This is a genomic window from Grimontia celer, assembly GCF_900055185.1.
GTDB classification, from domain to species: Bacteria; Pseudomonadota; Gammaproteobacteria; order Enterobacterales; family Vibrionaceae; genus Enterovibrio; species Enterovibrio celer.
The window spans coordinates 1-57,370 of record NZ_FIZX01000009.1 but is presented as its reverse complement, the minus strand read 5'-3'; the positions used below and the strand labels follow the sequence as shown (position 1 = coordinate 57,370).

The 57,370-nt window shown below is 50.2% G+C and carries 58 protein-coding genes and 7 tRNA genes (1 of these 65 cut by a window edge); 44 read left to right on the top strand and 21 right to left on the bottom strand.

Annotation, left to right across the window (positions count from 1 at the left end):
- Both dnaN and dnaA read right to left on the bottom strand, forming a co-directional pair.
- On the bottom strand, positions 1-357 hold the 5' end (the start) of the coding sequence (gene dnaN / locus GCE9029_RS24300) for a DNA polymerase III subunit beta (protein ID WP_046303087.1). Its footprint begins 744 nt before the window's first position; 357 of the gene's 1,101 nt are visible here — the first part of the coding sequence; it begins with the start codon at positions 355-357; the stop codon falls past the left edge of the window.
- Between the two features lies 1 nt (position 358).
- A complete protein-coding gene (dnaA, locus tag GCE9029_RS24295; protein ID WP_002540782.1) occupies positions 359-1,744 on the bottom strand; it encodes a chromosomal replication initiator protein DnaA in 1,386 nt (461 codons plus the stop codon).
- A 550-nt stretch (positions 1,745-2,294) separates the two neighbouring features.
- Here dnaA and rpmH point away from each other — a divergent pair.
- The 32 genes from rpmH to GCE9029_RS24140 all read left to right on the top strand — a co-directional run bounded on the left by rpmH (position 2,295) and on the right by GCE9029_RS24140 (position 26,359).
- Positions 2,295-2,429, top strand: a complete 135-nt coding sequence (gene rpmH, locus GCE9029_RS24290; protein ID WP_002540783.1) for a 50S ribosomal protein L34 — start codon at positions 2,295-2,297, stop codon at positions 2,427-2,429.
- A 13-nt stretch (positions 2,430-2,442) separates the two neighbouring features.
- The gene (gene rnpA / locus GCE9029_RS24285) at positions 2,443-2,802 is read left to right on the top strand and encodes a ribonuclease P protein component (protein ID WP_039850324.1); all 360 of its coding nucleotides are present in this window, start codon (positions 2,443-2,445) and stop codon (positions 2,800-2,802) included.
- On the top strand, positions 2,766-3,026 hold the full coding sequence (yidD, locus tag GCE9029_RS26155; protein WP_082111347.1) for a membrane protein insertion efficiency factor YidD: 261 nt from the start codon (positions 2,766-2,768) through the stop codon (positions 3,024-3,026). The genes rnpA and yidD overlap by 37 nt, the downstream gene beginning before the upstream one ends.
- A 2-nt stretch (positions 3,027-3,028) precedes the next feature.
- Positions 3,029-4,648, top strand: coding sequence for a membrane protein insertase YidC (yidC, locus tag GCE9029_RS24280; protein ID WP_062667739.1), 1,620 nt, complete (start codon positions 3,029-3,031; stop codon positions 4,646-4,648).
- Between the two features lie 120 nt (positions 4,649-4,768).
- On the top strand, positions 4,769-6,133 hold the full coding sequence (gene mnmE, locus GCE9029_RS24275) for a tRNA uridine-5-carboxymethylaminomethyl(34) synthesis GTPase MnmE (RefSeq protein WP_062667737.1): 1,365 nt from the start codon (positions 4,769-4,771) through the stop codon (positions 6,131-6,133).
- A gap of 94 nt (positions 6,134-6,227) precedes the next feature.
- Positions 6,228-7,355, top strand: a complete 1,128-nt coding sequence (locus GCE9029_RS24270) for a GGDEF domain-containing protein (protein WP_231870196.1) — start codon at positions 6,228-6,230, stop codon at positions 7,353-7,355.
- 65 nt (positions 7,356-7,420) lie between these two features.
- Positions 7,421-7,867 (top strand): FMN-binding protein MioC, encoded by a 447-nt coding sequence (mioC, locus tag GCE9029_RS24265; protein ID WP_062667733.1) that lies wholly within the window; start codon positions 7,421-7,423, stop codon positions 7,865-7,867.
- 417 nt (positions 7,868-8,284) lie between these two features.
- Entirely contained in the window at positions 8,285-10,174 is a 1,890-nt protein-coding gene (mnmG, locus tag GCE9029_RS24260; RefSeq protein WP_062667731.1) for a tRNA uridine-5-carboxymethylaminomethyl(34) synthesis enzyme MnmG, read from the top strand.
- 6 nt (positions 10,175-10,180) lie between these two features.
- Complete coding sequence (rsmG, locus tag GCE9029_RS24255; protein ID WP_062667730.1) at positions 10,181-10,795, top strand: 16S rRNA (guanine(527)-N(7))-methyltransferase RsmG; 615 nt, start codon at positions 10,181-10,183, stop codon at positions 10,793-10,795.
- Between the two features lie 22 nt (positions 10,796-10,817).
- Positions 10,818-11,612: a ParA family protein gene (locus GCE9029_RS24250; protein WP_062667727.1), complete on the top strand. Its 795-nt coding sequence runs from the start codon at positions 10,818-10,820 to the stop codon at positions 11,610-11,612.
- A gap of 10 nt (positions 11,613-11,622) precedes the next feature.
- A complete protein-coding gene (locus tag GCE9029_RS24245; protein WP_062667726.1) occupies positions 11,623-12,516 on the top strand; it encodes a ParB/RepB/Spo0J family partition protein in 894 nt (297 codons plus the stop codon).
- Positions 12,517-12,695: 179 nt separating this feature from the next.
- Positions 12,696-13,085: a F0F1 ATP synthase subunit I gene (locus GCE9029_RS24240; RefSeq protein WP_046303095.1), complete on the top strand. Its 390-nt coding sequence runs from the start codon at positions 12,696-12,698 to the stop codon at positions 13,083-13,085.
- An 8-nt stretch (positions 13,086-13,093) separates the two neighbouring features.
- Positions 13,094-13,897, top strand: coding sequence for a F0F1 ATP synthase subunit A (gene atpB / locus GCE9029_RS24235; protein ID WP_062667725.1), 804 nt, complete (start codon positions 13,094-13,096; stop codon positions 13,895-13,897).
- A gap of 74 nt (positions 13,898-13,971) precedes the next feature.
- The gene (gene atpE / locus GCE9029_RS24230; RefSeq protein WP_002540812.1) at positions 13,972-14,226 is read left to right on the top strand and encodes a F0F1 ATP synthase subunit C; all 255 of its coding nucleotides are present in this window, start codon (positions 13,972-13,974) and stop codon (positions 14,224-14,226) included.
- Between the two features lie 49 nt (positions 14,227-14,275).
- Complete coding sequence (atpF, locus tag GCE9029_RS24225; protein WP_002540813.1) at positions 14,276-14,746, top strand: F0F1 ATP synthase subunit B; 471 nt, start codon at positions 14,276-14,278, stop codon at positions 14,744-14,746.
- A gap of 15 nt (positions 14,747-14,761) precedes the next feature.
- Entirely contained in the window at positions 14,762-15,295 is a 534-nt protein-coding gene (atpH, locus tag GCE9029_RS24220; protein WP_062667724.1) for a F0F1 ATP synthase subunit delta, read from the top strand.
- A gap of 16 nt (positions 15,296-15,311) precedes the next feature.
- Complete coding sequence (gene atpA / locus GCE9029_RS24215; protein ID WP_002540815.1) at positions 15,312-16,853, top strand: F0F1 ATP synthase subunit alpha; 1,542 nt, start codon at positions 15,312-15,314, stop codon at positions 16,851-16,853.
- Positions 16,854-16,898: 45 nt separating this feature from the next.
- On the top strand, positions 16,899-17,765 hold the full coding sequence (gene atpG, locus GCE9029_RS24210; protein ID WP_062667719.1) for a F0F1 ATP synthase subunit gamma: 867 nt from the start codon (positions 16,899-16,901) through the stop codon (positions 17,763-17,765).
- A 35-nt stretch (positions 17,766-17,800) separates the two neighbouring features.
- On the top strand, positions 17,801-19,204 hold the full coding sequence (gene atpD, locus GCE9029_RS24205) for a F0F1 ATP synthase subunit beta (RefSeq protein ID WP_062667717.1): 1,404 nt from the start codon (positions 17,801-17,803) through the stop codon (positions 19,202-19,204).
- A gap of 18 nt (positions 19,205-19,222) precedes the next feature.
- Positions 19,223-19,645 (top strand): F0F1 ATP synthase subunit epsilon, encoded by a 423-nt coding sequence (locus tag GCE9029_RS24200; protein ID WP_046303098.1) that lies wholly within the window; start codon positions 19,223-19,225, stop codon positions 19,643-19,645.
- Positions 19,646-19,973: 328 nt separating this feature from the next.
- Positions 19,974-21,335, top strand: coding sequence for a bifunctional UDP-N-acetylglucosamine diphosphorylase/glucosamine-1-phosphate N-acetyltransferase GlmU (gene glmU / locus GCE9029_RS24195; protein ID WP_062667715.1), 1,362 nt, complete (start codon positions 19,974-19,976; stop codon positions 21,333-21,335).
- 125 nt (positions 21,336-21,460) lie between these two features.
- Positions 21,461-21,535, top strand: a tRNA-Gln gene (locus GCE9029_RS24190).
- 5 nt (positions 21,536-21,540) lie between these two features.
- Positions 21,541-21,617 (top strand) — tRNA-Arg (locus GCE9029_RS24185).
- 38 nt (positions 21,618-21,655) lie between these two features.
- Positions 21,656-21,740: transfer RNA gene (locus GCE9029_RS24180), tRNA-Leu, on the top strand.
- Between the two features lie 36 nt (positions 21,741-21,776).
- A tRNA-Gln gene (locus tag GCE9029_RS24175) sits at positions 21,777-21,851 on the top strand.
- Positions 21,852-21,864: 13 nt separating this feature from the next.
- Positions 21,865-21,941, top strand: a tRNA-Met gene (locus GCE9029_RS24170).
- An 87-nt stretch (positions 21,942-22,028) separates the two neighbouring features.
- A tRNA-Leu gene (locus tag GCE9029_RS24165) sits at positions 22,029-22,115 on the top strand.
- Between the two features lie 45 nt (positions 22,116-22,160).
- Positions 22,161-22,245: transfer RNA gene (locus GCE9029_RS24160), tRNA-Leu, on the top strand.
- 214 nt (positions 22,246-22,459) lie between these two features.
- On the top strand, positions 22,460-23,224 hold the full coding sequence (locus GCE9029_RS24155) for a DeoR/GlpR family DNA-binding transcription regulator (protein ID WP_062667713.1): 765 nt from the start codon (positions 22,460-22,462) through the stop codon (positions 23,222-23,224).
- A gap of 14 nt (positions 23,225-23,238) precedes the next feature.
- A complete protein-coding gene (glmS, locus tag GCE9029_RS24150) occupies positions 23,239-25,074 on the top strand; it encodes a glutamine--fructose-6-phosphate transaminase (isomerizing) (RefSeq protein ID WP_062667711.1) in 1,836 nt (611 codons plus the stop codon).
- Positions 25,075-25,389: 315 nt separating this feature from the next.
- On the top strand, positions 25,390-25,761 hold the full coding sequence (locus tag GCE9029_RS24145) for a helix-turn-helix transcriptional regulator (protein WP_002540823.1): 372 nt from the start codon (positions 25,390-25,392) through the stop codon (positions 25,759-25,761).
- Positions 25,762-25,987: 226 nt separating this feature from the next.
- Positions 25,988-26,359 carry a helix-turn-helix domain-containing protein gene (locus tag GCE9029_RS24140; protein WP_062667768.1) on the top strand — a complete coding sequence of 124 codons (372 nt, stop codon included), beginning with the start codon at positions 25,988-25,990 and terminating at the stop codon, positions 26,357-26,359.
- A gap of 58 nt (positions 26,360-26,417) precedes the next feature.
- On the opposite strand, the gene ilvA is transcribed toward GCE9029_RS24140, so the two are convergent.
- From ilvA to ilvG, 5 genes are read right to left on the bottom strand one after another with little or no spacing between them, the layout of a single operon-like run.
- Complete coding sequence (ilvA, locus tag GCE9029_RS24135) at positions 26,418-27,980, bottom strand: threonine ammonia-lyase, biosynthetic (protein WP_062667709.1); 1,563 nt, start codon at positions 27,978-27,980, stop codon at positions 26,418-26,420.
- A gap of 2 nt (positions 27,981-27,982) precedes the next feature.
- Entirely contained in the window at positions 27,983-29,824 is a 1,842-nt protein-coding gene (ilvD, locus tag GCE9029_RS24130; RefSeq protein WP_062667706.1) for a dihydroxy-acid dehydratase, read from the bottom strand.
- Positions 29,825-29,846: 22 nt separating this feature from the next.
- The gene (gene ilvE / locus GCE9029_RS24125) at positions 29,847-30,782 is read right to left on the bottom strand and encodes a branched-chain-amino-acid transaminase (protein ID WP_062667705.1); all 936 of its coding nucleotides are present in this window, start codon (positions 30,780-30,782) and stop codon (positions 29,847-29,849) included.
- A 22-nt stretch (positions 30,783-30,804) separates the two neighbouring features.
- Positions 30,805-31,053: an acetolactate synthase 2 small subunit gene (gene ilvM, locus GCE9029_RS24120; RefSeq protein WP_046307966.1), complete on the bottom strand. Its 249-nt coding sequence runs from the start codon at positions 31,051-31,053 to the stop codon at positions 30,805-30,807.
- Positions 31,050-32,696, bottom strand: a complete 1,647-nt coding sequence (gene ilvG / locus GCE9029_RS24115) for an acetolactate synthase 2 catalytic subunit (RefSeq protein ID WP_062667704.1) — start codon at positions 32,694-32,696, stop codon at positions 31,050-31,052. Before ilvG ends, ilvM begins: the two co-directional genes overlap by 4 nt.
- 456 nt (positions 32,697-33,152) lie before the next feature.
- Here ilvG and GCE9029_RS24110 point away from each other — a divergent pair, with 456 nt between their 5' ends.
- Together GCE9029_RS24110 and yihG are read left to right on the top strand one after the other, a co-directional pair.
- Positions 33,153-34,679, top strand: a complete 1,527-nt coding sequence (locus tag GCE9029_RS24110; protein WP_062667703.1) for a YifB family Mg chelatase-like AAA ATPase — start codon at positions 33,153-33,155, stop codon at positions 34,677-34,679.
- Positions 34,680-34,789: 110 nt separating this feature from the next.
- Positions 34,790-35,713, top strand: a complete 924-nt coding sequence (yihG, locus tag GCE9029_RS24105; protein ID WP_497463374.1) for a 1-acylglycerol-3-phosphate O-acyltransferase, YihG family — start codon at positions 34,790-34,792, stop codon at positions 35,711-35,713.
- 55 nt (positions 35,714-35,768) lie between these two features.
- On the opposite strand, the gene GCE9029_RS24100 is transcribed toward yihG, so the two are convergent.
- From GCE9029_RS24100 to GCE9029_RS24075, 6 genes are all read right to left on the bottom strand, one after another.
- The gene (locus GCE9029_RS24100) at positions 35,769-36,371 is read right to left on the bottom strand and encodes a thiol:disulfide interchange protein DsbA/DsbL (protein WP_002540835.1); all 603 of its coding nucleotides are present in this window, start codon (positions 36,369-36,371) and stop codon (positions 35,769-35,771) included.
- Between the two features lie 35 nt (positions 36,372-36,406).
- The gene (locus tag GCE9029_RS24095; protein WP_062667701.1) at positions 36,407-37,393 is read right to left on the bottom strand and encodes a serine/threonine protein kinase; all 987 of its coding nucleotides are present in this window, start codon (positions 37,391-37,393) and stop codon (positions 36,407-36,409) included.
- Positions 37,394-37,497: 104 nt separating this feature from the next.
- Entirely contained in the window at positions 37,498-38,925 is a 1,428-nt protein-coding gene (gene ccoG, locus GCE9029_RS24090) for a cytochrome c oxidase accessory protein CcoG (RefSeq protein ID WP_062667698.1), read from the bottom strand.
- Positions 38,926-39,205: 280 nt separating this feature from the next.
- Entirely contained in the window at positions 39,206-39,472 is a 267-nt protein-coding gene (locus GCE9029_RS24085; protein WP_062667696.1) for a YihD family protein, read from the bottom strand.
- 103 nt (positions 39,473-39,575) lie between these two features.
- A complete protein-coding gene (locus tag GCE9029_RS24080) occupies positions 39,576-39,755 on the bottom strand; it encodes a hypothetical protein (RefSeq protein WP_062667695.1) in 180 nt (59 codons plus the stop codon).
- Positions 39,756-39,981: 226 nt separating this feature from the next.
- Positions 39,982-41,007, bottom strand: a complete 1,026-nt coding sequence (locus tag GCE9029_RS24075) for a GGDEF domain-containing protein (RefSeq protein WP_062667766.1) — start codon at positions 41,005-41,007, stop codon at positions 39,982-39,984.
- 161 nt (positions 41,008-41,168) lie between these two features.
- Between GCE9029_RS24075 and GCE9029_RS24070 the strand changes: the two genes are divergently transcribed.
- Together GCE9029_RS24070 and trhA are read left to right on the top strand one after the other, a co-directional pair.
- The gene (locus GCE9029_RS24070; protein ID WP_062667694.1) at positions 41,169-41,957 is read left to right on the top strand and encodes a sporulation protein; all 789 of its coding nucleotides are present in this window, start codon (positions 41,169-41,171) and stop codon (positions 41,955-41,957) included.
- 82 nt (positions 41,958-42,039) lie between these two features.
- Entirely contained in the window at positions 42,040-42,687 is a 648-nt protein-coding gene (gene trhA, locus GCE9029_RS24065; RefSeq protein WP_062667693.1) for a PAQR family membrane homeostasis protein TrhA, read from the top strand.
- Between the two features lie 14 nt (positions 42,688-42,701).
- On the opposite strand, the gene GCE9029_RS24060 is transcribed toward trhA, so the two are convergent.
- From GCE9029_RS24060 to def, 5 genes are all read right to left on the bottom strand, one after another.
- Positions 42,702-44,147, bottom strand: a complete 1,446-nt coding sequence (locus GCE9029_RS24060; protein WP_062667686.1) for a TrkH family potassium uptake protein — start codon at positions 44,145-44,147, stop codon at positions 42,702-42,704.
- Positions 44,148-44,168: 21 nt separating this feature from the next.
- A complete protein-coding gene (gene trkA / locus GCE9029_RS24055; protein ID WP_062667685.1) occupies positions 44,169-45,545 on the bottom strand; it encodes a Trk system potassium transporter TrkA in 1,377 nt (458 codons plus the stop codon).
- A gap of 71 nt (positions 45,546-45,616) precedes the next feature.
- Positions 45,617-46,894 carry a 16S rRNA (cytosine(967)-C(5))-methyltransferase RsmB gene (gene rsmB, locus GCE9029_RS24050; protein WP_062667684.1) on the bottom strand — a complete coding sequence of 426 codons (1,278 nt, stop codon included), beginning with the start codon at positions 46,892-46,894 and terminating at the stop codon, positions 45,617-45,619.
- Between the two features lie 69 nt (positions 46,895-46,963).
- Positions 46,964-47,908: a methionyl-tRNA formyltransferase gene (fmt, locus tag GCE9029_RS24045; RefSeq protein ID WP_062667680.1), complete on the bottom strand. Its 945-nt coding sequence runs from the start codon at positions 47,906-47,908 to the stop codon at positions 46,964-46,966.
- 7 nt (positions 47,909-47,915) lie between these two features.
- Entirely contained in the window at positions 47,916-48,428 is a 513-nt protein-coding gene (gene def / locus GCE9029_RS24040) for a peptide deformylase (protein WP_002540849.1), read from the bottom strand.
- A gap of 120 nt (positions 48,429-48,548) precedes the next feature.
- Here def and GCE9029_RS24035 point away from each other — a divergent pair, with 120 nt between their 5' ends.
- The 4 genes from GCE9029_RS24035 to GCE9029_RS24020 are packed head-to-tail and all read left to right on the top strand — an operon-like array spanning position 48,549 to position 51,745.
- Positions 48,549-49,583: a LysM peptidoglycan-binding domain-containing protein gene (locus GCE9029_RS24035; protein ID WP_062667679.1), complete on the top strand. Its 1,035-nt coding sequence runs from the start codon at positions 48,549-48,551 to the stop codon at positions 49,581-49,583.
- Between the two features lies 1 nt (position 49,584).
- Positions 49,585-50,682: a DNA-processing protein DprA gene (gene dprA, locus GCE9029_RS24030; RefSeq protein WP_062667678.1), complete on the top strand. Its 1,098-nt coding sequence runs from the start codon at positions 49,585-49,587 to the stop codon at positions 50,680-50,682.
- Between the two features lie 2 nt (positions 50,683-50,684).
- Positions 50,685-51,161 carry a DUF494 family protein gene (locus GCE9029_RS24025; RefSeq protein ID WP_002540853.1) on the top strand — a complete coding sequence of 159 codons (477 nt, stop codon included), beginning with the start codon at positions 50,685-50,687 and terminating at the stop codon, positions 51,159-51,161.
- Between the two features lie 17 nt (positions 51,162-51,178).
- Positions 51,179-51,745, top strand: coding sequence for a DNA topoisomerase family protein (locus tag GCE9029_RS24020; RefSeq protein WP_062667677.1), 567 nt, complete (start codon positions 51,179-51,181; stop codon positions 51,743-51,745).
- A gap of 76 nt (positions 51,746-51,821) precedes the next feature.
- On the opposite strand, the gene GCE9029_RS24015 is transcribed toward GCE9029_RS24020, so the two are convergent.
- Together GCE9029_RS24015 and purE are read right to left on the bottom strand one after the other, a co-directional pair.
- Positions 51,822-52,958: a 5-(carboxyamino)imidazole ribonucleotide synthase gene (locus GCE9029_RS24015; RefSeq protein WP_062667676.1), complete on the bottom strand. Its 1,137-nt coding sequence runs from the start codon at positions 52,956-52,958 to the stop codon at positions 51,822-51,824.
- Positions 52,959-52,960: 2 nt separating this feature from the next.
- On the bottom strand, positions 52,961-53,446 hold the full coding sequence (gene purE / locus GCE9029_RS24010; protein ID WP_062667673.1) for a 5-(carboxyamino)imidazole ribonucleotide mutase: 486 nt from the start codon (positions 53,444-53,446) through the stop codon (positions 52,961-52,963).
- Between the two features lie 231 nt (positions 53,447-53,677).
- On the opposite strand from purE, the gene tsaC reads away from it, so the two are divergent.
- Genes tsaC through GCE9029_RS23990 form a run of 4 tightly spaced genes read left to right on the top strand, consistent with a single transcriptional unit; the run spans position 53,678 to position 56,292 of the window.
- A complete protein-coding gene (gene tsaC, locus GCE9029_RS24005; RefSeq protein WP_062667671.1) occupies positions 53,678-54,235 on the top strand; it encodes an L-threonylcarbamoyladenylate synthase type 1 TsaC in 558 nt (185 codons plus the stop codon).
- 21 nt (positions 54,236-54,256) lie between these two features.
- Positions 54,257-55,180 (top strand): oxygen-dependent coproporphyrinogen oxidase, encoded by a 924-nt coding sequence (hemF, locus tag GCE9029_RS24000; protein WP_062667666.1) that lies wholly within the window; start codon positions 54,257-54,259, stop codon positions 55,178-55,180.
- 18 nt (positions 55,181-55,198) lie between these two features.
- On the top strand, positions 55,199-56,017 hold the full coding sequence (gene aroE, locus GCE9029_RS23995) for a shikimate dehydrogenase (protein WP_062667665.1): 819 nt from the start codon (positions 55,199-55,201) through the stop codon (positions 56,015-56,017).
- A gap of 11 nt (positions 56,018-56,028) precedes the next feature.
- Complete coding sequence (locus tag GCE9029_RS23990) at positions 56,029-56,292, top strand: DUF1488 family protein (RefSeq protein WP_062667664.1); 264 nt, start codon at positions 56,029-56,031, stop codon at positions 56,290-56,292.
- Here GCE9029_RS23990 and GCE9029_RS23985 read toward each other — a convergent pair.
- A complete protein-coding gene (locus GCE9029_RS23985) occupies positions 56,289-56,834 on the bottom strand; it encodes a gamma carbonic anhydrase family protein (RefSeq protein ID WP_062667663.1) in 546 nt (181 codons plus the stop codon). The two genes, GCE9029_RS23990 and GCE9029_RS23985, sit on opposite strands and share 4 nt — an antisense overlap.
- Positions 56,835-57,370: the final 536 nt, after the last annotated feature.

Genomic DNA, 57,370 nt, shown 5'->3' with positions numbered 1-57,370 from the left:
GATATTCGGGAAGTCAGCAGCTGGCAATGTCGACAAAGTAAAACGGCTGCGGCCTGAACGGATAACCGCGCGATCCCCTTCGAGCGTAAAACTGATAGGTGCGCTGTCTGGCAGACCACGGCAAATATCTAAAAACTTACGAGATGGAACGGTGACTGCCCCATCTTCTGCTTCACTTTCCAGCGGCAGATTAGCAATCAGCTCAACTTCCAAATCCGTACAGGTCATGGAAAGTTGTCCGAACTCTACTTTCAGCAGGATATTGCCGAGAATAGGCAGTGTAGGTCGTCCCCCTAATGCACCAGACACCTGCTGCAGGGGTTTCAAGAATTGGTCACGGGTAACTGTAAATTTCATATTAAGACGACAAAGTCCGGATCAGGTTGGAATAATCTTCTTTTATATCGTGGCTCTCTTCGCGCAGCTGTTCAATCTTTCGGCATGCGTGAAGCACCGTAGTATGATCGCGGCCACCAAATGCGTCGCCAATCTCCGGCAAACTGTGGTTGGTCAACTCTTTTGACAGTGCCATCGCCACCTGGCGTGGACGTGCCACAGAGCGGCTGCGACGTTTCGACAACAGATCCGCCATTTTGATTTTGTAGTACTCGGCGACGGTTTTCTGGATGTTGTCGATGGTAACCAGTTTTTCCTGAAGCGCCAGCAAATCACGCAGGGCTTCACGGACAAAATCGATGGTGATAGCACGGCCAGTGAAGTTAGCATTTGCTATCACGCGGTTCAGCGCCCCTTCAAGCTCTCGAACATTTGAACGCAGACGTTTGGCGATGAAGAATGCCACTTCGTCTGGCAGGCGAATATTATGGTCTTCCGCCTTTTTCATCAAAATCGCCACGCGGGTTTCAAGCTCTGGTGGCTCAATGGCAACAGTCAAACCCCAGCCAAAACGGGATTTCAGACGATCTTCCACACCGCTGATCTCTTTTGGATAACGGTCAGAGGTGAGGATGATTTGTTGGTTACCTTCCAAGAGCGCATTGAAAGTATGGAAGAACTCTTCCTGTGAGCGTTCTTTGTTAGCGAAGAATTGGATGTCATCGATAAGCAGCGCATCAACACTACGGTAGTAGCGCTTAAACTCTTCAATCTGGTTGTTCTGCAGCGCTTTAACCATGTCCTGAACAAAACGTTCGGAGTGCATGTACACCACGCGCGCATCGGTTTTGCGATCAGAAATAGCATTACCCACGGCGTGCAACAAGTGGGTTTTACCCAAACCTGTGCCGCCGTAAAGGAAAAGTGGGTTGTATGCAGCGCCTGGGTTATCTGCCACCTGACGAGCTGCAGCCAAAGCGAGTTGGTTCGACTTACCTTCAACGAAGTTAGTGAACTTGTGCTTGGGATTCACGTTAGAGCGATGATTCACATCTGATTGAACAGGAGAAGGTGCAGGTTCCCAGGTACGACCAACAGGTTTAGCGGCTGGTGCAACAGGGGCAGGAGCTGCAGGCTGGCTTGGCGGCGCCACCGGGGCAACCGGCTTACTGCCAACTTCAAAGCGCAGTACAGGCAAGTCGTTACCGCAAAATTCATTCAGTAACTGATTGATACTATTTAGGTATTTGTCGCGAACCCAATCCAATACAAAACGGTTTGGCGCGAACAAAGTCAGGGTATTGTCATTTAACTCCGCCTGAAGCGGTCGAACCCACATGCTGAATTCTGTTGCAGGAAGGTCCTCTTGAAGGCGCTGAAGGCACTGCAACCAAAGCGAAGATGACACGTCTGACTCCACACTTATTTATTAATGAAAAGGGAAGTAAGTTTATACTTGTACGAGGAGGATCGCTAGCGAAGAGATCCCTTTTGCAGTGAATAAGATCTAAGTTATACACACAGATCGCACATTTAGTTTGCAGATCGGCACAGTTAACACCCCACTTACTCACAGAATTATCCGATTTTGGCTCAAAAATCCGATGATCCGATCACAGTGTTGACTTCCCCACTCCACAAAACGTCACGGGTGATCGATGTTCTTAAAAAATTCATCCTGATCAAATTTACACACCCTATACTGGGTTATCCCTGACGATCGCACATGAAATACACAAGTAAAAGTGGATAAGATCGGCAAAGGATCCTTGCGCTTAACAGGCGACCACGTATAATTGCGCGCCCTGAGAGATTCGGATTGAAACCACCTGTGGTTTTAACATTGACTATAAGTCAGTCAGTGATTACAATCCGCCCTCTTTGTTGAGAGGCGTCGGACTTTTGTCCCACGTCGGGTTAACAAACCTAAAAACTGATCAGTAATTAAGGTAGAAACCATGAAACGCACTTTTCAACCTTCAGTTCTAAAGCGTAAGCGCACTCACGGTTTCCGTGCGCGCATGGCAACTAAGAACGGTCGTAAGGTTATCGCCGCTCGCCGTGCGAAAGGCCGTAGCAAGCTTTCAAAATAATCCTTAGCGATTTGTGAATAAGCTAGCTTTTTCTCGGGAGTTACGTCTGTTAACTCCCGAACATTTCAACTTCGTCTTCCAGCAACCTCACCGCGCTGGCTCTCCACACTTAACCATTCTTGCTCGAAACAACAAACTTGGACGCCCACGTCTAGGCCAAGCTGTTCCAAAAAAACAAATCAAACTTGCCGTTGACCGAAATCGCTTTAAACGTTTGGTACGTGAAAGTTTTCGTCTCAACCAGCACTCGCTGATGGCAAAAGATTATGTTGTGATAGCAAAGAAAAGTGCGAATGAGCTCAGTAACGAAGAACTGAGTCAGCTGCTCGATAAGTTATGGCAACGTTTGTCTCGACCGCCGCGAAAAAAATAGTCACTGGACTGTTTCGCGGGTATCAACTCTTCATCAGCCCACTTCTGGGGCCAAGATGTCGCTTCACGCCGACATGCTCCCAATACGCCATAGAAGCGGTCAACCGTCACGGTGTGATAAAAGGGTGTTGGTTCGCCAGCAAACGTTTATTAAAATGCCACCCTCTTAATCATGGTGGGTACGATCCTGTACCCCCGCGTCATCCTAAAAATCGAGACAATTAACAATGGATTCTCAACGCAATATCCTGTTGATTGCCCTAATGTTTGTATCCTTCATGTTGTATCTCAACTGGACGGAAGCAACCAACCCTCAACCACAGGGCCAGGGCGTAACACAGCAAGCACAACACAGTGGTGATGTACCTGCCAGCTCAGATGCGTCTCAGCCTCTGACGCAGGACGCAGTTTCAAATAAGCTGATCACCATTAAAAGTGACGTGCTGACTTTGACCGTTGACACACAAGGCGGTGACATTCTTCGCGCTGAACTGAACAACTACGACGCAGAGTTCGACTCTGTCGACAAGTTCGTGATGCTCAAAAACCAGCCTGACCACGTATTCGTTGCTCAAAGTGGTCTGATTGGCCCTGATGGTATCGATACCCTGGATGGTCGTGCACAGTTCTCTGCAAACGGCACCGACTTTGTGATGGCTGATGGCCAGGACGAGTTGCGTGTTCCACTGACGCTGGTTAAAGACGGCATTACCTTCACCAAAACCTTTGTACTGAAACGCGACAACTACGCGGTTGACGTTGACTACACGGTAGACAACCAAAGCAGCAAAGCAGCAACAGTACAAATGTATGCGCAGCTAAAACAAAACCTACTGGATGACGGCGGCAGCCTGACCATGCCGACATACCGCGGTGGTGTGTACTCAGCTGACGATGCGAAATACGAGAAATACAGCTTTGACGATATGAAGGACAGAAACCTGAACCTGACTATCGCCAATCAAGGTTGGGCAGGCATGATGCAACACTACTTTGTTGCAGCCTGGATCCCGCATTCAGAAGGTGAAGCGAACCTGTATACCCGCACCAGTAATGGCCAGGGCTTTATCGGTGTACGTTACCCAACCACCACAGTTGCAGCAGGTTCAACGGCACAACTGGACGCGACCCTGTGGGTAGGCCCTAAGCTTCAGGACAAAATGGCTGAAGTGGCACCTAACCTGAACCTGACCGTCGACTACGGCTGGCTGTGGTTTATCGCGAGTCCACTGCACTGGTTGCTGTCAACCATTCACGGTTTCGTGGGCAACTGGGGTGTGGCAATCATCATCCTGACCTTCATCGTTCGTGGTGTGATGTACCCGCTGACCAAAGCGCAGTACACCTCAATGGCGAAAATGCGCATGCTGCAACCAAAACTGGCAGAAATGCGTGAACGCATTGGTGATGACCGCCAGCGCATGAGCCAGGAAATGATGGAGCTGTATAAGAAAGAGAAAGTGAACCCGCTGGGCGGCTGTTTACCTCTGCTTCTACAAATGCCTATCTTCATCGCACTTTACTGGGCGTTGATGGAATCTGTAGAACTGCGCCATGCGCCGTTCATGCTGTGGATTCAAGACTTGTCAGCACCGGATCCATACTACGTGCTGCCACTGCTGATGGGTGCTTCTATGTTCCTCATCCAGAAGATGAGCCCAAGCACTATCACCGATCCAATGCAGCAGAAGATCATGAACTTCATGCCAGTGATGTTCACCGTGTTCTTCCTGTGGTTCCCAGCAGGTCTGGTATTGTACTGGTTGGTGTCGAACGTTGTGACCCTTATCCAGCAGACCATGATTTACCGTGCGCTGGAGAAAAAAGGCCTACACAGCCGCACTTAATCGCACTGAATACTGACAAGGCGGCCAACTGGCCGCCTTTCTTCTTTCTGAAGACGCGACATGCGGTCAGGTAAAATTGGTATACACTAAGCAACGTTTTCAAACCGCAGGTAAAGTTTCATGATTCACTCAGACACCATTGTTGCTCAGGCGACACCACCGGGACGCGGCGGTGTGGGCATCATCCGCGTATCCGGCCCCAAAGCCAAAGAAGTTGCCCTGGCGGTCACCGGACGTGAACTTCCGGTGCGTCGCGCCGAATACCTGCCGTTTAACGATGAACAGGGCAACGCCCTCGATCAGGGAATTGCCTTGTACTTCCAGGCGCCGAATTCATTCACCGGTGAAGATGTGCTGGAACTTCAAGGTCATGGCGGCCCAGTCATCATGGATATGCTGATCAAGCGCATTGTGGATATCGATGGTGTTCGCACTGCCCGTCCGGGCGAGTTTTCCGAACGCGCCTTTTTGAATGACAAACTCGATCTGGCGCAAGCAGAAGCGATTGCCGACTTGATTGATGCCAGCTCAGAACAAGCGGCCAAAAGCGCACTGCAAAGCCTTCAGGGGGCGTTTTCGGGCAAGGTTAATACGCTGGTGGAATCGCTGATCCATCTGCGCATATACGTGGAAGCGGCGATAGATTTCCCGGATGAGGAAATCGATTTTCTCTCTGACGGTAAAGTCGCCGCCGATCTCGACAACATCATCAACTCGCTGGATGACGTGCGTAAAGCAGCCAACCAAGGCGCTATCATGCGTGAAGGCATGAAAGTAGTGATCGCCGGCCGTCCGAATGCGGGTAAATCCAGCCTGCTCAATGCCCTTTCCGGCAAAGAAAGCGCCATTGTGACCGACATTGCCGGCACTACCCGTGATGTGCTCCGTGAGCATATCCACATTGATGGCATGCCACTGCACATCATAGATACTGCGGGCTTGCGTGATGCTTCCGACGAAGTGGAACGCATTGGTATCGAACGTGCCTGGGATGAAATCGCTCAGGCGGACCGCGTGCTCTTTATGGTGGATGGCACCACCACTGATGCAACATCACCGGAAGAAATCTGGCCGGAGTTCATCGACCGCCTGCCAGAAAACATCGGTATGACGGTTATCCGTAACAAGGCAGACATGACAGGTGAAACCCTGGGGATTTGCCATGCCAGTCAGCCTACCCTTATCCGTTTGAGCGCGAAGACAGGAGCAGGTGTCGATGCCCTGCGTGAGCACCTGAAAGCCTGTATGGGCTTCTCTGGCGCGACAGAGGGTGGCTTTATGGCCCGTCGCCGTCACTTGGAAGCACTGGATGCAGCCGCCCGACACCTCGATATCGGGAAAGATCAACTTGAGGGTTATATGGCCGGAGAGATCCTCGCTGAAGAGCTACGCATTGCTCAACAACACCTTTCTGAGATCACCGGTGAATTCAGCTCAGACGATCTTCTCGGTAGGATCTTCAGCTCTTTCTGTATCGGTAAATAGTCCCAACCAAGCCACCTTCGGGTGGCTTGCTACCTCCGAATTGTCCCGCTTTTGCTACACTTGATGTCAAACTCCATTTCTGTCAGCCGAAGCAATGATCAACAGTCTCAACCCGATTCTGAATCTGGGGATAACACGCTGCGACAAGCTACAGGTACATCACCTTCGCATGGTGAACCTGCTCACTTGCCTCTGTGCGGGCGGTACACTGCTATTCTCAGCGTTGTTCTGGTTTGCTTTTGGCAGCGCCACCGCAGCCCTGTTGAATGGCTTGTTTGCCATGCTGTACCTCATCTCTTTTGTACTGACCAGAGAGGGGATCCTATGGATGGCGAAGTACTGGATATTCGTGACCTTTTTCCTTCAGCAACTTTTCCTTCCCCTGTTTGTGTTATCAGCTAATTTTGAAACCGAATTGCTGTTACTGGTGGTTCCAACCGCAGTCGTACTTGTCTTCGACCCCAATGAGCGCCTTCCACGATATGGCTTATCGCTCATTGCCATCTTCCTGCTTTTCCTGGCTAAAACAGTCCCTTCAGCGGACCCGGTGCTTGCGTTGACTGACACCAATGCCCGTGCCGCTTATCTATGCGTTATTTTGATCCTGGTACTGGCTTCCGTTGCATTAACCGACTTCTATTTAGTGGATCTTCACAGCATTGATGAGTCTTCCAGAAAACTGGTTCATGAGGATCTTCTGACGGAAACGGCGAACAGCCAAAGCCTATACAATCAGGCCGATGAACTTTTCTTTCAGGCTCAGCGCCGTGGGGAGCCTTTATCTATCATCGCCATCAATCTTGATGACTTCAGGCAAATCAATGAAATGCATGGAAGACCCACTGGCGACCAAGTACTCGTGCACATCGCTGATCTGTTGAGGGAGCAATTGCCTCCGGCCACCCCAATCGGACGTTTGTATGCGGATAACTTCGCTGTTCTGCTACGAAACACCCCGTCCAATGAGGCGATGCGCGTTGCCGAACAGCTAAAATTGGCAATAGGACGCAGCGTGGTTTTGCTTGATAACACTGCCGTAAAACGGACAGCAAGCCTTGGTGTCACCACCTCCAATGAAGGCTGTTTGGCAGGATTCCAATTAATTGATACCGCTATTCTTGCTGTCCAAAATGCCAAAAAACGCGGCAAGAACAAGATACAAACCCTGTCTCCCAAAGGAATCAATGCGCTATATCGCAACGAACACTACCAACCCAGCTGACTTGACGCGCGATATCCCATCACTCAATACTAACGGCCATCAATAATCCGTTAGAGAACAAGCTTATGTCTGAACTAACCCTGATCACAGGCAGCACCCTAGGCGGCGCCGAATATGTGGGCGATCATATTGCCGATCTTTTAGAGCAGGATGGCATCTCAGTGAAGGTGATCAATGAAGGCCAACTCAACGACATCACAGAAGCCTCACGTCTTTTGCTGGTAACATCAACCCATGGCGCTGGGGACTATCCAGACAATCTCGCACCAATGATGGAGGCGCTAAAGAGCCAATCTCCGGATCTAAGTGCGCTCAAATACGCAGTGATCGCCATTGGGGATTCCAGTTATGACACATTTTGTGGTGCAGGGATTCAGGCTGATGAGCTACTAAAAAGCCTGGGAGCACAGGACTTAGCTCCCCGTTTAGAGATCGACATTCTTGAACAACCCCTTCCTGAAGAAGCCGCCGAAGTATGGTTATCCCAGAACAAATCGGCATTTTGTGAATAAATAAGTGCAACTCGAACAAAAAATTTATTCAAAAATGTGACCTTCACTTTGTGGATAACTATAGATCTAATCGGTGATCAACCTATAGTTATCCCAATAACAACTTTATATCGCTTTTCCACCTGTTGATAAAGTGCCATTTTGATCCCAGAATGTACCAGACTAGATCCAAGCTAACACACAGAAAACGATCTTCTTTAAACGCATGATCATGTTGATCATTTACCAGTTATCCACAAAGATCGTCTTCTCTAATAAGAGATCAAAATAAAGATCTATATAAAGATCTTTATATATTTTAAGAGAAGAGCCTTCGATCAAAGATCACACTTTTGGTTCTCTCCGTTTCTGAAAAGCGGTAGAATGATCCTCTTTTGCTAAACCAACCGATCAACACATTCCTATTGAGGTCACACCATGTTTTACCAGGATAACTTTGATGTCATCGTTGTCGGTGGTGGTCATGCTGGTACGGAAGCCGCATTGGCCGCTGCACGTATGGGTCAGCAAACCCTTCTGCTGACACACAACATCGATACATTGGGGCAAATGTCATGCAACCCGGCTATTGGCGGGATCGGAAAAGGACATCTGGTGAAAGAAGTCGATGCATTGGGCGGCTTGATGGCCCGTGCGATCGATAAAGGTGGTATTCAGTTCCGCACGCTGAATGCATCTAAAGGCCCTGCGGTTCGTGCAACCCGTGCACAGGCTGACCGCGCGTTGTACAAAGCAGCTGTCCGCGAAGCATTGGAAAACCAGCCAAACCTCATGTTGTTTCAACAAGCCGTCAATGACCTGATTGTCGAACAAGATCAGGTGACAGGTGTTGTGACGGAAATGGGATTAAAATTCCGTGCTCGATCGGTGGTACTGACGGTAGGAACATTCCTTGGCGGAAAAATCCATATCGGTCTTGAGAATTATTCTGGCGGCCGTGCTGGCGATCCCCCGTCGATCGCGTTGGCAGATCGCCTCCGTGAACTGCCATTCCGTGTTGACCGCCTGAAAACAGGCACACCACCACGCATTGATGCGCGCACGGTTGATTTCAGTGTGATGCAAACCCAGCACGGTGATGACCCACGTCCGGTGTTTTCTTTTATGGGCAATGTGTCTGAGCATCCGCGCCAGGTGCCTTGTTACATCACCTACACCAATGAAAAAACTCATGATGTGATCCGCAGTAATCTGGATCGCAGTCCGATGTATGCCGGTGTGATTGAAGGTATCGGTCCGCGGTATTGCCCATCTATTGAAGACAAGGTAATGCGCTTTGCGGACAAAGATAAACACCAGATTTTTGTCGAGCCAGAAGGTTTGACGACCAACGAGCTCTACCCGAATGGGATCTCCACCAGTCTGCCATTTGATGTGCAGATGGGGATCATCAGTTCGATCAAAGGTTTTGAGAACGCACGCGTGATCCGTCCAGGTTATGCGATCGAGTATGATTTCTTCGATCCGCGCGATCTGAAACAAACCTTTGAAACCAAATTTATCAAAGGCTTGTTCTTTGCTGGTCAAATTAACGGCACCACAGGCTATGAAGAAGCGGCAGCACAAGGCTTGCTCGCAGGTACAAACGCCGCATTGTTTGCTCAGGACAAAGAGGGCTGGTGTCCTCGACGTGATCAGGCTTACATGGGCGTGCTTATCGACGATTTGTCGACCATGGGCACCAAAGAACCCTACCGCATGTTCACTTCCCGTGCTGAATATCGCCTGTTGCTACGCGAAGACAACGCGGATATGCGCTTAACTGAGACTGGCCGAGAGCTCGGTTTGGTTGATGATGAACGCTGGGCCCGGTTCAACCAGAAACTGGAAAACATGGAGCAGGAAGCGCAGCGTCTTCGCAGTTCTTGGATTCATCCAGCCTCTGAGCATGCTGAAGCACTGAACGCGATCCTAAAAACGCCATTGTCCCGCGAGGCAAACGGTGAAGAGTTACTGCGTCGTCCGGAAGTGACTTACAACGATCTGGTGAAAATTCCAGCATTCTCGCCAGCACATGAAGACATTCAAGCGTCTGAACAAGTAGAAATTCAGGTGAAGTACGCAGGTTACATCGATCGCCAGAAAGACGAGATTGAAAAATCTATCCGTCACGAAAATACCCGCTTGCCGATGGATTTGGATTACTCCCAAATCAAAGGCCTGTCGAATGAGGTGGTGGCAAAACTGAAGGATAGCCGCCCAGAAACCATTGGTAAGGCGTCACGTATTTCCGGTATTACGCCAGCAGCAATATCTATCCTGCTGGTGCATCTGAAAAAACAAGGCATGCTGAAAAAAGGGGCCTGAGTTTCTGTGAAACAACGTCTAGCACAACTGATTGAACAGGCAGGGATGAATATCCCTGCTGAGCAACAAGCCCAACTGATTGGCTATGTCGAAATGCTCAACAAATGGAACAAAGCGTACAATCTGACTTCTGTGCGTGATCCAAACGAGATGATCGTCAAACACATCATGGACAGCATTGTGGTGAGTCAGCACCTTGATGGCCAAAGTTACATCGATGTGGGGACAGGTCCTGGATTGCCAGGGATCCCGCTTGCGATCATTAACCCGGAAAAATCCTTCACACTGCTCGATAGCCTGGGTAAGCGTATTCGCTTCATCCGTCAGGTGTTGCATGAGCTGAAAATTACTAATGTCACGCCCGTTCAAAGCCGTGTGGAAGATTTTCAGCCGGAACAGGGATTTGACGGTGTATTAAGCCGAGCGTTTGCGTCCATGAGCGACATGGTGAACTGGTGTCATCACCTCCCTTCGCCACAAGGTCAGTTCCTCGCTCTCAAGGGACAAGTGGATCAAGTCGAAATTGACGAACTTCCGGCCGGATGTTCTGTGACAGATATCAAACCTTTGACTGTTCCAGGATTGGAAGGTCAACGTCATCTAGTAATCTTGGCTAGATAGGATTATTAGGCGAGGTCGTCTTGTGGGAAAAGTCATTGCTGTTGCAAACCAAAAGGGAGGCGTTGGTAAAACAACGACCTGTATCAACTTGGCTGCGTCGCTGGCAGCGACTCAGCGTAAGGTGTTGGTGATTGACCTAGACCCGCAGGGCAATGCAACCATGGCCAGTGGTGTGGACAAATACGACGTTCATGCCACCGCCTATGATTTGCTGGTTGAAGAGACCCCGTTTAACGATGTGGTGGTGACAGAGACCACGGGCGGTTATCACCTGATAGCAGCCAATGGTGATGTTACCGCTGCAGAAATCAAACTCATGGAAGTGTTTGCCCGCGAAGTCAGGCTGCGCAACGCATTAGCCGACATTCGTGAAAACTATGATTTCATCTTCATTGATTGTCCCCCTTCTCTTAACCTTCTTACAATCAACGCCATGACGGCGGCAAATTCTGTACTGGTGCCGATGCAGTGTGAATACTTTGCGTTGGAAGGCCTGACTGCATTGATGGATACCATCAGTAAGCTTGCAAGCGTAGTAAACGCTGACTTACATGTGGAAGGCTTGCTAAGAACCATGTACGATCCGCGAAATCGTCTGGCGACAGAAGTGTCTGAACAGATCAAAAAACACTTTGGAGACAAGGTCTACCGTACTGTCATCCCTCGCAATGTACGTTTGGCTGAAGCGCCGAGTCACGGCAAGCCAGCTATGTATTACGACAAATACTCCAGCGGTGCCAAGTCATACCTGGCATTAGCCGGTGAAATATTGCGACGGGAAGAGCAGGCCAGACAGGCCATTGCCAACGCGTCTTAAAGGAACGTGAATGAACGCTACCAAACGTGGATTGGGTAAAGGACTCGATGCGCTACTGGCCACCAGTGCCAGAGCACAAGCGCGTGTCGATCTGAACAAAGATACCCAAGAAGCTGTAAACAACAGTGAGCTGCAGCATTTGCCATTAGCGGCATTGCGTCCAGGTGTTTATCAGCCGCGTCAGGATATGGCGCAGGAAGCACTGGAAGAGCTGGCGGAATCAATCCGCGCACAAGGCGTTATTCAACCTTTGGTCGTGCGTCACCTTGGTGACAACCAGTACGAAATTATTGCTGGTGAACGTCGTTTCAGAGCGTCAAAAATTGCCGGATTGACCCATGTCCCTTGTCTTGTTCGTGAACTAAATGACAAAGCTGCGAGCGCCATCGCACTGATTGAGAACATCCAACGCGAAGATCTCAATGCGATGGAAGAGGCGGAAGCGCTGGATCGTCTCATCCACGACTTTTCTCTTACCCACCAACAATTGGCTGAAGCACTGGGCAAATCCCGCACCACCATCAGTAATCTTTTGCGACTGAATGGCCTTCAAGCTGGCGTAAAGAAACTGTTGTCCGGACGCCAATTGGATATGGGGCATGCACGTGCCCTATTGGCATTGGAAGGTGACGCTCAGATAGAGGCAGCACTGGTCTCCGTTAACAAAAAACTCACAGTAAGACAGACCGAAGCCTTGGTGAAAAAATTCCTGACGCCGGCCGTTGAAAAAACGCCGGAACCAGTGTCACCAAAATTGGCTGCTGTGCAGGATAGGTTGACTGACAAGCTAGGCACATCTGTTAGCCTGTCTCAAGGCAAGAGTGGTAGTGGTAAGTTGGTCATCAGCTTTGATCAGAACGAAAAACTTATGCAAATTCTTGCAATTCTAGGCGAAGAAGTGTGACGTAACGCGTTGGGTTTTTGTTACATATTTTTGCTTACTGTGATCAGGTTACCCTGTTGTAAAATTTAGTCTCCCTTTTTGATGTGATGAGATTGCATTCAAAAGGGCGACCCGTATAATTTTCGCAGTTTTCCCAGCACGACAAGGTGCTAAGAGGAAAGGAATCGAGGAACGAATACATGGTATCGACGCTCACGCGACCAGGTCGCAAGCTTGCGAAAAGGTTGCTGCTGTTACAGGCGTGCGTCGTGTTAGCAACGGCAATCTTGATGGTCACCACCATCAATGTCGACTGGGGAATTTCCGCACTCATTGGCGGTGGCATTTTCGTAATCGCCAACGCAGCCTTTGCATTGTGTGCATTCCTTTTTAGTGGAGCAAGAGCAGCAAAGCTCGTTGTGGCATCCTTCTACAGCGGCGAAGTGCTCAAAATTCTGCTTACCGTCGCGCTGTTTTCCGTTGTTTACCTGTATGCCGAGGTGGAACTTGTTCCCCTCAAACTGACCTATTTGCTGGTACTTGGAATTAATATCCTCGCGCCAGTTTTATTCATTAACAACAACAAATAGGATGAGTTATGGCTGCGCCAGGTGAAGCGCTTACACCCTCCGGTTATATCTCCCACCACTTAACCAACCTGTCTACGGACAAGCTTGGTCTGGTGGAGGAAGGTAGCTTCTGGTCGGTGCATATTGATAGCCTGTTTTTCTCTATTGCCATCGGTATCGGCTTTCTATGGCTGTTCCGCGCAGTGGCGAAAAAAGCTACAACAGGAGTTCCAGGCAAGCTTCAGTGTTTTGTGGAAATGTTGGTGGAGTTCGTTGATGAAAACGTTCGCGAAACCTTCCATGGAAAGAATCCACTGATCGCGCCTTTGGCTCTGACCATATTCGTTTGGATATTTCTGATGAATACGATGGACCTGGTTCCTATCGATTTTATTCCTTATCCAGCGGAACAGCTTGGTATCCCTTATATGAAGGTCGTACCGACAGCTGATGTAAATATCACACTGGCAATGGCGCTGGGCGTGTTCTTCTTGATGATTTACTACAGCATCAAGATCAAAGGCCTAGGTGGCTTTGCAAAAGAGCTGGCTCTTCACCCGTTCAATCACCCTCTCATGATCCCGTTCAACCTGCTGCTTGAAGTGGTATCGCTGCTGGCGAAACCAATCTCACTCGGCATGCGTCTGTTCGGTAACATGTTTGCAGGTGAAGTGGTATTTATCCTTATTGCGGCTCTTCTGCCGTGGTGGGCGCAATGGTTGGGTTCATTACCGTGGGCAATCTTCCACATTCTGGTTATTACCATCCAAGCGTTCGTCTTTATGATGTTGACCATTGTGTACCTGTCTCAGGCACATGAAGACTCGCATTAATAAAAGATTTTTTAGTAAGCAACTTTGTTCGACCTTCCGGCATATAAGCCGACAACAAGAAACTGGAGATAGTGATGGAAACTTTATTGAGCTTTTCTGCAATTGCCGTTGGCATCATTGTAGGTCTTGCTTCCCTGGGTACAGCGATCGGCTTCGCACTGCTTGGCGGTAAATTCCTTGAAGGTGCGGCTCGTCAACCAGAAATGGCTCCAATGCTGCAAGTTAAGATGTTCATCATCGCTGGTCTGCTGGATGCGGTTCCAATGATCGGTATCGTAATCGCACTGCTGTTCACCTTCGCAAACCCATTCGTTGGTCAGCTGGGTTAAGTCGCCTGATTATACCTGTAGTTAACTATTGGGAGATGGAGAAGCAGTTATGAATATGAACGCTACTCTTATCGGCCAGGCGATCGCGTTTTCCATGTTTGTGTGGTTCTGCATGAAGTATGTATGGCCACCAATCATGCAAGCGATTGAAGAGCGTCAGAAGAAAATTGCTGACGGTCTTGCGGCGGCTGAGCGTGCCGCGAAAGACCTGGATTTGGCCCAGGCTAATGCTTCTGATCAATTGAAAGAAGCAAAGCGCGCTGCAACTGAGATCATCGATTCGGCGAATAAGCGTAAAGCACAAATTCTTGATGAAGCCCGCGAAGAAGCATCTTCTGAGCGTGAAAATATCCTTAACCAAGGAAAGGCTGAACTGGAAGCTGAGCGCAACCGTGCCCGCGATGAACTGCGCAAACAAGTTGCAACTCTGGCCGTAATCGGTGCTGAGAAAATCCTTGAGCGTTCAATCGACGAAAATGCTCATAAAGATATTCTCGATAAAATCACTGCAGAACTTTAAGAAGGAGGGGCAGCTATGTCTGAACTGACTACCATCGCACGCCCCTACGCTAAAGCAGCCTTCGATCTGGCAGTAGAAAAAGGCGAATTGGACCAATGGTCTGAAATGCTGGCTTTTGCTGCTGAAGTTGCCCGCAATGAAACCATCGCAGATTTTCTCGATGGCTCTTATTCAGCTGAAAAGTTGACTGAGATTTTTCTCTCAGTGTGCGGTGAGCAGCTCAATGAATTCGGCCAGAACCTGATTAAGGTGATGGCTGAAAACGGACGCCTAAAAGCGTTGCCGGAAGTAACTGTCCAGTTCATGGCACTTCGCCGTGAATTAGAAAAGCAAGTTGACGTCGAGGTCACCTCTGCTGTCGCGCTGGAACAAGCGCAACTGGACGCTATTGAAAGCAAGCTGGAAGCCCGCCTTGAGCGAAAAGTGAAGCTGAACTGTAGTGTAGACGAGACCCTGGTTGCCGGGGTTGTGATTCGAGCTGGAGACTTGATCATCGATAACTCAGTTAGCGGCCGTATGCGCCGTCTGAGCGATGCATTGCAGTCTTGATTTGGGGAATTGGAGCATGCAACTTAATTCCACGGAAATTAGCGATCTGATCAAACAACGTATTGAAAAATTCAACGTTGTTAGTGAAGCACGCAACGAAGGTACCATCGTGTCAGTCAGCGACGGTATCATTCGCATCCATGGCCTTGCAGATGCTATGCAAGGTGAAATGATTGAACTACCTGGCAACCGTTTTGCACTGGCGCTCAACCTTGAGCGTGATTCTGTAGGTGCGGTTGTTATGGGTCCTTATGCCGACCTTCAGGAAGGCATGAAAGTAACCGGTACTGGTCGTATTCTTGAAGTTCCAGTAGGTCCTGAGCTACTGGGCCGTGTGGTTAACACTCTGGGTGAGCCAATTGACGGTAAAGGTCCTATCAACGCAGCACTGACTTCTCCTGTAGAAGTGATTGCACCTGGCGTAATTGCACGTCAGTCGGTAGACCAGCCAGTACAAACCGGTTACAAAGCAGTTGATGCAATGATCCCAATCGGCCGTGGTCAGCGTGAGCTGGTTATCGGTGACCGTCAGACCGGTAAAACGGCGCTGGCAATAGATGCGATCATTAACCAGAAGAACTCTGGTATCTACTCTATCTATGTTGCTATCGGCCAGAAAGCGTCAACCATTGCTAACGTGGTTCGCAAACTGGAAGAGCACGACGCACTGAAAAACACCATCGTTGTTGTTGCATCTGCTTCTGAAGCAGCGGCACTGCAATACCTTGCGCCTTACGCGGGTTGTGCGATGGGTGAATACTTCCGTGACCGTGGTGAAGATGCGCTGATCGTATACGATGATCTGTCTAAGCAAGCAGTTGCTTACCGTCAGATTTCTCTGTTGCTGCGTCGTCCACCAGGCCGTGAAGCATTCCCAGGTGACGTTTTCTACCTCCACTCTCGTCTGCTGGAGCGTGCTGCGCGTGTTAACGCTGACTACGTTGCTAAGTTCACCAATGGTGAAGTGACTGGTAAAACCGGTTCTTTGACCGCTCTGCCAATCATCGAAACCCAAGCGGGTGACGTATCTGCGTTCGTACCAACCAACGTTATCTCGATCACTGACGGTCAGATCTTCCTGCAATCGGAACTGTTTAACGCAGGTATCCGTCCAGCAGTTGACCCAGGTATCTCAGTATCCCGTGTAGGTGGTTCAGCACAGACCAAGATCATCAAGAAGCTATCTGGTGGTATCCGTACCGCTCTGGCTCAGTATCGCGAACTGGCAGCATTTGCTCAGTTCTCTTCTGACCTGGACGATGCAACTAAGAAGCAGCTGGATCACGGTCAGAAAGTAACTGAACTGATGAAGCAGAAGCAATATGCACCAATGTCTGTGTTTGAGCAGGGATTGATGATTTTTGCTGCGGAAAAAGGCTACCTGTCAGACGTTGAGCTGACCAAACTGGCTGATTTCGAATCTGCTCTGCTTGCATACGCTAAAGGTACGTTTGCTGAGCTGGTTGCACAGATCGATGAGACTGGCGACTACAACGGCGACATTGAAGCGCAACTGGCGAAGCTGGTTGAAGACTTCAAAGCAACGCAAACCTGGTAATGCGTAGAAGGCCGCTCAGCGGCCTTCTAATAACGGAGAGTAACGATGGCCGGCGCAAAAGAAATTCGTAACAAGATCGGAAGTGTAAAAAGTACACAGAAGATCACCAAAGCGATGGAAATGGTTGCCGCTTCTAAAATGCGTCGTTCGCAAGACGCAATGGAAGCCTCCCGTCCATACGCGACTACTATGCGCAAAGTGATCGGTCATGTCGCACTTGGTAACCTTGAGTATCGCCATCCATATCTGGAAGAGCGTGAAGCCAAGCGCGTCGGTTACATCATCGTATCTTCAGACCGCGGTCTGTGTGGTGGCCTGAACATTAACCTGTTCAAACGTGCTATCACAGATATGCAGGCTTACAGCCAAAAAGGTGTAGAAGTTGAAACTGCACTGATCGGCGCTAAAGCGACTGCATTCTTTAACAGCTACGGCGGCAACGTATCCGCGCAAGTTTCTGGTCTGGGTGACAGCCCATCACTGGAAGATTTGATCGGTACCGTCGGTGTGATGCTGAAGAAATATGATGAAGGCCAACTGGATCGTCTGTATCTGGTTTACAACAAGTTTGTGAACACCATGACGCAGGACCCAGTGATCGATCAATTGCTGCCTTTGCCTAAGTCGGAAGACGAAGAAATGCAGCGCAACCATGCTTGGGACTACATCTATGAGCCTGAGCCAAAACCACTGCTTGATACCTTGTTGGTTCGCTATGTTGAGTCTCAGGTTTATCAAGGTGTGGTAGAAAACCTCGCATGTGAACAAGCAGCGCGAATGGTTGCGATGAAGGCTGCAACAGACAATGCAGGGAATCTGATTGATGAACTGCAACTGGTGTATAACAAAGCCCGTCAGGCTGCAATTACCCAAGAGCTGTCGGAGATTGTCTCCGGTGCTGCTGCGGTGTAAGGCAAGGGCCAACGAACTATTTTAGAGGAATAACGATGGCTACAGGTAAGATCGTTCAGATCATCGGTGCGGTAGTCGACGTAGAGTTTCCACAGGAGTCTGTACCTCAGGTATATGACGCCCTGAACGTGAAACGTGAAGGCGAGCGTCTGGTGCTGGAAGTTCAGCAGCAGCTTGGTGGTGGTATCGTTCGTACCATCGCGATGGGTTCGTCTGATGGTCTGCGTCGTGGACTGGAAGTAGAAAATACTGGTAAGCCGATTGAAGTGCCAGTAGGCACTGAGACCCTGGGACGTATCATGAACGTACTGGGTGACTCAATCGACGAGCGTGGCGATATCGGTGAGAAAGAGCGTTACTCTATTCACCGTGAAGCGCCAAGCTACGAAGACCAATCAAATGCAACCGAACTGCTGGAAACCGGCGTTAAGGTTATCGACCTGGTTTGTCCATTCGCGAAGGGTGGTAAAATCGGTCTGTTCGGTGGTGCAGGTGTTGGTAAGACCGTTAACATGATGGAGCTTATCAACAACATCGCACTTCAACACTCTGGTCTGTCTGTATTCGCAGGTGTTGGTGAGCGTACTCGTGAGGGTAACGACTTCTACTACGAGATGCAGGAAGCGGGCGTTGTAAACGTTGAGAATCCAGCAGAATCGAAAGTAGCGATGGTTTACGGTCAGATGAACGAGCCACCGGGTAACCGTCTGCGTGTTGCACTGACTGGCCTGACAATGGCTGAGAAGTTCCGTGATGAAGGCCGTGACGTACTGCTGTTCATCGATAACATCTATCGTTACACCCTTGCAGGTACCGAAGTATCGGCACTGCTGGGTCGTATGCCGTCTGCGGTTGGTTACCAGCCTACACTGGCAGAAGAGATGGGTGTTCTTCAGGAGCGTATCACCTCGACCAAGAGTGGTTCTATCACATCTGTACAGGCGGTATACGTACCTGCGGATGACTTGACTGACCCATCTCCAGCAACCACGTTCGCGCACTTGGATGCGACCGTTGTACTTTCGCGTAACATCGCTGCACTGGGTCTGTACCCAGCAATCGACCCACTGGATTCGACGTCACGTCAGCTGGATCCTTTGGTTATCGGTCAAGAGCACTATGATGTTGCACGTGGTGTGCAGTCTGTACTGCAGCGCTACAAAGAGCTGAAAGACATCATCGCGATTCTGGGTATGGATGAACTGTCTGAAGACGACAAACTGGCAGTAGCCCGTGCACGTAAGATTGAGCGTTTCCTGACTCAGCCTTACCACGTAGCAGAAGTCTTCACAGGTCAGCCAGGTGTTTATGTTTCGCTGAAAGAAACCATCACAGGCTTTAAAGGTCTGCTGAGCGGTGAGTACGACGATATCCCTGAGCAGGCATTCCTGTACTGTGGCGGTATCGAAGAAGTACTGGAAAAAGCGAAGAACCTGTAATAGCTGGTAGGAGGCGACATGGCAGCGATGACCTTTCACCTGGATGTAGTAAGCGCAGAAAAACAACTGTTTTCTGGCCGTGCTGAAGCAATCCAGGTAACGGGTAGCGAAGGTGAATTGGGTATTTACCCAAGCCACACCCCGCTGCTGACCGCTATCACGCCGGGCATGATCCGCATTACTAAGCAACATGGCCACGAAGAGGTGATTTACCTTTCTGGCGGTATGCTCGAAGTGCAGCCAAGCGCAGTCACTGTGCTGGCAGATACCGCAATTCGCGGCGTCGATCTGGATCAGGCTAAGGCAGAAGAAGCGAAGCGCCGTGCAGAGGATCGTATCCTCAACAAACATGGCGATATGGACTTTGCTCAGGCGGCCAGTGATCTGGCCAAGGCGATTGCCCAGCTACGAGTTATCGAGCTGACCAAAAAGGCACGCTAAGTACCAGTTATCACCCAAAGCTAAAAAGGCGACCTAATTGGTCGCCTTTTTTCCGTTTGTCGCCGGATAAATCATTCTAATAATGCGTTATCTGTCAGGCATGTCTTCAAGACATTTTTCATCTTTTATTTTATTTATTATCAGTAATTTACTTGCTTATCTATGTCATTATCTTGGCGTTACTAAATGCGAGCTATCGCCTGAAATTTGCTACAAGGTGACGGAAATTCATGAATTTCTTATAGGTTTGAATCCCGTTTTACAAAGCGAACCGTTACAATAAGCGCCATTATTTGAAGTAGACCCTCAACACCAAGGACAACTCTCCATGAATTTCAGTGCTGTGATTCTGGCTGCGGGTAAGGGAACCCGTATGTACTCTAACCTGCCAAAGGTACTGCATACCCTTGCTGGCAAACCTATGGCTAAGCACGTTATCGATACCTGCTCTTCACTAGGTGCAAAAAACGTCCACCTTGTTTATGGTCACGGTGGAGATGCCATGAAAGCAGCGCTGGCAGAAGAGCCGGTAAACTGGGTCCTTCAGGCAGAACAACTAGGCACCGGACACGCAGTTAATCAGGCTGCCCCTGAGTTTGCTGATGATGAACAGGTTTTGATTCTATATGGCGATGTACCGCTGATTTCAGAACAAACCATCGAAAACCTGTTGGATGCGCAGCCAGACGGCGGTATTGCGCTACTAACTGTTGTGTTGGACAACCCGACAGGTTATGGCCGTATCGTGCGTCGTAACGGCCCTGTAGTTGCGATTGTAGAAGACAAAGATGCGTCACAAGAGCAAAAGCTAATCAAAGAAATTAACACCGGTGTTATGGTGGCTACTGGCGGTGATCTTCGTCGTTGGTTGAGTGAGCTTAAAAGTGACAATGCTCAGGGTGAATATTACCTGACGGATGTAATTGCAATTGCCCATGACGAAGGTCGCGCTGTTGAAGCTGTTCACCCGGAAAGCGCCATTGAAGTAGAAGGCGTGAACAACCGCATCCAACTGGCTCGTCTGGAGCGCGCTTACCAAGCCGCTCAAGCAGAAAAGTTGTTGGAAAGCGGTGTAATGCTGCGTGACCCGGCACGTTTTGACCTTCGTGGTCAGCTTCAGTGTGGTACAGACGTCGAAATTGATGTCAACGTGGTGATTGAAGGTTCAGTCACTTTAGGCGACAACGTGGTCATCGGTGCTGGTTGTGTACTGAAAGACTGTGAAATCGACGACAACACCGTCGTTCGCCCATACAGCGTGATTGAAGGTGCTTCTGTTGGTGAAGACTGTACTGTCGGTCCGTTTGCTCGCCTGCGCCCGGGTGCTGAGCTGGTGGAAGACGCACATGTGGGTAACTTCGTTGAAGTGAAAAATGCACGTGTCGGTAAAGGCTCTAAGGCGAACCACCTGACTTACCTTGGTGATGCGGAAATCGGTGAGCGCGTGAATATCGGTGCAGGTACTATCACCTGTAATTACGACGGCGCGAATAAACACAAGACCGTGATTGAAGATGATGTATTTGTTGGCTCTGACAGCCAGCTGGTGGCGCCCGTGACCATCAAAAAAGGGGCGACCATTGGTGCAGGTACGACATTGACCAGTAATGTGGAAGAGGGCCAACTCGTTATTACCCGTGCAAAAGCGCGTGTAATTGATGGCTGGAAGAGACCGGTTAAGCAGAAATAACACTTGTTATGCATAAAAAAACGCCGCAAAAGCGGTGTTTTTTTATTGAAGCGATTAAATCGTCATCAAACGAAAAATAGGGGGTTGACGCTCCTCTGAATCCGCAATATTATACGCGCCTCTGTTGGGGTATCGCCAAGCGGTAAGGCAGCGGCTTTTGATGCCGCCATTCCCTGGTTCGAATCCAGGTACCCCAGCCAACAACGCGTCCGTAGCTCAGCTGGATAGAGTACCTGGCTACGAACCAGGCGGTCGGAGGTTCGAATCCTCCCGGACGCGCCATCTCTTCCTTTCCAGAGGTGAGATGAACAATTAGGTATGCGGAAGTGGCGAAATTGGTAGACGCACCAGATTTAGGTTCTGGCGCCGCAAGGTGTGAGAGTTCAAGTCTCTCCTTCCGCACCATTATTTAAAGATCATGCTTTCGAGCGTGGTTGCTGTTGGGGTATCGCCAAGCGGTAAGGCAGCGGCTTTTGATGCCGCCATTCCCTGGTTCGAATCCAGGTACCCCAGCCATATATTTTAGGTTGGCTACGTAGCTCAGTTGGTTAGAGCACATCACTCATAATGATGGGGTCACAGGTTCGAATCCCGTCGTAGCCACCACTTATTTCGAAAGTCTCTGACTTTCTGCCAGATAAGACACTCTACCAGTGTCTGCGGGTAATACACTCAATATCAGGCGACAAAATTGCGATGGTGGCGGAATTGGTAGACGCGCTAGCTTCAGGTGTTAGTGTCCTTACGGACGTGAGAGTTCAAGTCTCTCCCTTCGCACCAAACATCACTTAGGCCTTCAACAGGAAGGATTAAGTACAACAATTTGCGGAAGTGGCGAAATTGGTAGACGCACCAGATTTAGGTTCTGGCGCCGCAAGGTGTGAGAGTTCAAGTCTCTCCTTCCGCACCATGATTGAAAGCAGGCTTTTTTAGCCTGCTTTTTTTCTATCTGCAGTTTGCAATCCGCTCTCTCACTTCAATTTCTCGCGCTTTCATTGCTTAACCCTCTGTATAATCCTCAATCTGTGCTGTAGATCATGCGCGAAGTGATGTGTATCGCATTTCATCCTTGATCTTTACTTTAAAGTTTATATTATCTTTCGAAACGAAAGTTTGGTGGTTACATGTCGAAACGTAATACTCAACAACGTCGCCATGCGATTGTTGCTATGCTGACCGAACAGGGCGAAGTAAGCGTTGATATGCTCTCTACTCTGTTTGAAACGTCAGAAGTAACGATTCGCAAAGACCTTGCTGAGCTTGAGAAAAATGGACTTCTGCTGCGTCGTTATGGCGGGGCAGTTCCGGTTCCTCATGAAATGGTTTCGGAAAACGCAGTAAAAGTTTCGGAACAAAAGTTATCAATCGCAAAAATGGCGGCAACCCGGATCCGCGACCATAATCGAATTGTGGTGGACAGTGGTTCAACGACGGCAGCTTTGATCCCACTTCTTAATCAAAAGCGTGGTCTGGTAGTGATGACCAACTCCTTGAATGTGGCACAGGCCATTAAGGAGTTGGAAAACGAGCCGACGCTCTTGATGACTGGCGGCACCTGGGACCCGCATTCTGAAGCATTTCAGGGGCAGGTTGCAGAGCAAGCATTGCGTGCATATGACTTTGACCAACTGTTTATTGGCGCTGATGGCATCGATGTCAATCGCGGTACGACAACGTTTAATGAAATTGTCGGCCTGAGCCGGGTCATGTCGGAAGTGTCCCGGGAAGTCGTGGTTTTGATTGAGTCCGATAAAATCGGCCGCAAGATCCCGAATCTTGAACTTCCCTGGGATGTGATCACCACGGTGATCACCGACAGTAAGCTTGATGCCACCACCAAACTTGCCATTGAAAATACGGGCACAGAGGTCATCTGCGCCCCAGATTAAAAACGGGGAAAGATATGTGTGGAATTGTGGGCGCGGTTGCGCAAAGGGACGTTGCTGAAATCTTACTGGAAGGTTTGCGTAGACTTGAATACCGCGGCTATGATTCTGCGGGTCTAGCGGTGACTGACAGCGAACAACAACTGCGTCGGCTGCGCAGATTGGGCAAAGTACAGAATCTGTCAGAAGCTTTGGATGAAACACCAGTTCTTGGTGGTACCGGTATTGCTCATACCCGTTGGGCAACCCATGGTGAGCCAAGCGAAGCAAACGCTCACCCACACATGTCAGGCGATAACATTGCTATCGTTCACAATGGCATTATTGAAAATCATGAACCGCTCCGAGAGTTGCTTAAAGGACGCGGTTACGTTTTTACATCCCAAACTGACACTGAGGTCATTGCTCACCTTGTGGATTGGGAATTGGGCCAGGGAGGCGGCCTCATGGAAGCCTTCCAACGTACGGTCAAACAACTGGAAGGCGCTTACGGCACCGTGGTAATGGATAGACGTGACCCAGACCGGCTTATCGCTGCGCGTTCGGGCAGTCCGCTGGTGATTGGTCTTGGCATCGGCGAAAACTTCCTGGCATCTGATCAGCTGGCGTTGCTGAACGTAACCCGCCGTTTTATTTTCCTCGAAGAAGGCGATGTGGCTGAAATTACGCGCCGGAGCGTCAATATCGTCGACGTCCAAGGTGAATTTGTTGAGCGCCAGACTCATGAGTCATCCATTGAACATGATGCCGCTGACAAAGGCCCATACCGCCACTACATGCAAAAAGAAATCTTTGAGCAACCTTCAGCACTTATCAACACCTTGGAAGGACGCATTGATGGCAACAGCGTGCTGGTGGATAGTATCGGCCACGGTGCAGCGGAGATTCTGACTAAAGCTGAGCACATTCAGATTGTTGCCTGTGGTACGTCCTATAACGCCGGTATGGTTGCTCGCTATTGGTTCGAAGACATTGCAGGTGTGAGCTGTGACGTGGAAATCGCATCCGAATTCCGTTACCGCAACTTTGCTACTCGTCCTAATAGCTTATTGATCACCCTTTCCCAATCTGGAGAGACTGCCGATACCTTGGCTGCACTGCGTAAGGCGAAAGAGCGCGGCTTTATGGGGGCGATGACCATTTGTAATGTGGCGGGTTCTTCTTTGGTCCGTGAATCCGATCTGGCGTTTATGACCCGAGCAGGTGCTGAAATTGGGGTAGCATCGACCAAAGCATTTACTACCCAGTTAGCGTCGCTCTTGATGCTGGTAACTGCTGTGGGTAAACAAAAAGGCAACGTGGATGTAGGAAAAGAAAAAGCCATTGTTGAAGCGCTGAACCGTTTGCCAGCGACTATGGAGCAAGCACTGGCGTTCGATAAAGAGATTGAACTGCTGGCAGAAGATTTTGCAGACAAACACCATGCACTGTTTCTGGGGCGTGGAGAGTACTATCCGATTGCCATGGAAGCTTCGTTGAAGTTGAAGGAAATCTCTTATATTCATGCTGAAGCTTATGCTGCTGGTGAGCTTAAACATGGTCCATTGGCGCTGATTGATGCGGACATGCCCGTTATTGTTGTGGCTCCAAATAATGAACTGCTTGAAAAGCTTAAGTCCAACATTGAGGAAGTGCGTGCCCGTGGCGGACAGCTTTATGTGTTTGCAGACAAAGACGCAGGCTTTGAAGCCAGTGAAGGCATGACGATTGTGGCCATGCCGCATGTTGACGAAGTCTGTGCACCAATCTTCTACACCTTGCCAATGCAGTTACTGTCTTACCACGTAGCGCTAATTAAAGGCACAGATGTCGATCAGCCACGCAACCTGGCCAAGGCTGTCACAGTAGAATAATACAGCTTATTAATGAGATAGCTAAATCGAAAAGGAGCCGTATGGCTCCTTTTTATGTCTTGTATACAGTACAGAGTCTGTCTGATTTGCTTTTTGCAATTGGCGATGCCCTCTTGTTATTTGCATTTTGCAAATCATTTCGCAGTCATAATAAGACACTGAGCCCAGAAAGATTAACAGTGCTATTTTAACGAATGGTAAAGTATTGATATTAAATATTTTATTTGATGTCTAAATAGTTGGCCTGCATTGTGCATATTGTCGATAAACAGCACAACTACATAACAGATAGCTGTAAGTCGTAGGGAGTGAAGTATGATCGACTCGAAAGCACAAGTAGCAAAACGCATTAAAGAAGCACGTGAGTGGAAAGGGATCACTCAAGTGAAGATGGCCAAACTACTCGAAGTAGCACGCCAAACGTATCTGGACATCGAAACAGGCAAAACAGAGCCTCGTGTTCGTATGTTGTCGGAAATTGCAGAAATCACCGAACGTCCACTGGTGTGGTTCGTTTATGGTGATGCTGATGTTGAACTGCACGACGTGCAGTACAAACAGGATGTAAACCGCTTGCTGGAACATTTCTCCAAGCTGCCTCATGAGGCACGTACAGCGATCCTGAATCAGAGCGTAAACATGGCATCGTTCCTGGTTAATTACTCGAAATCAGCTCAACGAGGTTAAGCACTTACTTACTTGGCAAGCTCGATATAGCCTTGCCTGCCAAAATAGGTATTGCGTATTTTCGTTGTCATCTGGCTTAGGCAACAGCAGCCCTGATTCACACTTCAACAACACTTTACATGTGTAGAAAACAACCCTGTGCATAATGCAGGATCTAGCAGTAAAGTGCGTCACTGTGAACAGCGCTAATCAGTCTGTTCCTTGGCGCCGAGTTGTGGGGCAAGCGATGTTTATTGTCAAAGCTCATGTTGCACAGCGCATCAGGGAAGCGCGGGAGTATCGGGATATCACACAGGTGGAGATGGCGCAGCACTTGGACGTTGCCCGTCAAACCTATTTAGATATTGAATCTGGTAAAACAGAGCCCAAAGTGTCTTCCCTGGCAATCATCGCTGATGTAACCGGCCGTCCATTAAACTGGTTTTTGTACGGCGAAAGCACGCGAAGCGACATCGCGTTTACGCACAGGGATGATCTCAATACCCTGTTGGCGCTATTCAGTCAGTTACCCGAGTCAGCGCGTAACCTTGTGATGGATCAGGCGTTGCTGCTGGCACAGTACATGATAAACATGACGTCGCCGGAAAGAGACCAATAAGTAAAAGAACAAAAAGCCCAGCATTGCTGGGCTTTTTTGTCTTTCTTGTATTGCCTGGTTACTGAGATTTAGCCAGGAAAAACTTGTAGGAAGGGTTATCAGTTTCATCCTTCCACGCATATCCCAGCTCGCGTAAGTGGGCGGTAAACGACAAGATGTCTTTGTCATCCAGTTCAAAACCACACAACACGCGACCATAATCAGAACCGTGATTGCGGTAATTGAAGATGCTGATATTCCAGTGCGTTCCCAGCGTGTTGAGAAAGCGCAGCAGTGCTCCCGGGTATTCCGGAAACTCAAAGCTGTAAAGACGCTCTTTCATCGCTTTGGTTGGTCGTCCGCCAATCATATAGCGGATGTGAACCTTCGCCATTTCATCATCAGACAAGTCCTGTACCGGATATCCACCTTTACGCAAATCGGCAATGATGCCATCGAGCTCTTCCTGTCCATTTTGCAAACGCACACCTACGAAGATATTCGCCAATGTGTCATCGCTATGACGATAGTTAAACTCGGTCACGGCACGGCCCCCGAGAATTTTGCAAAACTCTAGGAAAGCACCGGTGCGTTCTGGAATGGTAACAGCGAGCAGGCCTTCGCGCTTCTCGCCCAGCTCAGCGCGCTCAGAGACATATCTCAGGCTATGGAAATTGGTGTTCGCACCTGAAAGCACGGCTGCCATCTTCTTGCCTTTCAGCTGATGCTGCTCGGTGTATTTCTTGAGACCCGCCAGCGATAAAGCGCCAGCAGGCTCTGAAATCGCACGGGTATCTTCGAAAATATCTTTCACGGCCGCGCAGATTTCATCACTGGATACCGTGATGATGTCATCGAGGTGTTCCTGGCATAGACGGAAGCTTTCATCACCAATGCGTTTTACCGCTACACCATCAGCGAACGTGCCGACATTGTCCAGGGTCACTGGTTCTCCAGCATCCAGTGCAGCTTTCAGGCAGGCCGAATCTTCTGCTTCAACCGCAACGAGTTTGACCTGTGGCATCAGCTGTTTGACGATGACTGCCACGCCTGCTGCAATACCACCCCCGCCCACAGGCAGGAAGATATATTCCAAGTGACCATTCTGTTGCAGCATTTCCATGCCCATGGTGCCCTGACCCGCAATCACCAATGGATGATCAAAAGGTGGTACAAAGGTGTAACCATGTTCTTCCGATAGCTCTACTGCTCTGGCTTTTGCTTCATCGAAGTTATTGCCATGCAAAACCACGTTGCCGCCAAAACCGCGCACAGACGCCACTTTGATGTCTGGCGTTGTGCGTGGCATAACGATGGTGGCCTTGATGCCCAGTTTATGCCCAGACATTGCAACGCCCTGCGCATGGTTGCCTGCAGACGCGGCAATAACACCGGCTTTTTGCTGAGCTTCAGTGAGTTGCGACATCATGTTGTAGGCGCCGCGCAACTTGAATGAATGCACCGGCTGGCGATCTTCACGCTTCAGCTGGATGGTATTGCCCAAACGCTGCGAAATTCGCGGCATATCCTGCAACGGGCTGACAATCGCTGCCTCATACACAGGTGCGCGCAAGATATCACGCAGGTAATCGGCATTACTAAGCGGTGCAGGGTCACTGTGTTGTTGGCGTGCCTGACTCATGATTACCCCTCCAGCTTGCTTTTATCGCGCACAGCACCTTTATCGGCACTGGTTGCCATGCTGGCATACGCTTTCAGTGCAAATGACACTTCACGTACTCGGGACTCAGGCTTCCAGCCTTTCGCATCTTGCTCGGTGCGACGGGCAGAGAGCTCCGCATCATCAACTTCCAGCACGATTGAGCGGTTTGGAATGTCTATGGCGATGATATCACCTTGCTTGACCAAGCCGATGGTGCCGCCATTTGCTGCCTCTGGAGATATATGACCAATTGACAGACCACTGGTACCGCCGGAGAAGCGGCCATCAGTGATCAGAGCACACTCTTTACCAAGTCCCATAGATTTAAGGTATGTGGTTGGGTACAGCATTTCTTGCATACCTGGACCACCTTTTGGACCTTCATAGCGGATAACTACCACTTCACCGGCTTTCACTGCGCCGCCAAGAATGCCGTTGACCGCATCTTCCTGGCTTTCAAATACATGGGCAGGACCACGGAAGGTGAGGTTTTCCTCTGCCACACCGGCGGTTTTCACGATACAGCCGTCGATAGCAATGTTACCGCTCAGTACAGCAAGACCGCCGTCCTGGCTATAAGCATTTTCTTTGGTACGGATACAGCCTTCTGTGCGATCGTCATCGAGTGTGTCCCAACGGCAATCCTGAGAGAAGGCTTTGGTAGTACGAATGCCTGCTGGGCCAGCGCGGTAGAAGGTTTTCACATCTTCATTGTCTGTTACCGCAATGTCGTATTTCGACAGCGTATCTGCCAGGGTTTCACCCAACACGTTTGGTACATCAGTTTTCAGAAGGCCAGCGCGATCAAGTTCTCCCAGGATACCCATTACGCCACCCGCGCGGTGAACGTCTTCCATATGGTATTTCTGGGTGGAAGGGGCCACCTTACAAAGGTGCGGCACCTGACGGGACAGACGGTCGATGTCTGACATGTCGAAATCGATTTCACCTTCCTGTGCGGCTGCAAGCAGGTGAAGAATGGTGTTGGTCGAGCCACCCATGGCTATATCCAGTGCCATGGCATTTTCCAGCGCAGTTTTGCTGGCAATGTTGCGAGGCAGAGCGGACTCGTCATCTTGCTCATAGTAACGCTTGGTCAATTCAACAATGCGCTGACCTGCGGTGATGAACAGTTGCTCACGGTCGGCATGGGTTGCCAGCATAGAACCGTTACCCGGCTGGCTGAGGCCCAGCGCTTCGGTTAGACAGTTCATGGAGTTGGCGGTGAACATGCCGGAGCAAGAGCCACAGGTAGGACACGCTGAACGTTCGATCTGCTCGCTTTGCTCGTCGGACACGTTTGGATCGGCACCCTGGATCATGGCATCTACCAGATCCAGTTTCAGGATCTGATCGGAAAGCTTGGTTTTACCTGCTTCCATTGGACCACCAGAGACAAAGATCGCTGGGACATTCAAGCGCATTGCCGCCATCAGCATTCCCGGGGTGATCTTGTCACAGTTGGAGATACATACCATGGCGTCGGCACAGTGCGCGTTCACCATGTACTCCACAGAGTCTGCGATGATTTCACGTGATGGCAGGCTGTAAAGCATACCACCGTGACCCATGGCAATACCGTCATCGACGGCGATGGTGTTAAATTCTTTGGCGATGCCACCAGCGGCTTCGATTTCTTTTGCCACAAGCTGGCCGAGATCTTTCAGGTGCACGTGACCTGGTACAAACTGTGTGAAAGAGTTCACCACAGCGATGATAGGCTTACCAAAATCCTCATCTTTTACGCCGGTTGCACGCCAAAGGGCGCGGGCACCGGCCATATTGCGGCCGTGGGTGGTGGTGGCTGAACGATACTTAGGCATTTCCTTATTCCTCTAAAACTACTTATTTGGCGTCCGGAGAGACCGGATCCAGCCATCCCCATTTGTCTTCTGTTTGACCGTTGAATAGGCCAAAGAAGGCGGTTTGTACTTTCTCTGTGACTGGGCCGCGTTTGCCTTCACCCACAGTAATTTGGTCAACACTGCGAACCGGTACGATTTCCGCCGCTGTACCCGTCATGAAGACTTCATCTGCCAGATAGAGTGCTTCACGCGCGATGTTCTCTTCACGCACTTCATAACCCATGTCTTTGGCGATGGTCATGATGGAGTCGCGGGTGATGCCCGGAAGGATTGCGCTGGTCGCAGGAGGTGTTGAAATCACGCCATTTTTTATCACGAACAGGTTCTCACCGGCACCTTCTGACAGATAACCATCCACACTCAAGGCGATACCCTCAGCGTAGCCATGACGACGGGCTTCGCCACCGACTAACAGACTCGACAGGTAGTTACCCCCTGCTTTAGCTGCGGTTGGGATAGTGTTTGGTGCTGCACGATTCCAGCTTGAAATCATGGCATCGACACCATTTGCCAGGGCATCTTCGCCGAGGTAAGTGCCCCAGCTGAAGGCAGCAATGATAAGGTCCATTTTGGTGTCTGGCGGCGGACAAACGCCCAGACCAACGTTACCAACAAAACCCAGTGGACGGATGTACGCAGAATTCAGGTTATTGGCGCGCAGTGTTTCGCGGCACGCTTCCATCAGTTCCTCGACTGAGTACGGGATAGGGAAGCGGTAGATTTTTGCGCTGTCTTTCAGACGTTGCATGTGTTCGCGATGACGGAAGACGACCGGGCCATTCGGGGTGTCGTAGCAACGAATCCCTTCAAAAACCGAAGTGCCATAATGCATGGCGTGGGTCAGTACGTGAACCGTGGCGTCTTGCCATGGAATCAGTTCGCCGTTTGACCAGATATAATCCGCTGTGTTTGCCATTCTTATTAATCCTTATAACGCATTACTGTTGTTCTAGCGGGAGCAGACGTACGCGTGAGACATCCCATAATTTGTCTAACTGGCTCTGAAGATTGGCGATAGGACGATCGCTCTTCACTTGCAGGGTAATTTCAACCGCATTGGTGTCATCGGTATGATGCATATCTAGGCTCGTCAGGCGGAATCCACGGTGACGGACAATGCGCAGCAGACGTTCCAGCAATTCTGGTTGGTCGTCTGCATTGATTAACAGGGTGTGTGATTGGCTCATGTGCGCTCCAACATATCCTGGTTAGCGGCACCGGGTGGAACCAGTGGCCATACATTCTCTTCCTCTGAGATAGCAACATGCAGCAGGTAGGCTTTGTCACTTGCCAGTAACTCCTGCAGAGCAGGGATGACTTCGTCTTTACGGGTAATGGTCTTCCCTGGGATATTAAAGGCTGAAGCCAGTGTGACGAAGTCAGGGTTATCCGATAAGTTGGTTTCGCTGTAGCGCTCTTCAAAGAAAAGCTGTTGCCATTGACGCACCATACCTAATCGCTGATTATCCAGCAGCACCATCTTAACCGGAATATTACGGCGTTTCAGGGTACCAAGCTCCTGAATGTTCATCATAAATGAACCATCTCCAGAAACTAATACAACTTCATCATCAGGACGGGCCATTTTGGCGCCCATAGCAGCAGGTAAACCAAAGCCCATGGTGCCAAGACCTGCGGAGGTTAACAGGTTTTCCGGGCGACGTGGCTCAACGTGCTGCGCCACCCACATTTGGTGTTGGCCAACATCGGTGGCGACGACGGTGGAGTCCGGCATCATGTCAGAAAGCTGTTTAAGGAGCAGGGGCGCAAAAATTGGATCGCCCGGGTGGTCATAACGCCAGCCGAAGTCCTTTTTCATGGTCAGCACGCTGTCTTGCCATGCTTGGATATCTGATGGCTCGCCCAACTGCGGCAACACGGTATTTAGCTCACCGCGAAGTGCTACATTGGCGCGGCGCAGTTTGTCGAATTCAGCGGCGTCGATATCAATGTGAACGACTTTAGCGTTAGGCGCGAAGGTATCCAGCTTGCCAGTAACGCGATCGTCAAAGCGCGCACCAATGGCAATCAATAAATCAGACTTCTGCACTGCGAGGTTAGCCGCTTTGGTGCCATGCATACCGAGCATGCCGAGATAGTAGGGATAATCTTTGTCGACCGAGCCAAGCCCTTTCAAGGTGCTGGTGGCTGGGATTTGACTGTGATTCAAAAACTGACGAAGGGTGTCTGTCGCATGGGCCAGCTGTACGCCGCCACCGACATACACCATTGGTTGCTTGGCTTCTGCGATCAGAGCATTGGCTTCTTGCAGCGAGGCTTCAGATACTTGAGGCGACGCTGGCTGATGCACGATAGCCGAAAATGCCTCTTCGATTTGGGCAAGCTGCACGTCTTTGGCGATATCTACCAGCACGGGGCCTGGGCGCCCTTCTTTAGCAACCACAAAAGCTTCTGCCAGTGTGGAAGCGAGTTTAGATGTATCGGTCACCAGAAAACTGTGTTTGGTGCAGGCAAGGGAAAGACCGAGAACATCAACTTCCTGAAAGGCATCGGTGCCGATAAGTGGGCTGGCAACCTGACCTGTGATAGCGACGATGGGCACTGAGTCCATCATGGCATCCGCGAGACCCGTGATAAGGTTGGTCGCACCAGGGCCAGACGTAGCAAGACACACACCAACACCACCCGTTGATCTCGCATAACCGATAGCGGCCATGGCTGCGCCTTGCTCGTGACGGCAAAGGACGTGATCAACGCCGCCGTCATAAAGGGCATCATATACGGGCATGATCGCACCGCCCGGATAACCAAAGAGTGTTGTTACGCCTTGTTTTCGTAAGGCTTCAACTACCAGTTGTGCACCTGTCATTGTGGCCTCCCGTAAAATCCTGTGAGGGAGGTTATTTGCTCTGCTTCCTGAGATGGTCCCATACCGCGTTTTCCTTTTTGCGTCTTGCAACCGCACGTCCAAATGTGAAAAAAGCCCCCGGACCTTTCGATGCGGGGGCTGTTGCGATGTTTGTTTGCTATGTTCTAGCCGTCGCTGCCCCTCGCGGTAGTACCACCACGATAATTGAAATAATAATGACTAGGGCGCGAGATAGATGATTCATTTTGTCTCTTCAAGCACCGTTTGTGTCGGCGCTGTATGTTTATGTCAACGTTTGTTTGCACAGATGTTGTCTGCTCATAGTGGTATCACAGACTTCTGTCGCATGACAAGCAAAAAGTGGCCGGAATTTCCAATTTCCGCTTCGTAATGCAGTAATACTAATAGTTTATGCAAATAACCTATTGATAGTTAAATAGTTACTGATTATATCCTATGAATCTTGCCATTATTCAAAGTCGCGCCTGTGTTGGCGTCGAAGCGCCACAGGTGACCGTCGAAGTCCATATCAGCAATGGATTACCAGCTTTTGGTTTGGTCGGCCTTGCCGAAACCACGGTCAAGGAAGCCCGCGACAGGGTGCGAAGCGCCATTGTGAATTCGGGCTTTGAGTTTCCGGCAAGACGCATCACGGTTAACCTCGCCCCTGCGGATTTACCCAAAGAAGGGGGGCGCTTTGATTTACCCATCGCTCTCGGTATTTTGGCGGCTTCTGGGCAAATTCCAATGAACAAGCTCGAGAGCCATGAATTTGCGGGAGAGCTGGCTCTTTCCGGCCAGCTACGCGCAGTAAAAGGCACTTTGCCTGCTGCCGTTGCATGCCGAGAAGCGAAGAGAAGTTTGGTGGTGCCAGATGAAAATGGTGGTCAGGTGGCGCTGGTGGGTCGGGATATTCATGTGTCTGCGCCGGATCTGATTTCCGTTTGCCGTCACTTAAGCGGACAGGGCAGCCTGATCCTGAAAGAGCCTGAAGATGACGAAGTAACGCCAAATACCGCTGGGCGTTGTATGCAGGACATTATCGGCCAGCAGCAGGGAAAACGGGCGCTGGAGATTGCAGCTGCAGGTTCGCACAATTTACTTTTTCTTGGCCCGCCTGGAACCGGAAAAACCATGCTGGCATCACGTATGGCTGATCTGTTACCGCCAATGAGTGACAAAGAAGCGCTCGAAACCGCGGCGATCACTTCCCTGACGGAAAAACCACTTCACGAAGGTAACTGGCGCAAACGGCCTTTTCGCACGCCCCACCACTCCAGCTCAATGGCAGCATTGGTGGGTGGTGGCAGTACACCAAAACCGGGCGAGATCTCTCTGGCACACAACGGCTTGCTCTTTCTTGATGAGATGCCCGAGTTCGAACGAAAAGTATTGGATTCTTTGCGTGAACCTCTTGAATCCGGTGAAGTCGTGATTTCCCGCGCCAACGGTAAAACCTGCTTTCCAGCCCGATTCCAGCTTATCGGCGCACTTAACCCCAGTCCGACCGGACACTATGAAGGCCAGTTGGCGCGATCCAATCCACAGGCGACGCTTCGTTATCTCAACCGCTTATCAGGTCCTTTCCTGGATAGGTTTGACCTCTCGATTGAAATCCCAGCTTTGCCTCGAGGTACGTTAACTGAAGGTGGTGATCGCGGCGAGCCGACGGAAGTGATTAAAGCGCGGGTAGAAAGGGCAAGAGCTGTGATGCTCGCACGGTCGGGCAAGGTGAACAGCCTACTGTCGAGTCGGGAGATTGAAACTTATTGCCCGCTAGATAAAGCGGATGCGGACTTTCTGGAAACGGCGTTGCATCGGCTGGGACTTTCTATCCGCGCATATCACCGGATTATCAAAGTGGCACGTACCATTGCGGATTTGTCTGGTGAGGCGAATATTCAAAGGGGGCATTTGGCTGAAGCATTGGGTTACCGTTCGATGGACAGGCTTCTTAAACAGCTGACGGCACTGGCAAGTTAGTGTGTTCAAGGTAAGCGCAGACTGATGTGACCACTTGTAACTGAATGGTGTTTTTTATTTCTGCGTCGTATTATGACCTTTGGATGACAACTCAGTGAATATACCGCGAGATTGAGACATTGTTACTTTATCTGAACTCATTTCTGGTCTGCTTGAATACTGCGTTTTGGTCAGTGCTGATCTGCTGTTTTGCCCTGATCAAAATGTTGTTACCCATTCCGGTTTTGCAAAGAGGGGTTACACGCCTTTGCAATGGGATGATGTGGGCATGGGCAACGGTAAACCAGAAGCTTCTGAACCTGACCTCCGATGTGGAATGGGATATTCAGGGTGGTGAGAATCTGAGAAAAGACGGTTGGTATCTGCTTATCTGTAACCACCTCAGTTGGACTGACATCGTTGTGATTTTTTCGGTATTCCGAAACCGTATTCCGATGGCGAAGTTCTTCTTAAAGCAGCAACTTTTATACGTCCCGTTTCTTGGCATGGCTTGTTGGGCAGTGGATATGCCATTCATGAAACGCTATTCGCGCCAGTACCTGTTAAAACATCCAGAGAAGCGTGGCAGCGATCTGGACACTACACGAAAATCTTGCGAGCGCTTTCGCCACACCCCTACCACTGTGGTCAATTTTGTTGAAGGCACCCGCTTCACCGATGAAAAAAAGCAGCAGACGCGATCGCCGTATAACAACCTGCTACCTCCTAAAACTGGTGGCATTGCTTACACCTTGGGTGCAATGGGCGATCAGTTTGATGCCATTATCAATGTGACAGTGGCGTATCCGGATAACCGCCATTTGCCCTTTAGAGATCTGCTCAGCGGGAAGATGAAAAAGATTGTGGTGCGCATCGACACACTGCCCGTTGATGAAAATGTCAAAGGCGATTACTTCAACGACAAAGTGTTCAAGCGCCGTTTCCATCAGTGGCTTAATGACGTTTGGGAAGCTAAAGACAGCAGGCTGGATGGTATTTATGGCCACACGCAGCCAGACGTGGATATCGTCGAGCGAGAGAAAACGGCGGTTTAAATCACAGATAACAAAAAAGGGCCTGATGGCCCTTTTTTCATGCTGTTTGGTTCTCTTACTGGGTCAGCAGGAAGTTAACCAGTGCGAAGTAATCTTCTTTGGTCTTCACGGTTTTTGGTGTCACGTGGTATTTGCCGTTCACAATCAGTGCAGGCACGCCACGAAGACCAGAGTCCTGGAAGGCTTTATCGAAGCGGTTTGCCATACCATTTGCTGCAAAGCTGTTGAAAGTGCCGTCAAACTTCTCAGCGTCTACACCTTCATCGATAAACATCTGGCGCAGTTCTTCTTCATTGCGTGGTGGCTTTTGCATCAGGTGAATACGGTTAAAAATCACCGGCACCATCTTGTCTTCTACATCCAGCATCACTGCGGTTGCATAGGCTTTGCTCAGAGCTTTACCCATATTACCACCCATGAATGACACATGGTTCTTGGTGAAGTTAGCATTATCTGGAATGTTCTTCTTCAGCTCTTGCATCAGCGGTTCGCTTTTAAAGCAGTGTGGGCAATAGAACGAGAAAAACTCAACCACACTCGGTGTGTCGCTCTTTGGCAGGTCGAGTACCTGATAGTCTTCCCCTGCGTTGAAGCGCGCTGCCTGCGCCGAAAAAGCCAACATTGCCGCTGCAGCTACAGCCAACATTTTTTTCAACATAACGTCTTTTCTCCCTGAGTGTTATTCATGGCTGCTTACCATTGAGGAGCCAGTGTGAGCGGTGGTTCTTCAAGGGCGGCCAATTGTTCTTTAAAGGCGAGTACCTGATTTTCCCAGTATTTTGCCTCAGCAAACCATGGGAATGCACGCGGAAATGCCGGATCTTCCCAGCGTTTTGCCAGCCATGCCATGTAATGCACCATTCTCAGACCGCGTAATGGTTCAATTAGTTGCAACTCATTGGCGGGAAAATCGTGAAATTCTGAATATGCCTCGGAAATCGTATCCAGCTGAGCGAGCTGGTCGTGTCGGTCACCGTTGAGCAGCATCCAGATATCCTGAATGGCAGGGCCGTTCCTTGCATCATCCAAGTCCACAAACATAGGGCCATCGCGCCAGAGAATGTTGCTGGGGTGACAGTCACCGTGCAAACGCAGGGTGTTCATATTGGGGTTCCAGCGCTCCTTTAATACGCTGATTAGACGGTCAAGATCAGCAAAAAAGGCATTTTCGAGATGTATTGGGATGAAGCTTGAATTTTCCAGCGCTTTACGCGGCGCGAAGAGGTATTCATCCAGACCAATGGTCGGACGGTGCACAAAGGGCTTACTGGCGCCGACTTTGTGGATACGACCTAAAAAGCGGCCCACCATTTCAAGCTGGTCCCAGTTGTCCACTTCGAACGTTCGGCCACCGACACTTGGGAAAACCGCAAACTGGTAGCCTTCGAAGTTGAACAGAGTTTCTCCGTCGATTTTCATTGGTGCGGCGACTGGAATTTCAGCCTGCTCGAGATCATCGGCAAAGGCGTGCTCTTCGAGGATTTGCTCTCGGCTCCAGCGCTGTGGTCGGTAAAACTTGGTCACCAATCGACGGCGTTCTTCGTCCTGAAACTGATAGACCCGGTTTTCGTAGCTGTTCAATGCCAGAAGGCCTGATTCCGGGCGAATGCCAACCGACTCCAATGCATTGAGTAAGGTGTCTGGCGTGAGATGTTCATAGCTAAATTGGGCGTCGCTCATAGGGTTGGCTAGGTTAAGGTGTGTGGGTTGTGATGGTAGCAGAGTTTGCTGTCGAAGATAAAAAACGGACGCTCAGCTGGCGTCCGTTTTTTCGGAGAAGTGCGCTACATCTTACTGATAAAGCGGCTTTCTGTTTCTATGGTCTTCTTATCGTCCCCCGATTGGCGTTCCAATACGAAGGTGATATTGGCCACTGGCGCGCTCAGCTCATAAGGGTCAACCCCCAGGCTGATTGGTAGGGTGAAGATCTCACCGGCGGTCAGGGTCACTTCCTGCTTGCCATACCATTCCACCCCGTCAAGCCCTTTCACGGTGATTGAGTAGGTTTCCGGTGATTGAGTCTTGTTGAGTATTTTCAGGGTGTAGGTATTTTCAATCAGGCCGTCGCTATTGGTCTTAAATAGCTGTGTGCGGTCACGGATAACGTCTAGTCCCATTGGTTGCACGGCAGAGAAGAGCATCACAAACAGTGCCAGCATGGCTACCATCACAATCCCATAGCCAATCAGCTTAGGTCTGACGATATCGACTTTATGACCTTCGAGTTTGTGCTCCGTGGTGTAGCTGATGAGGCCTTTGGCGTAGTTCATTTTGCTCATGGTCTCGTCACAGGCATCAATACAGGCACCACAGTTGATGCACTCATATTGCAGGCCATCACGGATATCGATACCTGTCGGACACACCTGAACACACAGGTTACAGTCGATGCAATCGCCCAATCCTTTCTCTTTCGGATCGACTTTGCGCGAACGTGGACCGCGCTTTTCACCGCGCTGGGTGTCGTAACCCACGATGAAGGTGTCTTTGTCGAACATAGCGGATTGGAAGCGTGCATAAGGACACATGTGAATACACATGATTGAGCGCATCCAACCTGCGTTTCCGTAAGTACAGACACTGAAAAACAGCACCCAGAAGGCGACCCAGAAACTGCTGCTGAAGGTAAAGAAATCGATAAAGAGCTCTTTGACAGGTACGAAGTAGCCAACAAATGTGAGGCCGGTGAGGAGTGCAACGGCAAACCAGCATATATGTTTGGCTGTTTTTCGTAGGAATAACTCTTTCGTGATTGGCAGCGAGTCCTGCTTCTTCCGCTTGTTGGCCGTACCTTCAAGCTTTTCCTCAAACCAGATGTAGATAAAGGTCCATACCGTTTGTGGACAGAGATACCCACACCAGACCCGCCCTAAAAAGGTAGTGATAAAGAAAAGGCCAAAGGCGGCAATCATAAACAGTGTGGCGAGCAGGGTCAGGTCCTGAGGCCAAAGGGTGGTGCCGAAGAAGTTGAACTGTTGCTTGCCGATATCAATCAGGATCGCCTGGCGGTCGCCATATGGGATCCATGGGGTCAACACGAACAACAGCATAAAGAACCAGCCCATTTTCTGGCGAAGCTTCTGGAATACCCCAGTCATCGCCCGCACATAGATACGGTTGCCTGGGTTGAAACGATCGCCACTGTTTTTATGGGTTTTAGGATTGAACTCTTTGGGGGTAACGTCTTTGACGTCAATTTTATCCTTGCTCATGACACCTGCATTCCTTGGGTCAATCGGGATTACCCGAACATTGCTGACACTGATACGTTGTCAGTGTCTTTCATCGATTAACACTCAACACTTTGATAGCTATCTATCACTAACTTAAATGATAGTCGCCAGATTATATCTGAGGAGGAAAGAGGAATTCTGTGCGTATGGTGGGAAAATAACCGGACAATCACACCACTAACGTGTAACAGCCTTTTGTTTTGAATATAAAAAAGCGAAGCCTGTAGCTTCGCTTTTATGTCCGGTTTATTGCGCACTCTTAGCTGATAATGCCACGCGCGCGCAAAATAGCGGTTTTGAAGTCGTTTTCGCAGTCTTTTGCCAAGCCTGGGATCATTTCACCTTTTTGGCTGTTACGCATTTTCAGATGATAAATCAGCACGTCATCGGTCAGATCTTCCAGCTTACCCTCGTATCCAGCTTCTTCTGCCAATTTACTGATCATTTGAAGCAGGTTCAGTTCAGGCTCTTTCTGCCACTCAGGATGAAGCAGTTCGATAAGTTCATTAACGCGATGACATTTCATTTTTGAAGACTCCAACTGGCCGAATTTTGGCCTTACTTTTTATGTGACTTATCTGCTTACAGTACCAGATTCAGGCGGGCAGACCAATCACAGCAAGGGTCAATTAAGCCGCTTCACCTTCTGGCATTTCAACCACGACAGGTGTTGGACGCACCAGAGTCAGGTCTGGAGTGCCATTCAGATTCGTGTTGGTTTTGCTTTTGAATACTGGCGCAAAAAAATGTGCACGCATGCGTGATGGAGTGCGGGTAACACGTACAGGTCGAACAGTAACAGGGCGCATTTAAGGTTCTCATTGGTTGCGCATCCATGACGGGGTTCTCTTACAGAGTGACGTCAGGAATTCCAATGGCTGCTAGCCTTACTGCGTGCTCACTCTGGGGTTCGCGAATTGCGAAATCGGGCGGATAATAACAGGAAAAAATTGCCGAAAAAAGCAGCAGTGATAAAAATAATTCGCGCAGAAAAAAAGGCGGAGTAAACCCGCCTTTACAGTGAGTGTCTCGCCCTTATGTCACGGGCATGACACGATTTCTACCCAAGTTTTTGGCCTCGTATAATTGGGCGTCGGCACGACTGATGAGGTTACGGATACTTTCGCCCTTTTCATATTCCGCTACGCCTATCGAGACCGAGATGTTATCAAGCTTCTTGCCGGTTTTCTTGTCCTTGATTGCCAGCTTGTCGATGGTAGCGCGGATGGTTTCCGCGACTCTACAGCCGCCGCTTAGCGCGCGATTTGGCACCAGTAGAGCGAACTCTTCCCCACCATAACGGTAAGCGTTGATGCCATCACGACAATAGTCGGACAACCGCTTGGCAGTGAGCTTCAATACCTGATCGCCCATCAAGTGACCATAGGTGTCATTGAAACTCTTGAAGTGGTCCAAATCGCACAGCAACAGACTGAAACCTTTCGGCGGTGGTTTGGCTGCCAATGTTTCCAGCTCTGTATCAAAGGCGCGGCGGTTATAGATGCCGGTCAGTGCATCGTGCAAAGCATCATCATTAGCCTGCTGAAGTGTTTCTTTCAGTCGGGATATTTCTTTTTGCGCATCGGCTAACTGGCTTTTGAAGAAGTTGGTGGATTGGCGGAGTTCATTGGAGCCTTTTACGGCTTTTCTGACCACCGCAACGGTTTCTTCCATCGACAAAGCTTCTTCCCCGACCCGTGCAAGCTGGGAAAATGTTTTATCCAGCGTGTTTTGGAAAGTGGCGGTGTCTTTGAGGGTATCTTCCATGGTGTTACCCATCTCCAATGCCAAGGCTTGGAGCCCGCGTTGGAATTCATCGACGTCTTTGACCTTCTCGTCAGCAACATGTGTGTTGTATAGCTCTTCGCTGAGTGTTGGGCTTAACGTGCCTGTCTCTTTGATAGATTCATCTATTTTTTTTGAGAGTTCGTTATCAGCGTTGGCCACATAGGTGTACCAGAGGGCGTAATTAGGTGGCGTCGCGGGAACCTGGTACTTCATCAGAAGGGGAACAACTTTCTTCAAATATCCAGAGCTTAGCGCAAAAATCTCTTTTGACATGGCTGGCTTATTCTCCGTAATTTTTCGAGGCAAAAACGCCATCGATTACCAGTCTTTTAAGCTTAGACTGAATTTGGCGCGTTGCTGTGACAGCATAGGAATTGTTTTGTGTCTAAAATCCGAGAGCAGCCTATACGCAAAACCGAGAAGGACTGAAAAACATGGGATGGTTGAAAAAAACGTTGGCTAAAGTGGGATTTGGAAGCGCAGAAGTCAGCGTCGAACTGGACTCCACAACCTTGATACAGGGCGAACAAACCAAGGTGCTGGTGACCGTCACTGGCGGTGATGTTGGCCAACCAGTCGATGCGATTGAACTGTCGGTTTGCTGCGACTACATGGGATGGGAAGAGCTAAGAGCTCAAGGCGAACAAGGTAGAAAGAAGCAACGTCGTCGCAAATCTTATGTTTTGGCTAAATGGGCTCTCCCGGATGCGTTTACCACTGAACCAGGTAAATCTACGCATTTTGAATCAGCAATGACCCTTCCACTGAATACTCCCTTGTCGATGGGTGATGGCAAGATTTGGCTTGAAGTGAACCTCGATATTCCGATGGGTAAAGACACCTCATCGAAAACCGAGTTGACGGTGAAACCGGATAACCAACTGGATGCGGCTTTCACCGCGTTTGAGAAATCAGGCTTTCGCATCGAAAAGGTGAAAAACGAAGAGGTAGAGCGTCAGTCAATGCCGTTTGAACAGCGGTTTGAATGGGCACCGGTTTCAGAGCCTTCCCAATCTGTGTTCAGGGAAATGACGCTGGTGGCAACCAGACCGGAAGATGGGCTTCACCTTGCGATGATTTTTGGCCGACAGGGTGAAGGTATTGGGGCGGCAGTGGGTCGCTTTGTAGGCGCTAACAAGCTTTCACGTGAATTGACCCTGTCAGGCGGGCCAGAAGAAGTGGCATCTGAAGTCAAAACATTGCTGGCTCAAATCTCGCAATAATTTAAGCTTACACGTGTACGCTTAAATGTGTCATACTCGCCGCTGAACTCATCAAATGCGTTATCAATAAGGATACTGTCGCATGACAACAGCGGCTCCATATTCGGTAAAAGAAGAGATAGCCAGCAGTGTTAGCCATGGCCTGGGTGTGATTTTTGGCATCGTGGCTTTAGTGATGCTTTTGGTGAAAGCCATTGGTGAACATGCCGATGCGCTCAGTATTGCCAGCTACAGCGTGTATGGTGGTAGTATCATCCTGCTTTATCTGGCATCCACCCTTTACCATGCTATCCCGTTTGCTGGCGCGAAACGCGCTCTCAAAACCTTCGATCACTGCGCCATTTATCTTCTCATCGCGGGTACCTATACCCCGTTTATGCTGATAAGCCTCAGAACGCCGCTGGCAAACTGGGTGATGGCGTTGATTTGGGGGATTGCGCTGGTCGGGGTGATTCTGAAAATTGCCTTTGTTTACCGGTTTAAATCTCTGTCACTGGCGACCTATCTGGCGATGGGGTGGTTGTCCTTGGTGGTGGTTTATCAGCTGGCGCAGGTGATGCCGACAGCCGGTATGGTATTGTTGGGCTTGGGTGGTTTGGTGTATTCGCTGGGCGTGATTTTCTACGTGAAACAAAGCATTCCCTACAATCATGCTATCTGGCACCTGTTTGTGCTGGGCGGCACGGTACTGCACTTCCTCGCTATTTACTGGTACGTACAACCTGTGTGATTTGGCTGGCGCGATCAATCGCGCCAGAAAACCGGAAACAGTAAAACCAGCACAGTCAGAATTTCCAATCGTCCCATCAACATACCAATACTGAGCGCCCACTTAGCAGTATCAGATAATCCGGCGAAATTCCCTGTTGGTCCAATCATGGTACCCATGCCTGGTCCCACGTTAGCAACTGCAGTCATTGCCCCTGTTAGACTGGTGATACCATCAAGTCCGGTGGCGGCGAGTATCATGGCGACAGCCAGAATCGTCATGATGTAGGTGATCGCAAACGCCACTACTGAGCGAACAATGTCTTCGTTGACCGGGCGGCCGTTGTAGCGCTGGATGAAGACGCCCGAAGGGTGCACCAATTGCTGAATCTGTTTTTTCAGCAAAGCCAACGCAATTTGAAAACGGAAAATTTTCGCGCCGCCTGCGGTAGAACCTGAGCATCCTCCCACCAGCAACATAAAAGCAAAAATCACCGACGCGAAAGGCCCCCAGGCGGTGAAATCATCCAATCCAAATCCTGTTGTTGTCACCACTGAGATGATGTTAAACAGCGATACTCGGATGGCATCCATCACCGCATAGTCTTTGGTGAGTACGAGCCAGAGTGACACCATCAGCGCCGTTGCCAGCACTAGGTAAGTAAACCCTCGAACCTGCGCATCGTTCACCAACATGCTCGGCTCGCGTCGGCGTAGCGCATTAATCATCAAAAGAAACGGCAGGCCGCCGGCGAACATAAACAAGGTGGCGACCCAATGCGCGGCATGACTGAAGTGGTTCATTGAACTATCTGACGTGGAATAACCACCTGTCGATAGCGTCGTCATGGCGTGGTTCACTGCTTCAAATGCTGTCATGCCCGTTAGCCAGTAGGCGACAAAACATAGTGCGGACAGCGAGACATAAACCTTCATGATGCTGATAGCGACGTTCTTGGTGCGTGGGCTGGATTTCGCTGACCAGTCGGAAGACTCGGTCTGGAACAGACGCATACCACCGACATTCAAAAAAGGCAGGATGGCTACGCCCATCACGATAAACCCTACGCCACCGAGCCATTGTAAGATGGAGCGCCAAAGCAGAATCGATGGTGCCATATTATCAAGACCACTCAGCACCGTAGAGCCTGTGGTGGTAATACCGGACATGGTCTCAAAGTAGGCGTCAGTAAAACTGATGTGGTTGATGAAGACAAACGGCAGGGCAGCGAAAGCACTGGCAATTAGCCACACCATGGTGGTGATAACAAACATGTCGCGGGCGTTGAGACGGAAATCCTCGGTTTTACCGAGTGTCAGACAAGCAAATGCGGCGACGTGGGTAATGATGACCGCAAGGCCAAAGTCGAGAAAACCGGCGGTACCGGTGAAAAAGGCAGTAAGGGTGGGTACATACATAAATAGGGCGATCTTGGATAAGACCAGCCCTATGACGAACAGTACCGGTTTGAAGTTAACCATACACTGTGATGCGTTTTGTCTTTAGAGGAAGAATGGACTTGGCTGGAACAGCCTTTCCACGTCCGGAATATACTTCTTATCCACCAGGAACATCACTACGTGATCGTCCTGCTGAATAACGGTTTTATCGTGTGCGATCAGGACTTCCTCTTCCCTTACGATCGCACCAATGGTCGTACCCGGCGGCAGTTTGATGTCGCCAATAGCACGTCCCACCACTTTGGAGGTGTTGGAATCACCGTGGGCGATGGCTTCAATCGCTTCTGCCGCGCCGCGGCGAAGCGACGACACGTTCACGATGTCGGCTTTACGCACGTGGGTAAGCAGTGCTGAAATGGTGGCTTGCTGCGGCGATATCGCCACATCAATCGCACCGCCCTGTACCAAGTCCACGTAAGCACCGCGTTGAATCAACACCATCACTTTTTTAGCGCCAAGGCGCTTGGCCAGCATGGCTGACATGATGTTGGATTCATCTTCGTTGGTGACCGCAATGAACACGTCAATCTGGTCGATATGCTCTTCGCTCAGAAGTTCCTGATCTGCAGCATCACCACAGAAGACGATGGTGTTCTCGAGAATTTCCGAAAGCTGCTCTGCGCGTCGCGGGTTGCGTTCAATCAGCTTCACGCTGTAGGAGCGCTCAAGGCTTCGCGCGAGACCTGCACCGATGTTACCACCACCGACAATCATGATGCGCTTGTAAGGTTTTTCAAGGCGCTGAAGCTCACTCATCACCGAGCGGATGTGGTTACTTGCTGCCACGAAAAAGACTTCATCGTCCGCTTCGATAATGGTCGTGCCTTGCGGACGGATAGGGCGGTCACGACGGAAAATAGCAGCTACACGGGTATCTACATGGGGCATGTGCTCGCGAAGTGCAGACAGCGCATTACCTACCAGTGGACCACCGTAATACGCTTTGACCGCAACCAGGCCGACTCTGTTATCGGCAAAGTTCACCACCTGCAGTGCACCCGGGTATTCAATCAGGCGCTGAATGTACTGAGTGACCAGCTCTTCCGGTGCAATCAGGTGATCGACGGGACAAGCATCGGTCTGGAACAATTGGTCTTTGGTGGCGAGATATTCCGGGCTTCGGATACGGGCAACGCGGTTTGGCGTGTTGTAGAGCGTGAAAGCGACCTGACAGGCGATCATGTTGGTTTCGTCGGAGTTGGTGACCGCGACCAGCATGTCGGCATCCTGTGCACCTGCTTCTAGCAGTGTGGTGGGATGGCTGGCGTAGCCTTGTACCACACGAAGATCATATTTGTCCTGCAGCTCTCTGAGTCGCTCGGGGTCTTTGTCTACAATGGTGATGTCGTTGTTTTCGCCCACCAGATTTTCAGCCAGTGTGCCACCGACCTGTCCAGCCCCCAAGATGATGATTTTCATAACGTCTGCGTGAACCTCGGTTCAATTTTTATTGTTATCGCGGGCAGTTGCTGCTGCCCGCGCTGACTCTATTATGCTTTTTTGATAACAGCGTAATAGAACCCATCCATGTTTTCCTGACCAGGCAGAATTTGTCTGCCTGGCTGTTCCGTTGTACCTGTTTCCAGTGCTGCATCGGATGTACGCGTCAGAAAGGCTTTTACCTGCTCTGCGTTTTCCTGCGGGGTGATCGAGCAGGTCGCATAAACCAGCGTACCACCAGATTTCAGCTGCGCCCACATGGCATCAAGGATTTCAGACTGCAGCGACACTAATTGTTCAATGTCGTCAGCACGGCGAAGCCACTTGATATCCGGATGGCGGCGAATAACACCCGTTGCTGAACATGGTGCGTCGAGCAGAATACGATCAAACTGCTCACCCTGCCACCACTCGCCTGGAGTGCGGGCGTCACCACAAATCACCTGCGCGTCGAGCTTCAGGCGTTTGAGGTTTTCTTCCACACGGGTAAGACGGGTTGCATCCACATCCATTGCTACGACCTTTGCGGTTGGTTCATGCTCGAGGATATGACAGGTTTTTCCGCCCGGCGCTGCGCAGCAATCAAGAATGAGCTCGCCAGTTTGAGGCTTGAGGTAATCAACCGACAGCTGCGCAGCAGCGTCCTGCACCGATACCCAGCCTTCTGAAAAGCCAGGAAGGGCAGTGACATCACAAGGTGTCGCCAGTTTCAGTGCATCTTCCGCTTCAGGATGGATAGCAGTCTCAATGCCTGTTTCATCCAAAAGCGTCTTGTAAGCATCGCGGGTTTGATGGGTGCGGTTTACACGCAGCCACATTGGTGCCTTTTCATGGTTGGCTTCAACCACCTGCTCCCACTCAGTTGGGTAAGCTTTTTGTAGCAGTTTCAACAACCAGCCAGGATGGCCGTACTTACCCGCGTCGTGCGCGACAGCGGCGGCATCTAAAGCTTCCTGATTGCGTTGGTAATTACGTAGCACGGCATTGATAAGGCCGCGGAGTTGAGGCTTTTTCAGTACCTTGGTGGCATTCACGGTTTCAGCAACCGCCGCGTGGGCTGGAATGCGCATGTAGTTGAGCTGGTATAGGCCGACCAAAATCAAATGATGAAAAACGCGTTGCTTGCCTTTAAGTGGCTTGTCCATCAGAGATTGAGTGATGGATTCGAGACGCGGCAACCAGCGCAGCACGCCGTAGCAGATCTCCTGCAGCAGGGCGCCATCGCGCGGAGCCACTTTTTGTTGGGCAGGCGGCAGGGCGGCTGACAGGGATTGTCCTTGGTCGACAACCTGATAAATAACCTGCGCAGCGACAGCTCTAACGTTCATGAATATACCTCAGTGTTTGCTCACGTGAATGCGAGCCACTAAAAAAGGCCAGCAAGCTGGCCTTCTCAATTACAGTTGGGTGCCAGGTTCAAACCAGTCGCGGCGGGAGTTCAGAATGTCTGCCGCGCTCATGGCTTTTTTGCCCGGTGGCTGGATGGATGTCAGGCGTAAAACGCCTTCTCCGGTTGCCACTCGGATACCTTTCTTGTCGGCGGACAAAATGGTGCCCGGTGCCTTGCCGCTGTCTTCTGATTCGACTTCGGCATCCCAGACTTTGATGTTGTTGTTCGCCACAGAGAAGTGACTCATCGGCCACGGATTAAAGGCACGGATGCAACGCTCAATCGCGTCGGCGCTCATGGTCCAGTCGATTTGTGCTTCTTCTTTGCTGAGCTTTTTCGCGTAGTTGGCAAGCTCATCGTCCTGCTTTTCAGCAACGGCTTTGCCAGAAGCAATATCACCCAGACATTCCACCAAGGCTTCAGGGCCCATTTCCGCCAATCTTTCATAAAGCGTGGCACTGGTTTCTTTGGCGTCGATGTTCAGGGTTGCGATTTTCAGCATATCGCCAGTATCCAGACCTTCATCCATCTGCATGATGGTGACACCCGTCTCTGCATCGCCCGCCCAGATTGAGCGTTGGATAGGTGCAGCGCCACGCCAGCGAGGCAGGATAGAACCGTGAACATTGATACAGCCGAGGCGAGGAGTATCGAGCACCACCTTAGGCAGCAGCAGGCCATAAGCCACTACGACCATGATGTCTGCACCAATGGCAGCTAGCTCTTGTTGAGCGTCTTCGGCTTTCAGACTCGCTGGCTGATAAACAGAAATATTGTGTTCCTGTGCCAGCAGTTTGACTGGGCTGGCAGTCAATTTCTTACCACGGCCCGCCGGACGGTCAGGCTGGGTATAAACCGCTACCACCTCATGGTGCGAAGACAACAACGCCGCCAGATGACGGGCGGCGAAATCCGGCGTACCGGCAAATACGATTTTCAATGAGTTGCTCAAGGAAACCTCAGCTGGCTTTTTGGTTAGCGCGTTTGATTTTTTCCAGTTTCTGCTTGATGCGCTGTTGCTTCAGGGGCGACAGGTAATCAACAAACAGTTTGCCTTCAAGGTGGTCCAGTTCGTGCTGAACACAGATAGCCAGAAGGTCATCCGCTTCGAATTGGTATTCGTTGCCGTCGCGATCCAGTGCTTTAACCGTCACTTCCGATGCGCGGGAGACCAGTGCGCGAGCGCCAGGAACAGACAGGCAACCTTCTTCGATACCGTCTTCACCGCGTTTCTCGATGATTTCCGGATTGATCAGCACCATTGGCTCATCGCGGGTTTCTGAAATATCAATCACAACGATACGCTGGTGGATGTCCACCTGGGTCGCAGCAAGGCCAATGCCTTCTTCGTCGTACATGGTTTCCAGCATGTCATCAACAATGGTCTGGATCTCTGGTGTGACGCTTTCTACCGGTTTCGCCACCGTGCGTAGGCGATCGTCCGGGAAGGTCAAAACCTGTAATACACTCATAAACGTCTCTTAAATATGTTGAACTGCGCCGTATCCGGCTTCGGTAATTGGGCTAATTCTAGACATTTTGCTATTCAAATGACAGCATCCAAATCGAAAGTACGCTTTTGGAGACAAGGGATGTTTAAAAAGCTTATCATTTTTTGTCTGGCGCTGGGGCTGCCAGGCGTGATAGCTGCGTCAGAAGTGCGTTTGAGCGCTAATGCACCTGAAAACTATACCGTGAAAAAAGGCGATACCCTTTGGGATATTGCAGGCCTTTATCTTGAAAAACCTTGGCACTGGCCGACGCTTTGGCAACACAATCCGGCAATTAAAAATCCTCACCTTATCTACCCGGGCGACAAGCTGCGCCTGAGCTGGCTTGATGGCAAACCTGTGCTTTCTTATATGGCAGGGACTAACCGTACTGACTCAACGCCTATCAACAGCACGTCACCTTCGGTTCTGCGCCAGTTCTTGACCTATGACACCCTCATTCATGAACGAGAGTATTTGCTCGCACCGCGAGTATTGGGCGCGCAGGAAGGATGGAGTTACATTTCTAAGCGTACGCCGTTTTTTGTTGATAAGCCTTTAGGCAGTGAAGAGTGGTTTATCTATCGCAATGTGACGGATTTCCAGCGGGAGAAAGGTGATGCGGTGGTTCGCATGATAAGCCTTAAGAAAGTCGGTGAAGCCAAGCTGGTGCGCTCGATTGATGACATTGCTGAAATGACGCTGACCCGCCAAAACCAGGAAATCAAACCTAACGATATCCTGTTACCAGCACTTGGTGCGAAAACCGGAGAGATTTTCCACCCTAAACCTGCGCCTGATGGCGTTAAAGGCAGAATGGTTGGACACCTTTACGGCAGCAACTTTGTTGGACACCGTCAAATCGTGGTGGTCGATCTGGGCGAACAGGACGGCCTGAATGAGGGACATACCCTGTCGGTGGTGGTGCCAGGTGTTGCCATGAAAGGTTCTAAGGGTGACATGCGCTACGACAGCGATATTGACAATGGTGGCGGCGATGTGGTGAAAGTCTTGCCATCAACATCGGCAGGCACTTTGTTGGTTATTCGCAGCTATCCTTTCTTCAGTCTTGCCATGGTGGTGGAAGCCGATAAGGCACTGAAAGCGGATATGCCGGTCATCGCTGCGGAAGGATAAGATGTCTCGCGAGCTTGAGTGGTGGCTTAGGCTCGCCGCCGTTCCCCGCCTCGGCAGTCAGGCGGTCAGTAAGGTTATCAGCCGATACCCACTGCACAAACTGGACGCGCTGGAGGATATCAAGCTCGCAGCGCTTGGCTTCAAACCAGCTCAGATTCAGGCGCTGCGACAACCTGACTTTTCCATTATCGACAAATGCCTGACCTGGGCAGCAGCACCGGGCAGGCACATCATCTCGCTGACCGATTCCCGCTATCCTTACCTCTTAAAGCAAATCAGTGGTGCTCCTCCTCTTTTATTTGTCGACGGCGATCCCCATATACTGTCACTGCCGCAACTTGCGATGGTTGGCAGTCGTCATGCATCTAACGATGGCTTATCACTGGCCCATGCTTTTGCCAAAGAGCTTGCCGCTCACGATGTCGTCGTGACCAGCGGTTTGGCGCTGGGTATTGATGGCCGTGCTCATCGTGGCGCACTCGATGGCAAAGGGAAAACCATTGCCGTATTGGGCTCAGGGCTTGAGAAGATTTATCCTGCCAGACACCGTCAACTGTCTGACGATATCAGGGAGAATGGCGTACTGGCGTCAGAGCTTTGGCCCTGGTCGCCGCCAAAACCAGCATTTTTCCCGAGACGAAATCGCATTATCAGCGGTCTATCTACAGGAGTGCTGGTGGTGGAAGCGGCAATGAAGAGTGGTTCGCTGATCACCGCCAGACTGGCACTTGAACAAGGGCGGGATGTCTTTGCTTTACCGGGTTCAATCCATAACCCACATGCGAAAGGCAGTAACGGCTTGATAAAGCAAGGCGCTTTTCTGGTGGAGTCGGTGGACGAGATTTTAGAGCAGGTTGGCGCATTGGCCGGCTGTGCAATAAATCACCAGTTGGAGGTCGCTCAGGCCCAAGTTTTGCAAGAAGAATTGCCATTTCCTGAACTGTTGGCTAACGTAGGAAATGAAGCAAGGTGTGTCGATGTGCTTGCAGAAATCTGCGATGAACCCGTTCACGAAATCATGATGCAGTTGTTAGAACTTGAGCTACAGGGGCTGGTAACAGCGGTACCCGGTGGTTATGTCAGAACGAGGAGGGGATAGCCATGATGGACATCTTAATGTACCTGTTTGAAACCTATATCCACAGCGATGTTGAGTTGATGGTGGATCAGGACGAACTGGCTGATGAACTCTCTAGAGCTGGATTTCATCAAGACGATATTTACAAAGCGCTGAACTGGCTTGAAAAGCTGGCGCTACTTCAAGACGCCGACAAAACCCCATACCTTACTGGCGGCGCGCTCACTTCTGTTCGTATCTATACCCCAAAAGAGATGGATCGACTGGATACCGAGAGCCGAGGTTTTTTGACTTTCCTTGAGCAAATCAGTGTACTGAGCCCTGAAACCCGTGAAATGGTAGTTGACCGTGTTATGGAGCTCGATACGCAAGAATTTGTGCTGGAAGATCTGAAATGGGTGATCCTGATGGTGCTGTTTAACGTGCCCGGCAACGAGCGCGCGTACGATCAAATGGAAGAGTTACTCTACAGCACAGCGGAAGATGAATACCTTCACTGATTTGAGGCTGGTCTGTTTTGGTTGGAAAAATTGACGATTCCCTGTTCAGCGCCCATGAACATGCGCTGGAAAATGAAGAGCGCTGCCCTAAATGTGGCAGCGCTCTTGTTATCAAGCACAGTAAACGCGGCCCTTTCAAGGCGTGTACTGGATACCCGGCTTGTGATTTCATCGAGTCACTGAACCACAATGATGGACACATAGTGAAAGAGCTTGGTATGCCGTGCCCGGAATGTGGCAACGAGTTGGTGCTCCGCCAAGGACGCTTCGGCATGTTTATCGGTTGCTCGGCGTATCCGGAATGCCAGCATATCGAAAAGCGCGATCAGGAACCGGAAGCGGAGACCATGGACATCAACTGTCCTGAGTGCCGCAAAGGAAAGCTGCATGAGAAGAAATCGCGTTTTGGTAAAGCCTTCTATGCGTGTGATGCTTACCCGAAATGCAAATTCGCTGTGAACCAAAAGCCTATCAAGGGTAACTGTGAGGTTTGCGGATATCCGCTTCTGCTGGAGAAAAAACTGGCGGCGGGCATCGTGAAAGTTTGCGCGGATAAAAAATGTCAGCACAAACAGGGGCAATGACCGAAGGCTGGTTTATCTGGTACTAGAAAAAGAAAAACCGCTATCAGCGGCTTTTCTCGTTTTGGGCTTGGTTCATTCAGCTTAATGTTTCTGCGGCACTTTGAAGGGCTGGAAACTCAGCGCCGTCCAAGTGTTTGGCAACTTCCTGAAGTGCTTCACCCAACGCCTTTGCACTCTCTGCGCACAGATTAATGTGGCCAATTTTGCGACTTGGTCGCGACGCTTTGTCGTACCAATGTACATGTGCCAGTCCCATGACATTCACCGGGACAGTCACTTCACCGACGATGTTGATCATCGCAGTCGGACGGATGCGTTTGGCACTGCCAAGCGGTAAGCCACAGACAGCGCGAAGATGGTTCTCAAACTGACAAACCTCAGCACCTTGCTGTGTCCAGTGACCTGAGTTGTGCACGCGCGGCGCAATCTCGTTCACTTTGAGGTTGCCGCCGACATCAAAAAACTCAATCGCCAATACGCCGACATAACCCAGTGTGTCTGCAACCGCTTTAAACATGGCTTCAGCCTGAGCCTGAACTGCATCATTGTCGCCAGCTGCCACCGACACGCTCAAGATACCGTTGGTGTGGATGTTCTCGGTCAGTGGGTAAATTTCCAAATCGCCTTTGGCATTGCGCGCACCGATTAATGACACTTCGCGGTCAAATGGCACAAATTCTTCGGCAATCACACACTGACGTGCACCTTGTGGAGAGGTTTTGAGGAACTGGTCGATATCCTGCCACACTGATTCAATATCTGAATCTGGCTTCAGGCGCCACTGGCCTTTGCCGTCATAGCCATCAAGGGCGCTTTTCAGGATGAGAGGCAGGCCGATATTGGCGATTGCCTTGTCATAATCAGCACGGGATTCAATCACCTGATAACGGGCATTGGCTACACCGGCTTTATCCAGCAATGCTTTTTCCAGACGGCGGTCACCACCGGTCAGGATGGCGGTTTCACCAGGGTAGAACTTACCGCTGGCCTGACAGACTTCCAGTACGTCCGGCGCGATGTGTTCAAACTCGGCAGTAATCACGTCGGCATCGGCAATCCCGTTTTCCAGGCCTTGCCCAAGTACTTCCAGCGTGACTGGGTGTACAAGGTTGCCGCTTCGCACATCGTACGCGCTAATCTTAAGGTTTAGGGGGGCACCTGCCAGTGCCATCATACGTGCCAGCTGTCCGGCACCGAGAACCAGCACATTCATGATTAATCTACCGATGGGTCAGGGTTAGCGAGAACGGTGTCTGTTTGGTTCTGACGGAAAGCGTCGACTTTTGCCATCAGCTCTGCATCATTGGTCGCCAAGATTTGCGCTGCAAGCAGGCCGGCATTCGCGGCACCTGCATCACCAATTGCCAGCGTTCCTACTGCCACACCTTTTGGCATTTGAACGATAGAAAGTAGCGAATCCATCCCTTTCAGTGCTTTTGACTGAACCGGTACACCCAGTACAGGAAGGCTGGTAAACGCAGCGGTCATCCCAGGTAGGTGAGCAGCGCCACCTGCGCCAGCAATAATCACTTTCAGGCCACGTGAAGCAGCTTCGCTGGCATAATCTGCGAGCAGGCCAGGAGTGCGGTGGGCAGAAACCACTTTGGTTTCGTAGTCAACGCCGAAGTGATCCAGCATATCTGCTGCGTTTTTCATGGTTGGCCAGTCTGATTTAGAACCCATGATGATGCCGACTTTCATAGTAACTCCTGTAAATGCTCGTTAACCGCTGAAACATGGAAAGTGGGCGCATTATATCGGCAAAAAGCAGCAAGGAAAACGTTTGCGTCAGTCTGTTTGCTGCTGTTTGGATACCTTATATAAACGGGGCTGATAGAAAGTCTGTTTCGATTTGTGACAAAAGTGTTGAGAACGTCGGGTAAAGTTGGTCATAGTAAGCCGAATTTTTCGGGTAGAGGCAGGAGAAGAGCATTGGCGAATGTTAAGCAATGCGTGGCAGCGTTGGCGCGCGGGGAAGTTATCGCGTATCCCACAGAAGGGGTATTTGGTGTGGGTTGTGACCCGGACAGCCCAGCCGCTGTGCAGGCGCTTTTAGATGTAAAAGAGCGTGATAAGGTCAAAGGCCTGATTCTTATCGCAGCAGAGCTCTCCCAGTTGGACGGATACATTGACTTCGATAGCCTGAGCAAAGAGGTGAAAGCCGATGTTTTGGCAACTTGGCCGGGTCCTGTTACTTGGGTCATGCCGGCTGGCAAGAAGATCACCGATTGGGTGACTGGGCAGTTTGATACTGTCGCTGTGCGCGTTTCCGATCATCCGGATGTCCGCGAATTGTGTCTTTCTTATGGCAAACCCATCACATCAACCAGTGCCAACCTCAGCGGTGAAGAGCCGTGTCGCAGTGTGGCGGAAGTGGTAGAGCAATTGGGTAGCCGTGTACCGAATGTTTTAGAAGGAAAAATTGGTGGACGTGACAAGCCTACCGAGATCCGAGATGCGCGTTCTGGTAAGGTGCTTCGTCAGGGCTAAATAAAAGTACAAGGAAATCACGTGGAGAATCAGAACCTTCCTCAGCAGGTTGATAAAGATGCGGTTAAGCGCTTTTTGCTGTCGTTGCAGGACTCTATATGTGCGGCGCTGGAAAAAGAAGACGGCGGTGCGACATTTGAGGAAGATGCCTGGGAAAGACCTGCGGGCGGCGGTGGTAAAAGCCGGGTGCTTCGCGATGGCAATGTATTTGAGCAGGCTGGTGTGAATTTCTCCCACGTTTTTGGAGACAAAATGCCAGGTTCGGCGACGGCGCACCGTCCTGAACTGGCAGGCAGGGGCTTTGAAGCCATGGGTGTTTCTTTGGTGGTGCATCCGAAAAACCCGAATGTCCCGACGTCCCACGCCAATGTCCGTTTCTTCATTGCCGAAAAAGAAGGGGAAGCCCCGGTTTGGTGGTTTGGTGGTGGTTTCGATCTCACGCCTTTCTATCCGGTAGAAGAAGATTGTGTCCACTGGCACCAAACAGCGAAGTCTATTTGTGCACCCTTTGGCGCTGATGTTTATGCTGAGCACAAAGCCTGGTGTGATCGTTATTTCTTCCTACCTCACCGTAACGAAACCCGTGGTGTCGGCGGTCTTTTCTTTGATGATTTGAACCAGTGGGGATTCGACACGTCTTTCGATTACATAAAAGCCGTGGGTGAGGGTTACGTCGATGCTTACCTCCCGATCGTGCAGAAACGTAAGGGTGCCGCTTACGGTGAACGTGAGCGCGAATTCCAACTTTATCGCCGTGGGCGTTATGTTGAGTTTAATCTTGTCTACGATCGTGGCACTCTGTTTGGCCTGCAAAGTGGCGGACGGACAGAATCAATCCTGATGTCTATGCCACCACTGGTGCGCTGGGAGTATGGATTCGAGCCTGAGCCGGGATCTGCTGAAGAGAAGCTCTACACAGAGTTTTTGAAACCAAGGGAATGGTAATTCAAGGAAAACAAAGTCGTGGATAAATATGTCGTTGTCGGCAACCCGATCTCACACAGTAAGTCCCCTTTTATACACACCTTGTTTGCGCGCCAGACTGCGCAGGCAATGAGTTATGAGACGCTCGAAGCACCAATCGGTGGTTTTGAGGAAGCGGTAACCGCCTTTTTTAACAGTGGCGGCAAAGGATGTAACGTCACTGTGCCTTTTAAAGAAGAGGCATTTAAGTTGGCCACTATGCTGACCGAGCGGGCTAAGCTAGCTGGGGCGGTGAACACTCTGAAAAAACTCGACGATGGCGGCATACTCGGCGATAACACGGACGGAGAAGGTCTGGTGCAGGATCTGCTGAATCACCATGTCCAACTCGAAGGCGCTAAGATTTTACTGCTTGGTGCAGGTGGCGCAGCGAGGGGAGTGATTCTTCCCTTATTGGCTCACGAGCCCGCACAGCTGGTGATTGCCAATAGGACCGCCAGTAAAGCCGAGATGCTGGCATCACTATTTGCGGATAACGGCAGTGTCTCTGCAACCAGCTTTGAATCGCTTGAAGGAGAGTTTGATGTGGTGGTGAATTCCACATCTGCCAGCCTTTCAGGAGAACACCCACAAATCTCAGCGACTGTGTTTGGCAGTCAAACTGTGGTTTACGACATGGTATATGGTTCAGGCGTGACCAGCAGTAACCAGTGGGCTCTGGATAACGGTGCCGCCCGTGTGATTGACGGATTGGGCATGCTGGTGGGACAAGCGGCGGAGAGTTTTACGATTTGGCGTGGTATCAGGCCGGGAACTGGACAGGTGTTGAGAGAACTACGCCGTAATCTTGCTGAATAGATGAAGTGCAGATGAACCAGAACATCCTTTTCCCTGACCTACAACAGGTGGATACTGAAAAACTCGCTGTCCGCTTTGATGCGCAGCAAGCAGGCTCTTTGATTTCCTGCTTTATCTCGATAGCTGATCTGGAAAAGAGAGAGCGAGTAGCTTTGAATACAGAAGAAGCGATTCTGGCAGCGTTTGCCGAGAACCGCTTCGATCTGGAAGAGTTAGCAGAAGAAGCCATTGAAGAGGAAGACTTCAATGCGTCCGGTGAGATCTGGGTGCGTTAACCTTCGAGCTCTGCGATGTACTCATTTTTCGTGACAACATAGTTATCAGACGATTTCTGCAAAAAAGCGCGTTCTGCTTCTTTCAAAGGGCGCGCTTGTTTTACCGGACTACCCACGTAGAGAAAACCAGACTCTAAACGTTTGCCAGGCGGAACCAAACTTCCTGCACCCACCATGACTTCATCTTCTATTATTGCACCATCAAGAACAATCGCACCCATGCCGACCAGCACTTTATTACCAATGGTGCAGCCATGTAGCATGACTTTGTGCCCGACAGTCACGTCATCACCAATGAGCAGCGGATAGCCTTCCGGATTCTCTTTGTTCTTGTGGGTGACATGAAGAACAGAGCCATCTTGAATGTTAGACCGCTGGCCGATACGGATATGGTTAACGTCACCTCGGGCAGCAACCAAAGGCCAAATGCTTGCGTCATCACCAAGAGTAATATCGCCAACCAATACAGAAGAAGGATCTAGGTAAACGCGTTCACCTACTGTTGGAAAGATACCTTTATAGCTGCGAAGTACAGAAGACATAGAAAATTCCAAATAAGGATGATTGAAAACAGACTATCTTGATGCGGAAAAGAGTGCAATTCTTGTTCGTTTCAATACACTTTAATGCCGTTTTGGGCGAAAAGTAATCGAGCGCACCGTTTTTCATAAAAAACCTCAAAAAAGCCCTTGCCAGAATTTCAGACCTCCCTATAATGCCGCATCACCGACACGGAGAGCGGCTTCCACTGCGGAAACGCCCACGTAAATCGGTACGGCGAAGGCCTCAAAAATTGAGTTGAAATAAACGCTTGACGCGCTGTTTCGAATCAGTAAAATGGCCGCCCGCTTCAGAGGGAAATTCACCCCGAGAAGCAAGTCAATAAGGTATTTTGAGGGTTGCAAGAGCAACGCTGAAAAATCTCAAAATTTCTTCTTGACTTCATCGCCTGGCAGCGTAAAATTCGCAGCCCTGACGGTGAGAAGCGACGCTTCTTCAAGTCAACGTTCTTTAACAATTTGACCTATGCAATCTGTGTGGGCACTCGTGATTGATAGACAAAAGATTTATCGATGTT

Bases quoted from the DNA above. Each gene is read 5' to 3' on its own strand.
- rpmH (WP_002540783.1), top strand. From the start codon at position 2,295: ATGAAACGCACTTTTCAACCTTCAGTTCTAAAGCGTAAGCGCACTCAC.
- yidD (WP_082111347.1), top strand. From the start codon at position 2,766: ATGGCAACGTTTGTCTCGACCGCCGCGAAAAAAATAGTCACTGGACTG.
- yidC (WP_062667739.1), top strand. From the start codon at position 3,029: ATGGATTCTCAACGCAATATCCTGTTGATTGCCCTAATGTTTGTATCC.
- mnmE (WP_062667737.1), top strand. From the start codon at position 4,769: ATGATTCACTCAGACACCATTGTTGCTCAGGCGACACCACCGGGACGC.
- GCE9029_RS24270 (WP_231870196.1), top strand. From the start codon at position 6,228: ATGATCAACAGTCTCAACCCGATTCTGAATCTGGGGATAACACGCTGC.
- mioC (WP_062667733.1), top strand. From the start codon at position 7,421: ATGTCTGAACTAACCCTGATCACAGGCAGCACCCTAGGCGGCGCCGAA.
- mnmG (WP_062667731.1), top strand. From the start codon at position 8,285: ATGTTTTACCAGGATAACTTTGATGTCATCGTTGTCGGTGGTGGTCAT.
- GCE9029_RS24245 (WP_062667726.1), top strand. From the start codon at position 11,623: ATGAACGCTACCAAACGTGGATTGGGTAAAGGACTCGATGCGCTACTG.
- GCE9029_RS24240 (WP_046303095.1), top strand. From the start codon at position 12,696: ATGGTATCGACGCTCACGCGACCAGGTCGCAAGCTTGCGAAAAGGTTG.
- atpB (WP_062667725.1), top strand. From the start codon at position 13,094: ATGGCTGCGCCAGGTGAAGCGCTTACACCCTCCGGTTATATCTCCCAC.
- atpE (WP_002540812.1), top strand. From the start codon at position 13,972: ATGGAAACTTTATTGAGCTTTTCTGCAATTGCCGTTGGCATCATTGTA.
- atpF (WP_002540813.1), top strand. From the start codon at position 14,276: ATGAATATGAACGCTACTCTTATCGGCCAGGCGATCGCGTTTTCCATG.
- atpH (WP_062667724.1), top strand. From the start codon at position 14,762: ATGTCTGAACTGACTACCATCGCACGCCCCTACGCTAAAGCAGCCTTC.
- atpA (WP_002540815.1), top strand. From the start codon at position 15,312: ATGCAACTTAATTCCACGGAAATTAGCGATCTGATCAAACAACGTATT.
- atpG (WP_062667719.1), top strand. From the start codon at position 16,899: ATGGCCGGCGCAAAAGAAATTCGTAACAAGATCGGAAGTGTAAAAAGT.
- atpD (WP_062667717.1), top strand. From the start codon at position 17,801: ATGGCTACAGGTAAGATCGTTCAGATCATCGGTGCGGTAGTCGACGTA.
- GCE9029_RS24200 (WP_046303098.1), top strand. From the start codon at position 19,223: ATGGCAGCGATGACCTTTCACCTGGATGTAGTAAGCGCAGAAAAACAA.
- glmU (WP_062667715.1), top strand. From the start codon at position 19,974: ATGAATTTCAGTGCTGTGATTCTGGCTGCGGGTAAGGGAACCCGTATG.
- GCE9029_RS24155 (WP_062667713.1), top strand. From the start codon at position 22,460: ATGTCGAAACGTAATACTCAACAACGTCGCCATGCGATTGTTGCTATG.
- glmS (WP_062667711.1), top strand. From the start codon at position 23,239: ATGTGTGGAATTGTGGGCGCGGTTGCGCAAAGGGACGTTGCTGAAATC.
- GCE9029_RS24145 (WP_002540823.1), top strand. From the start codon at position 25,390: ATGATCGACTCGAAAGCACAAGTAGCAAAACGCATTAAAGAAGCACGT.
- GCE9029_RS24140 (WP_062667768.1), top strand. From the start codon at position 25,988: ATGTTTATTGTCAAAGCTCATGTTGCACAGCGCATCAGGGAAGCGCGG.
- ilvA (WP_062667709.1), bottom strand. From the start codon at position 27,980: ATGAGTCAGGCACGCCAACAACACAGTGACCCTGCACCGCTTAGTAAT.
- ilvD (WP_062667706.1), bottom strand. From the start codon at position 29,824: ATGCCTAAGTATCGTTCAGCCACCACCACCCACGGCCGCAATATGGCC.
- ilvE (WP_062667705.1), bottom strand. From the start codon at position 30,782: ATGGCAAACACAGCGGATTATATCTGGTCAAACGGCGAACTGATTCCA.
- ilvM (WP_046307966.1), bottom strand. From the start codon at position 31,053: ATGAGCCAATCACACACCCTGTTAATCAATGCAGACGACCAACCAGAA.
- ilvG (WP_062667704.1), bottom strand. From the start codon at position 32,696: ATGACAGGTGCACAACTGGTAGTTGAAGCCTTACGAAAACAAGGCGTA.
- GCE9029_RS24110 (WP_062667703.1), top strand. From the start codon at position 33,153: ATGAATCTTGCCATTATTCAAAGTCGCGCCTGTGTTGGCGTCGAAGCG.
- GCE9029_RS24100 (WP_002540835.1), bottom strand. From the start codon at position 36,371: ATGTTGAAAAAAATGTTGGCTGTAGCTGCAGCGGCAATGTTGGCTTTT.
- GCE9029_RS24095 (WP_062667701.1), bottom strand. From the start codon at position 37,393: ATGAGCGACGCCCAATTTAGCTATGAACATCTCACGCCAGACACCTTA.
- ccoG (WP_062667698.1), bottom strand. From the start codon at position 38,925: ATGAGCAAGGATAAAATTGACGTCAAAGACGTTACCCCCAAAGAGTTC.
- GCE9029_RS24085 (WP_062667696.1), bottom strand. From the start codon at position 39,472: ATGAAATGTCATCGCGTTAATGAACTTATCGAACTGCTTCATCCTGAG.
- GCE9029_RS24080 (WP_062667695.1), bottom strand. From the start codon at position 39,755: ATGCGCCCTGTTACTGTTCGACCTGTACGTGTTACCCGCACTCCATCA.
- GCE9029_RS24075 (WP_062667766.1), bottom strand. From the start codon at position 41,007: ATGTCAAAAGAGATTTTTGCGCTAAGCTCTGGATATTTGAAGAAAGTT.
- GCE9029_RS24070 (WP_062667694.1), top strand. From the start codon at position 41,169: ATGGGATGGTTGAAAAAAACGTTGGCTAAAGTGGGATTTGGAAGCGCA.
- trhA (WP_062667693.1), top strand. From the start codon at position 42,040: ATGACAACAGCGGCTCCATATTCGGTAAAAGAAGAGATAGCCAGCAGT.
- GCE9029_RS24060 (WP_062667686.1), bottom strand. From the start codon at position 44,147: ATGGTTAACTTCAAACCGGTACTGTTCGTCATAGGGCTGGTCTTATCC.
- trkA (WP_062667685.1), bottom strand. From the start codon at position 45,545: ATGAAAATCATCATCTTGGGGGCTGGACAGGTCGGTGGCACACTGGCT.
- rsmB (WP_062667684.1), bottom strand. From the start codon at position 46,894: ATGAACGTTAGAGCTGTCGCTGCGCAGGTTATTTATCAGGTTGTCGAC.
- def (WP_002540849.1), bottom strand. From the start codon at position 48,428: ATGAGTGTATTACAGGTTTTGACCTTCCCGGACGATCGCCTACGCACG.
- GCE9029_RS24035 (WP_062667679.1), top strand. From the start codon at position 48,549: ATGTTTAAAAAGCTTATCATTTTTTGTCTGGCGCTGGGGCTGCCAGGC.
- dprA (WP_062667678.1), top strand. From the start codon at position 49,585: ATGTCTCGCGAGCTTGAGTGGTGGCTTAGGCTCGCCGCCGTTCCCCGC.
- GCE9029_RS24025 (WP_002540853.1), top strand. From the start codon at position 50,685: ATGATGGACATCTTAATGTACCTGTTTGAAACCTATATCCACAGCGAT.
- GCE9029_RS24015 (WP_062667676.1), bottom strand. From the start codon at position 52,958: ATGAATGTGCTGGTTCTCGGTGCCGGACAGCTGGCACGTATGATGGCA.
- purE (WP_062667673.1), bottom strand. From the start codon at position 53,446: ATGAAAGTCGGCATCATCATGGGTTCTAAATCAGACTGGCCAACCATG.
- GCE9029_RS23990 (WP_062667664.1), top strand. From the start codon at position 56,029: ATGAACCAGAACATCCTTTTCCCTGACCTACAACAGGTGGATACTGAA.
- GCE9029_RS23985 (WP_062667663.1), bottom strand. From the start codon at position 56,834: ATGTCTTCTGTACTTCGCAGCTATAAAGGTATCTTTCCAACAGTAGGT.